General features: G+C 58.1%; 54 protein-coding genes, 1 tRNA gene and 3 pseudogenes. 28 read left to right on the forward strand and 30 right to left on the reverse strand.

Annotated features, from left to right (window positions below):
• The first annotated feature begins 84 nt into the window (after nt 1–84).
• Together ACVWZJ_RS06340 and ACVWZJ_RS06345 are read left to right on the forward strand one after the other, a co-directional pair.
• Nucleotides 85–264 carry a hypothetical protein gene (locus tag ACVWZJ_RS06340; RefSeq protein ID WP_011432732.1) on the forward strand — a complete coding sequence of 60 codons (180 nt, stop codon included), beginning with the start codon at nt 85–87 and terminating at the stop codon, nt 262–264.
• 3 nt (nt 265–267) lie between these two features.
• Nucleotides 268–1371, forward strand: coding sequence for a DNA polymerase III subunit delta' (locus ACVWZJ_RS06345; protein WP_457395376.1), 1104 nt, complete (start codon nt 268–270; stop codon nt 1369–1371).
• Here ACVWZJ_RS06345 and ACVWZJ_RS06350 read toward each other — a convergent pair.
• Nucleotides 1355–2671 carry an ATP phosphoribosyltransferase regulatory subunit gene (locus tag ACVWZJ_RS06350; RefSeq protein WP_457395379.1) on the reverse strand — a complete coding sequence of 439 codons (1317 nt, stop codon included), beginning with the start codon at nt 2669–2671 and terminating at the stop codon, nt 1355–1357. The genes ACVWZJ_RS06345 and ACVWZJ_RS06350 overlap by 17 nt on opposite strands.
• Before the next feature lie 49 nt (nt 2672–2720).
• Complete coding sequence (locus tag ACVWZJ_RS06355) at nt 2721–3791, reverse strand: cysteine hydrolase family protein (RefSeq protein WP_041436368.1); 1071 nt, start codon at nt 3789–3791, stop codon at nt 2721–2723.
• A 306-nt stretch (nt 3792–4097) separates the two neighbouring features.
• On the opposite strand from ACVWZJ_RS06355, the gene ACVWZJ_RS06360 reads away from it, so the two are divergent.
• The 3 genes from ACVWZJ_RS06360 (at nt 4098) to rpsD (ending at nt 7537) form a co-directional block, all read left to right on the forward strand.
• Nucleotides 4098–5480, forward strand: coding sequence for a nicotinate phosphoribosyltransferase (locus ACVWZJ_RS06360; RefSeq protein WP_011432726.1), 1383 nt, complete (start codon nt 4098–4100; stop codon nt 5478–5480).
• 132 nt (nt 5481–5612) lie between these two features.
• Complete coding sequence (gmd, locus tag ACVWZJ_RS06365; RefSeq protein ID WP_011432725.1) at nt 5613–6749, forward strand: GDP-mannose 4,6-dehydratase; 1137 nt, start codon at nt 5613–5615, stop codon at nt 6747–6749.
• 176 nt (nt 6750–6925) lie between these two features.
• Nucleotides 6926–7537 (forward strand): 30S ribosomal protein S4, encoded by a 612-nt coding sequence (gene rpsD, locus ACVWZJ_RS06370; protein WP_011432724.1) that lies wholly within the window; start codon nt 6926–6928, stop codon nt 7535–7537.
• Between the two features lie 211 nt (nt 7538–7748).
• Here rpsD and ACVWZJ_RS06375 read toward each other — a convergent pair.
• Nucleotides 7749–7868: pseudogene (locus ACVWZJ_RS06375) on the reverse strand (IS200/IS605 family transposase); the annotation flags it as partial.
• A gap of 13 nt (nt 7869–7881) precedes the next feature.
• Here ACVWZJ_RS06375 and ACVWZJ_RS06380 point away from each other — a divergent pair.
• The 3 genes and pseudogenes from ACVWZJ_RS06380 to ACVWZJ_RS06390 all read left to right on the forward strand — a co-directional run bounded on the left by ACVWZJ_RS06380 (nt 7882) and on the right by ACVWZJ_RS06390 (nt 9785).
• A pseudogene (locus ACVWZJ_RS06380) lies at nt 7882–9069 on the forward strand (RNA-guided endonuclease InsQ/TnpB family protein).
• Between the two features lie 36 nt (nt 9070–9105).
• Nucleotides 9106–9228: a hypothetical protein gene (locus ACVWZJ_RS06385; protein ID WP_457395383.1), complete on the forward strand. Its 123-nt coding sequence runs from the start codon at nt 9106–9108 to the stop codon at nt 9226–9228.
• Between the two features lie 50 nt (nt 9229–9278).
• Entirely contained in the window at nt 9279–9785 is a 507-nt protein-coding gene (locus ACVWZJ_RS06390) for a heavy metal-responsive transcriptional regulator (protein ID WP_457395386.1), read from the forward strand.
• Here the strand turns inward: ACVWZJ_RS06390 and glmS are convergent.
• The 8 genes from glmS to rplI form a co-directional block, all read right to left on the reverse strand.
• The gene (gene glmS, locus ACVWZJ_RS06395; protein WP_457395389.1) at nt 9746–11593 is read right to left on the reverse strand and encodes a glutamine--fructose-6-phosphate transaminase (isomerizing); all 1848 of its coding nucleotides are present in this window, start codon (nt 11591–11593) and stop codon (nt 9746–9748) included. The genes ACVWZJ_RS06390 and glmS overlap by 40 nt on opposite strands.
• 176 nt (nt 11594–11769) lie before the next feature.
• The gene (locus ACVWZJ_RS06400; RefSeq protein ID WP_011432718.1) at nt 11770–12993 is read right to left on the reverse strand and encodes an MlaD family protein; all 1224 of its coding nucleotides are present in this window, start codon (nt 12991–12993) and stop codon (nt 11770–11772) included.
• Entirely contained in the window at nt 12993–13799 is an 807-nt protein-coding gene (locus tag ACVWZJ_RS06405) for an ABC transporter ATP-binding protein (protein WP_011432717.1), read from the reverse strand. The genes ACVWZJ_RS06400 and ACVWZJ_RS06405 overlap by 1 nt, the downstream gene beginning before the upstream one ends.
• Nucleotides 13800–14003: 204 nt before the next feature.
• The gene (locus ACVWZJ_RS06410) at nt 14004–14891 is read right to left on the reverse strand and encodes a TerC family protein (protein ID WP_011432715.1); all 888 of its coding nucleotides are present in this window, start codon (nt 14889–14891) and stop codon (nt 14004–14006) included.
• Between the two features lie 260 nt (nt 14892–15151).
• Complete coding sequence (gene larB / locus ACVWZJ_RS06415; protein ID WP_011432714.1) at nt 15152–15985, reverse strand: nickel pincer cofactor biosynthesis protein LarB; 834 nt, start codon at nt 15983–15985, stop codon at nt 15152–15154.
• Between the two features lie 46 nt (nt 15986–16031).
• On the reverse strand, nt 16032–16928 hold the full coding sequence (locus ACVWZJ_RS06420) for a universal stress protein (protein WP_011432713.1): 897 nt from the start codon (nt 16926–16928) through the stop codon (nt 16032–16034).
• 131 nt (nt 16929–17059) lie between these two features.
• Nucleotides 17060–18835, reverse strand: coding sequence for a replicative DNA helicase (gene dnaB / locus ACVWZJ_RS06425; protein ID WP_011432712.1), 1776 nt, complete (start codon nt 18833–18835; stop codon nt 17060–17062).
• Nucleotides 18836–19013: 178 nt separating this feature from the next.
• Nucleotides 19014–19478, reverse strand: coding sequence for a 50S ribosomal protein L9 (rplI, locus tag ACVWZJ_RS06430; protein WP_041436365.1), 465 nt, complete (start codon nt 19476–19478; stop codon nt 19014–19016).
• Nucleotides 19479–20253: 775 nt separating this feature from the next.
• On the opposite strand from rplI, the gene pstS reads away from it, so the two are divergent.
• The 8 genes and pseudogenes from pstS to ACVWZJ_RS06470 all read left to right on the forward strand — a co-directional run.
• Nucleotides 20254–21330: a phosphate ABC transporter substrate-binding protein PstS gene (gene pstS / locus ACVWZJ_RS06435; RefSeq protein ID WP_011432708.1), complete on the forward strand. Its 1077-nt coding sequence runs from the start codon at nt 20254–20256 to the stop codon at nt 21328–21330.
• A 33-nt stretch (nt 21331–21363) separates the two neighbouring features.
• On the forward strand, nt 21364–22332 hold the full coding sequence (gene pstC, locus ACVWZJ_RS06440) for a phosphate ABC transporter permease subunit PstC (RefSeq protein WP_011432707.1): 969 nt from the start codon (nt 21364–21366) through the stop codon (nt 22330–22332).
• Between the two features lie 6 nt (nt 22333–22338).
• Nucleotides 22339–23229, forward strand: coding sequence for a phosphate ABC transporter permease PstA (pstA, locus tag ACVWZJ_RS06445; protein WP_011432706.1), 891 nt, complete (start codon nt 22339–22341; stop codon nt 23227–23229).
• A gap of 82 nt (nt 23230–23311) precedes the next feature.
• Nucleotides 23312–24139, forward strand: coding sequence for a phosphate ABC transporter ATP-binding protein PstB (gene pstB, locus ACVWZJ_RS06450; protein ID WP_011432705.1), 828 nt, complete (start codon nt 23312–23314; stop codon nt 24137–24139).
• A gap of 95 nt (nt 24140–24234) precedes the next feature.
• Nucleotides 24235–25062, forward strand: coding sequence for a TlyA family RNA methyltransferase (locus ACVWZJ_RS06455; protein WP_011432704.1), 828 nt, complete (start codon nt 24235–24237; stop codon nt 25060–25062).
• A 43-nt stretch (nt 25063–25105) separates the two neighbouring features.
• Nucleotides 25106–25531 (forward strand): hypothetical protein, encoded by a 426-nt coding sequence (locus ACVWZJ_RS06460; protein ID WP_011432703.1) that lies wholly within the window; start codon nt 25106–25108, stop codon nt 25529–25531.
• Nucleotides 25532–25885: 354 nt separating this feature from the next.
• Entirely contained in the window at nt 25886–26062 is a 177-nt protein-coding gene (locus ACVWZJ_RS06465; protein ID WP_187147266.1) for a hypothetical protein, read from the forward strand.
• Nucleotides 26063–26174: 112 nt separating this feature from the next.
• Nucleotides 26175–26276, forward strand: a pseudogene (locus ACVWZJ_RS06470) (copper amine oxidase); the annotation flags it as partial.
• Nucleotides 26277–26399: 123 nt separating this feature from the next.
• Here ACVWZJ_RS06470 and sat read toward each other — a convergent pair.
• From sat to ACVWZJ_RS06485, 3 genes are all read right to left on the reverse strand, one after another.
• On the reverse strand, nt 26400–27590 hold the full coding sequence (gene sat / locus ACVWZJ_RS06475) for a sulfate adenylyltransferase (RefSeq protein WP_011432701.1): 1191 nt from the start codon (nt 27588–27590) through the stop codon (nt 26400–26402).
• Nucleotides 27591–27756: 166 nt separating this feature from the next.
• On the reverse strand, nt 27757–28122 hold the full coding sequence (locus ACVWZJ_RS06480) for a hypothetical protein (protein ID WP_011432700.1): 366 nt from the start codon (nt 28120–28122) through the stop codon (nt 27757–27759).
• 140 nt (nt 28123–28262) lie between these two features.
• Nucleotides 28263–29045, reverse strand: a complete 783-nt coding sequence (locus ACVWZJ_RS06485; RefSeq protein WP_011432699.1) for a ParA family protein — start codon at nt 29043–29045, stop codon at nt 28263–28265.
• Nucleotides 29046–29176: 131 nt separating this feature from the next.
• Between ACVWZJ_RS06485 and ACVWZJ_RS06490 the strand changes: the two genes are divergently transcribed.
• The 5 genes from ACVWZJ_RS06490 to ACVWZJ_RS06510 all read left to right on the forward strand — a co-directional run bounded on the left by ACVWZJ_RS06490 (nt 29177) and on the right by ACVWZJ_RS06510 (nt 34728).
• Nucleotides 29177–30463 (forward strand): glucose-1-phosphate adenylyltransferase, encoded by a 1287-nt coding sequence (locus ACVWZJ_RS06490; protein WP_457395401.1) that lies wholly within the window; start codon nt 29177–29179, stop codon nt 30461–30463.
• A gap of 122 nt (nt 30464–30585) precedes the next feature.
• Nucleotides 30586–32358, forward strand: a complete 1773-nt coding sequence (locus ACVWZJ_RS06495) for an ABC1 kinase family protein (RefSeq protein ID WP_457395404.1) — start codon at nt 30586–30588, stop codon at nt 32356–32358.
• Nucleotides 32359–32406: 48 nt separating this feature from the next.
• Nucleotides 32407–32775: a hypothetical protein gene (locus ACVWZJ_RS06500; protein WP_457395407.1), complete on the forward strand. Its 369-nt coding sequence runs from the start codon at nt 32407–32409 to the stop codon at nt 32773–32775.
• A gap of 178 nt (nt 32776–32953) precedes the next feature.
• Nucleotides 32954–33283, forward strand: coding sequence for a YggT family protein (locus ACVWZJ_RS06505; RefSeq protein ID WP_414343744.1), 330 nt, complete (start codon nt 32954–32956; stop codon nt 33281–33283).
• A 74-nt stretch (nt 33284–33357) separates the two neighbouring features.
• Nucleotides 33358–34728 (forward strand): cytosine deaminase, encoded by a 1371-nt coding sequence (locus ACVWZJ_RS06510; RefSeq protein WP_457395435.1) that lies wholly within the window; start codon nt 33358–33360, stop codon nt 34726–34728.
• Between the two features lie 97 nt (nt 34729–34825).
• On the opposite strand, the gene ACVWZJ_RS06515 is transcribed toward ACVWZJ_RS06510, so the two are convergent.
• The 3 genes from ACVWZJ_RS06515 to zds all read right to left on the reverse strand — a co-directional run bounded on the left by ACVWZJ_RS06515 (nt 34826) and on the right by zds (nt 37805).
• The gene (locus tag ACVWZJ_RS06515; RefSeq protein WP_011432693.1) at nt 34826–35398 is read right to left on the reverse strand and encodes a Uma2 family endonuclease; all 573 of its coding nucleotides are present in this window, start codon (nt 35396–35398) and stop codon (nt 34826–34828) included.
• 39 nt (nt 35399–35437) lie between these two features.
• Nucleotides 35438–36010 (reverse strand): Uma2 family endonuclease, encoded by a 573-nt coding sequence (locus ACVWZJ_RS06520; RefSeq protein WP_414408086.1) that lies wholly within the window; start codon nt 36008–36010, stop codon nt 35438–35440.
• A 352-nt stretch (nt 36011–36362) separates the two neighbouring features.
• Nucleotides 36363–37805 carry a 9,9'-di-cis-zeta-carotene desaturase gene (gene zds / locus ACVWZJ_RS06525; RefSeq protein WP_011432691.1) on the reverse strand — a complete coding sequence of 481 codons (1443 nt, stop codon included), beginning with the start codon at nt 37803–37805 and terminating at the stop codon, nt 36363–36365.
• Between the two features lie 152 nt (nt 37806–37957).
• Between zds and ACVWZJ_RS06530 the strand changes: the two genes are divergently transcribed.
• A tRNA-Gly gene (locus ACVWZJ_RS06530) sits at nt 37958–38029 on the forward strand.
• A 106-nt stretch (nt 38030–38135) separates the two neighbouring features.
• Here the strand turns inward: ACVWZJ_RS06530 and ACVWZJ_RS06535 are convergent.
• The 4 genes from ACVWZJ_RS06535 to ACVWZJ_RS06550 form a co-directional block, all read right to left on the reverse strand.
• Nucleotides 38136–38963, reverse strand: coding sequence for a M15 family metallopeptidase (locus ACVWZJ_RS06535; RefSeq protein WP_011432690.1), 828 nt, complete (start codon nt 38961–38963; stop codon nt 38136–38138).
• 48 nt (nt 38964–39011) lie between these two features.
• Nucleotides 39012–39449, reverse strand: a complete 438-nt coding sequence (locus ACVWZJ_RS06540) for a peroxiredoxin (RefSeq protein WP_011432689.1) — start codon at nt 39447–39449, stop codon at nt 39012–39014.
• A gap of 70 nt (nt 39450–39519) precedes the next feature.
• Complete coding sequence (locus ACVWZJ_RS06545; protein WP_011432688.1) at nt 39520–40137, reverse strand: HD domain-containing protein; 618 nt, start codon at nt 40135–40137, stop codon at nt 39520–39522.
• Between the two features lie 355 nt (nt 40138–40492).
• Nucleotides 40493–41629: a LabA-like NYN domain-containing protein gene (locus tag ACVWZJ_RS06550; protein ID WP_049749564.1), complete on the reverse strand. Its 1137-nt coding sequence runs from the start codon at nt 41627–41629 to the stop codon at nt 40493–40495.
• A gap of 435 nt (nt 41630–42064) precedes the next feature.
• On the opposite strand from ACVWZJ_RS06550, the gene ACVWZJ_RS06555 reads away from it, so the two are divergent.
• Nucleotides 42065–43321 carry an RNA-guided endonuclease InsQ/TnpB family protein gene (locus ACVWZJ_RS06555; protein WP_011432686.1) on the forward strand — a complete coding sequence of 419 codons (1257 nt, stop codon included), beginning with the start codon at nt 42065–42067 and terminating at the stop codon, nt 43319–43321.
• Here the strand turns inward: ACVWZJ_RS06555 and ACVWZJ_RS06560 are convergent.
• Nucleotides 43318–44427, reverse strand: coding sequence for a dockerin type I domain-containing protein (locus tag ACVWZJ_RS06560; RefSeq protein WP_011432685.1), 1110 nt, complete (start codon nt 44425–44427; stop codon nt 43318–43320). The two genes, ACVWZJ_RS06555 and ACVWZJ_RS06560, sit on opposite strands and share 4 nt — an antisense overlap.
• Before the next feature lie 165 nt (nt 44428–44592).
• Between ACVWZJ_RS06560 and ACVWZJ_RS06565 the strand changes: the two genes are divergently transcribed.
• Together ACVWZJ_RS06565 and rpmB are read left to right on the forward strand one after the other, a co-directional pair.
• Nucleotides 44593–44955 (forward strand): hypothetical protein, encoded by a 363-nt coding sequence (locus tag ACVWZJ_RS06565; protein WP_011432684.1) that lies wholly within the window; start codon nt 44593–44595, stop codon nt 44953–44955.
• Nucleotides 44956–44979: 24 nt separating this feature from the next.
• Nucleotides 44980–45216 carry a 50S ribosomal protein L28 gene (gene rpmB / locus ACVWZJ_RS06570; RefSeq protein WP_011431026.1) on the forward strand — a complete coding sequence of 79 codons (237 nt, stop codon included), beginning with the start codon at nt 44980–44982 and terminating at the stop codon, nt 45214–45216.
• A 39-nt stretch (nt 45217–45255) separates the two neighbouring features.
• Here rpmB and ACVWZJ_RS06575 read toward each other — a convergent pair whose 3' ends face one another.
• Complete coding sequence (locus ACVWZJ_RS06575; protein WP_238376916.1) at nt 45256–45984, reverse strand: pentapeptide repeat-containing protein; 729 nt, start codon at nt 45982–45984, stop codon at nt 45256–45258.
• Between the two features lie 252 nt (nt 45985–46236).
• Between ACVWZJ_RS06575 and gshB the strand changes: the two genes are divergently transcribed.
• Nucleotides 46237–47184: a glutathione synthase gene (gshB, locus tag ACVWZJ_RS06580; RefSeq protein ID WP_011432682.1), complete on the forward strand. Its 948-nt coding sequence runs from the start codon at nt 46237–46239 to the stop codon at nt 47182–47184.
• A gap of 398 nt (nt 47185–47582) precedes the next feature.
• Here gshB and ACVWZJ_RS06585 read toward each other — a convergent pair whose 3' ends face one another.
• The 3 genes from ACVWZJ_RS06585 to ACVWZJ_RS06595 all read right to left on the reverse strand — a co-directional run bounded on the left by ACVWZJ_RS06585 (nt 47583) and on the right by ACVWZJ_RS06595 (nt 49735).
• A complete protein-coding gene (locus tag ACVWZJ_RS06585) occupies nt 47583–48203 on the reverse strand; it encodes a biotin transporter BioY (RefSeq protein WP_011432681.1) in 621 nt (206 codons plus the stop codon).
• Between the two features lie 464 nt (nt 48204–48667).
• On the reverse strand, nt 48668–49150 hold the full coding sequence (locus ACVWZJ_RS06590) for an ABA4-like family protein (protein WP_011432680.1): 483 nt from the start codon (nt 49148–49150) through the stop codon (nt 48668–48670).
• 138 nt (nt 49151–49288) lie between these two features.
• The gene (locus ACVWZJ_RS06595; protein ID WP_011432678.1) at nt 49289–49735 is read right to left on the reverse strand and encodes a hypothetical protein; all 447 of its coding nucleotides are present in this window, start codon (nt 49733–49735) and stop codon (nt 49289–49291) included.
• Between the two features lie 148 nt (nt 49736–49883).
• On the opposite strand from ACVWZJ_RS06595, the gene ACVWZJ_RS06600 reads away from it, so the two are divergent.
• Nucleotides 49884–50147: a sulfiredoxin gene (locus ACVWZJ_RS06600; RefSeq protein ID WP_011432677.1), complete on the forward strand. Its 264-nt coding sequence runs from the start codon at nt 49884–49886 to the stop codon at nt 50145–50147.
• Here ACVWZJ_RS06600 and ACVWZJ_RS06605 read toward each other — a convergent pair.
• The 4 genes from ACVWZJ_RS06605 to ACVWZJ_RS06620 form a co-directional block, all read right to left on the reverse strand.
• Complete coding sequence (locus tag ACVWZJ_RS06605; protein WP_011432676.1) at nt 50133–50822, reverse strand: response regulator transcription factor; 690 nt, start codon at nt 50820–50822, stop codon at nt 50133–50135. The genes ACVWZJ_RS06600 and ACVWZJ_RS06605 overlap by 15 nt on opposite strands.
• A gap of 190 nt (nt 50823–51012) precedes the next feature.
• Nucleotides 51013–51801 (reverse strand): ABC transporter permease, encoded by a 789-nt coding sequence (locus ACVWZJ_RS06610; protein ID WP_414389515.1) that lies wholly within the window; start codon nt 51799–51801, stop codon nt 51013–51015.
• Nucleotides 51798–52580 carry a uroporphyrinogen-III C-methyltransferase gene (gene cobA / locus ACVWZJ_RS06615; RefSeq protein ID WP_414351700.1) on the reverse strand — a complete coding sequence of 261 codons (783 nt, stop codon included), beginning with the start codon at nt 52578–52580 and terminating at the stop codon, nt 51798–51800. The genes ACVWZJ_RS06610 and cobA overlap by 4 nt, the downstream gene beginning before the upstream one ends.
• A 64-nt stretch (nt 52581–52644) precedes the next feature.
• The gene (locus tag ACVWZJ_RS06620) at nt 52645–53439 is read right to left on the reverse strand and encodes a sirohydrochlorin chelatase (RefSeq protein ID WP_011432672.1); all 795 of its coding nucleotides are present in this window, start codon (nt 53437–53439) and stop codon (nt 52645–52647) included.
• Between the two features lie 142 nt (nt 53440–53581).
• Between ACVWZJ_RS06620 and ACVWZJ_RS06625 the strand changes: the two genes are divergently transcribed.
• The gene (locus ACVWZJ_RS06625) at nt 53582–54535 is read left to right on the forward strand and encodes an asparaginase (RefSeq protein ID WP_011432671.1); all 954 of its coding nucleotides are present in this window, start codon (nt 53582–53584) and stop codon (nt 54533–54535) included.
• The last annotated feature ends 165 nt before the right edge of the window (nt 54536–54700 follow it).

Consider the following 54700-nt stretch of genomic DNA (forward strand, 5'->3'; position numbering starts at 1 on the left):
CTCCGTCCCGCTAACGCGAATGGAAACAAACAGAATGCTATCGCTGCATAGTTGAACAGTGATGTTCAGCAGTGTTCAGCGTAAATGTATCAGTTCCTCAAGGCTGCCGACTTGTTGGCTGCTGAAGTGCTGGAGTCCTTGCCGCCGATGGATGAATCTTCGCCCCACTGGGGGGATCCCTTGGTGGAGCGGGGGTTATTGCGACCGGAGACGCTGCAGTATTTTCGCAAACATTTCCTGCCAGCTTCTGCCAGCGGATGCTGAGATATGCCAGAACTCCGTCCGAGCGCCGAGACCGTCAAGCGGATGAAGGTCTTGCCTCCACAGCACATTGTCGGGCAGGAGATGGCGGCACGACTGCTTGTGGCGGCCCTGGAGAAGGAGCGGGTGACTTCCAGCTACTGCTTCTTGGGCCCCCAAGGGGTGGGGCGGAAGCTGATGGCCCGTTGGTTTGCCCAGGCCCTCTTGTGCGAATCCAGCTCCGGGATCCCTTGCGGCAAGTGCTCCCACTGCCGTTGGCTGCTGGCGGGCAACCATCCCAATCTCCACTGGGTCAGCCCCACCTACCTGCACCAAGGCCGCCTAATTGCGGCAGACTCCCCGGAGGCGCAAACCTTGCAACGGCGCTCGCCGCCCCAAATTCGCCTGGAGCAGGTGCAGGGGGTATCCCGCTTCTGTGCCCGCAAGCCGATTCGAGCCCAGCGAAAGGGCTCCGCCCCGCTAAAGGACTCCGTCCCGCTTACGCGAAAGGACTCCGTCCCGCTTACGCGATCGGGAGCGGTGGTGGTGCTGGAGGGAGCCGAAACCTTGGCGGAAAGCGCTGCCAATGCTTTGTTGAAAACCCTGGAGGAGCCAGGCCCAGCCCATATTATACTCATCGCCCCCCAGGCGGCCTCGCTGTTGCCGACGCTGTTGTCCCGCTGCCAGATGGTGCCTTTTCGCCGCCTCAGCCCAGAAGAGGTCGACCGGGTGCTGAGTGGGTTGGGTTGCCCAGATCTGGCAGGGATCCCTCGATCCGAGCTGATTGCCTTGGCCCAGGGCAGCCCCGGCTTGGCCTTGCTGGCCCACCAGCACCTGCAGCAGATCCCGCCGTCGCTCCTTGAGGAACTCAAACGTTGGCCCTGGCACTCTTCTCTCCAGCAGGCATTGGAATTGGGCAGAGCGGTGGCCAGTTTGGAGCTGCCGGCACAACTGTGGCTGATCGATTATTTGCAGCAGCATTTTTGGGCGCAGGGATCCCGTCAGCCGTTTGCGCCAGGGGTGCAGAGCGCCATCCGGCAGTTGGAACGCATTCGCCAACACCTGTTGCAACTGGTGCAGCCCCGTCTCTGTTGGGAGGTCAACCTTGCCAGCATTAGCCCGGGTGGGTGATGTGGTAGCTGCCGTCGGCTTGTACCCAGGCGATCTCCGGGATCCGACATTGGCGGGCATAGGCTTCGATCTCTTCAGGGGCCCGATCCAGCAATTCCAGCTCCACCGCCTCCGTTCGCGTCAGCGGTGCGGTGCACTCTTCTCGCCAGCGGGCGGCCAAGGCCAGCGCCGCCGGGATCCCTGCCGGCACCAGGGGCACCACCAACCGTTTGCAGCCCATCTCCTCGGTTTGGGGATCGGGGGGCAAGAGCCGCAGCAGCGTATCCGGCAGAAGGGTAAAGCCGATCCCCGGCTGTTCGACCTGCTGAGGGCTGTAGAGGGCGTACAGCCGGTCGTAGCGCCCCCCCAGAGCAATGACCTCCCCGCTCGCCACCGCCTGAAAAACGATACCGGTGTAGTAGGCCAGGGTTTGCAACAAGCTCAGATCCAGCACCACCCGCACCCCATGTTCCTCCAGCACCTGGCAGAGCTGCCGCAGATCCCGCAGCCGCTCAGGCGGCACAGGCAACTGAGCCAGGTCAGAAAGAACTGAGCCGGGCTGGCCCCGCAGCCCCAGAATCTGCAAGCCAATCTGGCGGGCGGCTTCCGGCAGAGGGGCCGATTCCAGGTAAACGTAGTCGAGCTGGGCAATGGCACGGCGCACTGCCGCTTGAGCCGTGGGGGCAACGGCGTTGAGCAAACTCTCGGTGAGGCTGACATCTCCCAGCAGCAGCGTCCAGGCGGCCTCCGTCCCGTTTACACAAGAAGAGATGCCGATCGAGCGAATGCAATCGGCCAGCAGCAGCAGAATCTCGGCATCTGCCAGCCATCCCCCTGCCCCGATCAGCTCCACTCCGGACTGAAAAAACTCCTGGCTACTGTAGGATCCCTCCTCCCGCCGGCTGTTGCGAAAAACGCTGCCGTGGTAGTAGAGCCGCAACGGCAAAGGCCCACCGGCTAGACGGGTGGCTGCCGCCCGCACAATGGAAGCAGTGAACTCGGGGCGCAGCCCCAGCATCGTCCCTTCGCCATCCCGCAGTTGCAGCACCGACTCAGCGCGGATGGATCCCCCCGCCAGCAGCGTTTCCAGCCGCTCTAGGGTGGGAGTGATGATGCGCTGGTAGCCATGGCGCCGGAAAACCCGGGTCAGCTGAGCCTCCAGCTTCTCCCGCCGTTGTACTTCCCGCGGCAGGAGATCCCGGGCACCGCTGGGGGGGCGCAGACTGCTGGAGACGGTGGAACTGGCCTCAGGGCGGGGATCCCAAAAGTGCTCCGCACCGCTACCGCGAGAGTGCTCCGCACCGCTACCGCGACCGTACACAGGGCTGCTCCAGCAGAGGATCCTGCTGCATCATACCGGATGTTGGAGGTCAGCTGGGATCCCGGGGAAACTCAGGCCACTCCCAGATGGGATCCGTGGAGCGCACTCGGTGCATTCCTGCTTCCGCAAAGCGGGCGAAAGCGGCCTCCGCCTGTTCGCTGAAATCCACAACGCCGGGGATCACCACCGCCGAGGTGCAGTCCTCCAGAAGGTAGACTTTCTTGGCCAAGCTGGGATCCGTGGCCTGGATCTCTTGCAGCAGGTCGCTCACCGTCCAGGCCACGCAGTGGCTTTTGGCTTGGCCAGCCACGATCAGGGCGTCAAACTGCAGCAGGTGGTGGATGAGGAGCTCATTTTTCTCGTCGATGGGATCCCCTTCCGGCCCAGTCAAAACCTCCGGGCTAAGCACGGAATAATTTTCCGTCAAGGGATTGGCTCCCTTGAGCTGCAGGCTGGGCTGGCTGCAGCGGGCCATGCCGTGAAAGAAAATCGCCTCCTCCACCGCTGGCACCAGGGCATGGCCAATCCCCCCCAGCATGGAGTGGTAGGGCCAGACGATGAGGGGATATTTTCCCCCCTGCTCCAACTGCTCGGCGTAGTGCAGAGCGTAGACCTGCAACCGCGTCAGATCCCCCTGGGTGAGGTTGGCAGCCATGGCGGGGTTAACCCGCCAGCGTCCGCAGCGGATATCGGCTGCCGAAATGGCCGTGGCCGGCTCAGGATGGGCTCCCTGCGCGTCCACCCAAAAGACGGGGTGGAAGATCTGCATGGCCGTGTGGGTGTCGAGAGTGGCAATGATCTGGGTGAGGCAAGCCAAATTGCGGTAGATGAACTGACAAAGCCGTCGATTGTCTTCCACCGCTCCCAATCCGCCGGAACCGGCCACAAACAACTCAAAGCCGGGAATGCAAAAGGTGTTCTGCACATCAATGAGCAGCAAGCCCACCCGCACCCGATCCGCCTCTGCCGGCGGGATCCCTTGCTCCTTGGCCCAGAGCTCGGCTTCTGCTGCCCGCTGTTGGTAGGGCACGCGCCAAATCTCTCCCACCCGCTCCGGATCAAAGTGGGGGGGAAGGCCCGCTGGAGCCTTAACAGTTAGCTCCTGTAGAGTGGTATTCATGGCGTTCTTCCGGTGGGGGCTGGATTGACCAGGCTTGCACCCGCTCGATAGAGTTGGACGGGTAACACTTATGGTTGGTTTCACTATAAGTTGGGGGCAAGATTTTGTCCAGATGGCCGCCTGTATTTCTGGCTGAGTTTGGGTTTGGTGTCTTGTCGAGGCCGATTTTTAGGGTTTTTTGGGGTTGTGATGCTTCTGGTGGATCCCTACAAGCAGCCTTACTTATGGTAAGTTTCACTATAACCTTCGCAACAGCCCTCTGCTCGATCCCGCCGTTCCCCACTGGCTTCTGCCCCGAGGTTTTTCATGTTGAGCCCTGATTTCTCGTCGTTGCGGCCCCAAGACTATGGCCTGCTAACCGACCTGTACCAGTTCACCATGGCCGCCTGCTACGTGGGGGAAGGGCTAGAGTCTCAGCCCGCTGCCTTTGAGCTGTTTGTGCGGCGGCTGCCCACCGACTATGGCTACCTAATCGCCATGGGGCTCACCCAGGCAGTGGACTATCTGCAGCAACTGAGCTTCGCCCCCGAGGCTTTGCGAGCGCTGCGGGAAACGGGCATTTTCGCCGATGCGCCGGAGCGCTTTTGGGAGCTGCTGGCCCGCTGCCGGTTTGAGGGGGATGTGTGGGCGGTGCCGGAAGGAACCGCCATTTTCGCCAACCAGCCCCTGTTGCGGGTGGAAGCCCCCCTCTGGCAAGCCCAACTGGTGGAAACTTACTTGCTGTCCACCTTTAACTACCAGACCCTGATCGCCACCAAGGCGGCCCGTATGCGAGATGCAGCAGGGGATGAGGCCATTTTGTTGGAGTTCGGCACCCGGCGAGCTTTTGGTCCCCAGGCGGGGCTGTGGGCAGCCCGGGCGGCTCTGGCGGCAGGGTTCAATGCCACCTCCAACGTCTTGGCAGCCCTGAAATTGGGGCGCAAGCCGGCAGGAACCATGGCCCATTCCCTAGTGATGGCCATTGCTGCTCTCTCGGGAGACGAAACCCGCGCCTTTCAATCCTTTCGGCGCTACTTTCCCCAAGCTGCGCTTCTAATCGATACCTACGATCCCATCCAAGGGGCGCGCACAGCAGCCCAGCTCTTTGCGGCCAGAAGCCCAGATCAACTGGGATCCCAGGGGGAAATCGGCGGGGTGCGCATCGACTCGGGAGATTTGGAAGATCTCTCTCGCCGGGTGAAACAAATTTTGCCTCAAGGCGCCCCGGTGTTCGTCAGTGGGGATTTGGACGAATACGAGATCGAGCGCCTGCATCGCTCCCAAGCCCCCATCAGCGGTTATGGGGTGGGCACCCGCCTGGTAACTGGAGAAGGCGTAAACGGGGTGTACAAATTGGTGGAAATCAATGGGATCCCAGTGGCCAAAGCTTCCTTTGCCAAAGCCACCCTTCCCGGTCGCAAGCAGATCTTTCGCGGCCCTGAAGGAGACTTGTTGGGCCATGCTGACGAGCCCCCGCCTCCTGGCTACGAACCGCTCTTGCGCAAAGTTATGGAAAAAGGGCTGCTGCTGGATCCCTTGCCGGATCTGGAAGCCATTGCCCGCACCAGCCGCGCCTCTGTGCTGTGCCTGCCCCAGGGAGTGCGACAACTGCGCCAGCCGGATCCCTGGCCCACAGCCCTGACTGCCGCTTTGCAACGGTTGAAAGACCACACCCTTGGCCAGGAATGTGCCTCGGCGGGCCCTGCCTGAGGAGAAGGAGTCCCGCTGCACTATAATGTTCTAGCTTCAAGGTCTCCGCTTTGAGGTTTGAGTTTTGCCATTGGACTTGAGCCTCAGGCCATTTTGATTTTTGGTGTTTTCCTAGTCTTTGCCCCCAGCTCTATGACCCAACGTGCCCTAATTACCGGCATCACCGGACAGGATGGCTCCTATCTGGCCGAGCTGTTGTTGAAGAAAAACTACGAAGTTCACGGCATCATCCGCCGCGCCAGCACCTTCAACACCGACCGCATCGACCACATCTACGTGGATGCCCATGACCCCCAGGCTAGGCTATTCCTTCACTACGGGGATCTCACGGATGGCACCACCCTGCGCAGGATCCTGGAACAGGTGCAGCCGACGGAAGTGTACAACCTGGGGGCCCAATCCCACGTGCGGGTGAGCTTTGATGCGCCGGAATACACTGTTGATGCAGTGGCCATGGGCACGCTGCGTCTTCTAGAGGCCATCCGCGACTACCAGCAGCGCACCGGGATCCGGGTGAAGTTTTACCAGGCAGGCTCCTCGGAGATGTTCGGCCTGGTGCAGGAGATCCCGCAAAAGGAGACCACCCCCTTCTACCCGCGCAGCCCCTATGCCTGTGCCAAGGTGTACGGCTACTGGCAGACGGTCAACTACCGCGAAGCCTACAACCTCTTCGCCTGCAACGGTATCTTGTTCAACCACGAAAGCCCACGGCGAGGGGAAACCTTTGTAACCCGCAAGATCACCCGCGCCGTCAGCCGCATTGTGGCCGGCAAACAGGACAAGCTCTACCTGGGCAACCTGGATGCCAAGAGGGACTGGGGCTACGCCAAAGACTACGTCGAGGGGATGTGGATGATGCTCCAACAACCCCAGCCGGATGACTATGTGCTGGCTACCGGGGAAACCCACACTGTGCGCGAGTTTGTGGAACGGGCCTTCGCGCTGGTGGGCCTGCCGATTACCTGGAAAGGCTCCGGCCAAGCCGAACAGGGGCTGTACAAAGACCAAGTGTTGATCGAGATCGATCCCCGCTACTACCGCCCAACCGAGGTGGATCTGCTGTTGGGGGATGCTTCAAAAGCCAAGCGAGTCCTAGGATGGGAGCCCAAGGTGAGCTTCCCGCAGTTGGTGGAGCTGATGGTGCTGGCCGACTTGGAAGCCATCGGCCTGGATCCGGATCCCATCTTGGGGGAACGGCGCACCCTCAACGGCTTGCTTAGCGAAGATCGCGCTTTCATCCGCACCCAGCTGGGGGTTCACTACGACTGATAGGGTGAATACAACGGTGGAGACGGGATCCCAAAAGACAGCCTTGACCCCTTGTCCAAAGCAGGAACTAAACGCTTAATATAGTAGATCGCCGATTCTTTTGGTGCCTCGTCCTCTTGCTCCCCAGCTGACCATCTCTTGCTGACTTTGTTTGCTGATTTCGGAGAAATGCCCGCATGTCCCGCTACACAGGCCCCCGCCTAAAAATTATTCGTCGCTTCGGGGGACTTGATCTGCCCGGTTTGACGCGCAAGCGCCCCAAAAATACCAACCCGCCCGGTATGCATGGCGCCGAGCGCAAGAAAAAATCCGAATATGCCATTCGCTTAGAAGAAAAGCAGAAGGTGCGCTTCAACTACGGGCTGAGCGAGCGGCAGATGATCCGCTACATGCGCAAGGCACGGCGCTCCAAGGGATCCACCGGTTTGGCCTTGCTGCAAATGCTGGAAATGCGGTTGGATTGCATCGTGTTTCGTCTGGGCATGGCTCCAACCATTCCGGCAGCTCGGCAGCTCGTGAGCCACGGCCACATAGAGGTTAACGGCCAAAAGGTAACCATTCCCAGCTATGGCTGCAAAGTGGGGGATGTGATTACAGTAAAAAACAAGGAATCTTCCCGCAAGCTGGTGGCCGCCTACGCGGAGTATCCGGGGTTGTTTTTGCCGGACTACCTGGAGTTTGACAAAGAAAAGCTGCGCGGACGCATCAAGGAATTGCCCCCCCGCGAGCAAATTTGCGCCCCGGTCAACGAGCTTTTGGTGGTTGAGTTCTATTCCCGCAAGCTCTAGGGATCCCCTTTTGTGGCCATTGCAAATTGCAGGGGAATTTTGGGCAGTTTGACGTTCTCCTCACCCTTGAGGCCGGGGGATTTTTCACGGTTTGTTTTTTGTAGCGTTTCCCCTGCTCATCGCTCCTGTTGGCGATGCGTAGCGTTAGCTAGACCGCCGGGAAGCCCTGCCCTCTGTTAGTGACTAGTGGCTAGTCACTATCCACTCACCACTATCCAGGGTGAAGGTCGGGATGAAAGGCGGGGACACTTTGGTTTTCAATGGACTGGCCTAAAACCGAGACGGTAACCCCACCGCATGAAGCAATAAGGTAGGATTCATTCCAGTAGATTACCCTTGCCTCAATGAGAACTGCTTACCAGTACCGTTTGCGACCTACGCCCAGCCAGATTGCTTTGATGAGCGAGTGGCTAGACTTGTTACGGAAGCAGTACAACTACCGCTTGGCAGAGCGCTTTGCGTGGTGGGAACACAATCGCTGTGACATCAATGCTTGTCCCTTAATCTGTCACTTGCCTGAGCTGAAAGACAAGCCCGATTTCTACTCCCAGAAACGGGACTTGGTGAACACGAAAGCCCTGTTTCCGCAGTACAGAGCAGTCCATTCGCAAGTCCTGCAAAACTGCATAGAGCGAGTGCACAAAGCATTCGACCGCTGGCTGAAGGGGGACGGTAACGGCAAGCGGGCAGGGAAACCCAGATTTAAGGGAGCTGGGCGGTATCGCTCCTTCAGTTTCCCCCAGATGAAACAAGACTGCATTTGCGGGCAGTTTATCCATCTGCCCAAAATCGGTGCTGTTCGCATAATTCAGCACCGTCCTTTGCCTGACGGTTTTGTCATCAAGACTGCTACCATCACCCGCAAGGCAGACGGGTGGTATGTGACCTTGAGCCTGCAAGATTCGTCCGTCCCTGAGTTTACTCCTGAGCCTGCAACACTGGAGAACACTACAGGGATCGACGTGGGACTGGACTCCTTTTTGGTGACCGACGCGGGGGAGTCTGTTCCAGTTCCCCAGTACTATCGCAAGGCAGAGCTCAGGCTCAAGAGGTTGCAGCGAGCCTTGTCTCGCGAGAAGAAGGGGTCAAACCGCCTATGGATAGTGACCAGTGGATAGTGAATAGTGACTATCCACTAACCACTATCTCAGCGCAAAGATTTTCATGACAAAACAGCGAACTGGCTGGTAAGCAAGGGCAAGCATATTGGGTACGAAGCCCTGAATATCAAAGGTATTGCGAGGACGAAGCTAGCAAAATCCACCTATGATGCTGGGTGGGGACAATTTCTGCGAATTCTGGCAGTCAAGGCTGAAAGAGCTGGGCTGAGGGCGATTGCAGTGAATCCCAACGGCAGCAGTCAAAACTGCTCTCGGTGTGGTCAAAGAGTACCGAAAGCGATTCAAGACAGGTGGCATTCTTGTTCCCATTGTGGGCTAGAACTAGGACGCGACCACCATGCGGCCATCAACATCAAGCACAGGGCGGTGGGGCATCCCGTTCTTTTCGCGTCAGCGGGACGTAGTCCTTAAAGCGCAGGAAATGTCCTTTTCGTTAAAGCGCAGGAAATGTCCTTTTCGCGCCAGCGGCGCGGAGCGCTAACCGGAGTCACTGTTCGCGTCAGCGGGACGGAGTCCTTGAAGCCCGCACTCTCTCGCTTTGGCGGCGCGGAGCGCTTTGCGTCAGCATGAGTGTGGGAGTATGTCACGCTGAAGAAATCTACAGGGATCCAGTTGGGGACATGTCGAATCCTGCTGCTGTCCAGGACTTGTCTGCTAGCCTGAAGATCGGCCAGGTGGCTCTAGCAGCCGGCTTGCCTGTACGCACGGTGCGCTACTACGAATCGATAGGCCTGCTGAAGCCAACGGTGGAACGGGCGGAGTCCAGCTATCGGCTGTTCGACCCTTCGGTTTTGGTTCGTCTGGCCTTTATCCGCTGCTGCCAGAGCCTGGGCCTGAGCTTAGAAGAAATCCGCCAAATCCTGGATGTCCACGACCGAGGGGAGCAGCCTTGTCCAGAAATTCGCCAGCATCTGCAAGGCAAGCTGCAGGAGATTGAACAGCGAATTGCCGATCTGCAAGCGCTGAAAAGCCAAATTCAAGGTCTCCTCTCCGATTGGCAGATCCCCCCTGCGGCTGCTGATGAAAAAGAGGTGATCTGCCCGATTTTGCAAAAACCAGGGGCCGGCGGTGGCAAGAGCTACAGCCGTTACTCCACTGTTACCGACTTAGCCAAGTTGCGCGGCTGATCCACATCGGCTCCGCGGCGCAAAGCCATGGCGTAGGCGAACAACTGCAGGGGGATCACGTTCAGAACCGCCGACAACAGGGGTGTCGTGCTGGGCACCTCGATGATGTGGTCGGCTTTCTCCCGCACCTGGGTGTCTTCGGGGTTGATGAGGGCGATCACCCGTCCCCCCCGCGCCCGCACCTGTTCGATGTTGGAGAGCATTTTTTCGTAGACGGGATCCCGGGTGGCAATGCACACCACCGGCACCCGCTCGTCGATGAGGGCAATAGGGCCATGCTTCATCTCCCCTGCCGGGTAGCCTTCGGCGTGGATATAGCTCACCTCTTTCATCTTCAAGGCTCCTTCCAGGGCAATCGGGGCGTTAACCCAGCGGCCCAGGTAGAGCATGTTGGCAACATGATGGTACTGCTCCGCCAGTTGGTCGTAGAGGGCGGCGTCCTTCAGCAGCAGGCTGATCTTGCCCGGCAGCTCAATCAAGGCTTGCAGGTGGGCTTGGATCTGGGCCGGGCTGAGGATCCCTTTGGCTTGGGCCAGTTGCAGGGCCAGCAAATACCCCGCCACCAACATGCCAGTAAACACTTTGGTGGAAGCCACGGCAATCTCCGGACCGGCATGGATGTAGAGAACCCCGGCATCCGCCAGACGGCTGGCCTGGGATCCGATGGTGTTGACAATCGCCAGGGTCGGGATCCCTTGGGTGCGGGCCTCGCTCATGGCTGCCAGCGTATCGACGGTTTCTCCCGACTGGGTTAAGGCCAGCAACAGGTGGTTGGGGCGCAACACCGGCTGGCGGTAGCGAAACTCAGAGGCGTAATCCACCTCTACAGGGGTACGGGCCAAGCTCTCGATGAAGTACTTGAGCACCCAGCAGGCGTGCCAGGCAGTACCACAGGCTACGGCGTGGATGTGCTCAATGTGGGCCAGTTGCGCTTCAGAAAGCGTTAGCCCCTCCAGTGTCACCCGGCCCTGTTCCAGATCCACCCGCCCCCGTAGCGTATCGGTGGTGGTGCGGGGCTGCTCAAAGATCTCCTTTTGCATGAAGTGCTTGTAGCCTCCCTTGGCGGCTGAGACGGGATCCCAGGCCACGGTGATGCTGGATTTGCGCAGCTCCTCGCCGGTAATGCGCAGGTAGCGCACTTGAGACTCCGTGAGAACCGCCATTTCCCCATCTTCTAAGAACACCACCTTGCGGGTATGGCGGACAATGGCAGGCAGATCGGAGGCCACGAAGTTTTCTCCTTCTCCCTCTCCCACCACCACGGCTCCGGCATTGCCCAAACGGGCTGCGATCAGCCGATCCGGCGCCTCCCGATCCAGAGCCACCACGGCGTTTCCCCCCCGCAGTTGCCCCATGACCTGGCCAAAGGCCGCCTCAAAGGAGCCCAGCTCTTCTGTATAGAGGCCGAGCAGTTGGGCGATCACTTCCGTATCGGTTTGGGAGCGAAATGGGATCCCCCGCTCCAGGAGACGCTCCTTTAGCTCCAGGTAGTTTTCCACAATGCCGTTTTGGATCACCACAATGCGCCCGCGCTCGTCGCAGTGGGGGTGAGCATTTTCTTCGGTCACGCCGCCGTGGGTGGCCCAGCGGGTATGTCCGATCCCTACCTTGGCCGTGGGCATGTTGGCCGTCAGCTTCACCAGCAGGTTGTGCAGCTTGCCGGTGGCGCGAACAATCCTCAATCCCTCTTCGGGATCCACCGTGGCGATGCCGGCAGAATCATAGCCCCGATACTCCAAGGTGCGCAGGCCCTCCAACAGGATGGGGGCAGCCCACTGAAAACCCACGTAGCCGACAATGCCACACATTCCTCACACCTCAACCTCAGTCGCGCCAGCGTTGCGTAGCAATACAGGCAACACCTTATCCGCAAAGCCTACCCCAGGTTGGGGATCCCTTCAACGGCTTTGGCCGCCGTTGTTACCTCAGCGGGTCATCTCAGGGATCCCAGACTCCCGCTAGAGAGAGGGGAAAGGCAGCCAACTTATGGGGAAGTCTGCGGCTGCCATCCTTGGGATCCAGAGACAATCCCCTGGGCAAAAGAGACGGGCGCAAAACGAAAGTGATACCCTTCGGCCACCGCGGGCTGGATCCCATCTTCCCCAGGGACGCTGGAGACCAAGTTGCTCAGCCCTAATACCAACTCTCGAATGCCGCGGCGAAACTGGGGATCCCCGGTCAGCTCGTCGATGTCGGCGGTAATTTTTTGCATATTCTGAAAGGTGATGCGGGCGGAATCGAGGGTTTGGCGCAGAGTAGCTAAAGTGCCCGGATCGTTGAGGCTGGCGGCAATCTGCTGCAGATCTTCGGTAGCTTGGGCCACGTTCTCCGCAGCCGCTCGCACCTCGGCCAGGATCTGGCGCACATCGGCCTGGAGTTGTGGATCGGTAACCAGCGGGCGCACCGCGCTCGACATGGCCTGTAGATCGGCGCTCACCTGCTGAATGTTCTCCAGGGCGGCGTTAAGGGAAGTGCGGTTTTGATCCACCAGGGCGGTGAATTGATCGGCAGCCGCTTGCAAACTGCGGGCAGTTCCCCTCACAGCTCCAGCCGCGTCTTGGATGGCTGTGGCAGCGGTCGTGAATTGCAACAAGTCCAGATCTTCGGTGCGCAGGGCAGCTACTCGCTCTTCCACGGTTTCTGAGAGATCGGCCACGCTATTGGCAACGCGGGTGAGCCCTTCTAGGGTGGCGTTAAGGGTATCGAAGAGCTCATCGTCGTTGATCCGTGTGAGCAACTGATCCAGCCGGATCAATAACTGGCCAAAATCCACTCCAGGTTTGCCCTCCACCACATCCCCATCGCAGATGATTTGACTGCTGTCGCAATCCGCTGCCAGAGGGGATCCCGTTGCCGCCTGACCCCTCCCCTGGGGCAGGATGTCCATCACCGTTTCCCCCACCAACCCCGTCTGTTTGGTAAGAAACAGGGAATCGCGGGGGATGACTAGGGGCTGATCAATGGTCACCTGTACTTCTACTTGGCTGGGTTGAGGCACAATCCGCTCCACTCGACCTATGGTTACCCCCCGCAGCCGCACGCTGGATCCCTCTGTCAGGCCGACCACGTTGGTATAGGTGACGGTAAATTGAAAGCCGCGACTGCCAAAGCGCAGGTTGTAGATCCACAAAAACAGGCCGGCAAAGCCCAGCGCCCCCGCCAGGATCAATAGGCCCACTGCCCCTTCTCGCACTGCTCGCGAACGCATCACACCTGCCCCGCCACTTGAATTGGCCCTTCTACGCTACCGCTGAAAAACTGCCGCACAAAGGGGTTATCGCACGTTTCAATCTGCTGCACGGATCCCTCCCACTGCACCCGCCCCTGAGCCAACAGGACAATGCGGTCGGTGGCGCGGTAAATGGTGCTGTGCTGGTGGGTCACCACAATGTAGCTCTCACAGGCTTTTTTCACCTGCTGCAGCTCCCGGATGAGATCTTCAATTACCGTGGAGGCAATGGGATCCAAGCCCGCTGTGGGCTCGTCGTACAGCAGCAATTGGGGCTCATCCTGGGGCAGAGAAGGATCCTCCATAATGGCGCGGGCGAAGCTGGCCCGTTTGCGCATCCCCCCCGAGAGTTCTTCTGGCAGGTTGTGCTCTTTGCCCGCCAGTCCCACCGCCTCCAGCTTGGCGGCCACCAATTCCCGAATGCGGGAGTGGGGCAACTGCGAGTGCTCGTAGAGCAAAAACCCCACGTTTTCTTCCACCGTCAGGGAGTCGAAGAGGGCGGCCTGCTGAAACACCATCCCTACCCGCAAAGGGGGAGTTGCATGATGGGCTTGAATCTCCGGGAGTGGGATCCCGCACCAGAGCACTTCTCCAGCGTCTGGCTCCGTTAGGCCGGCGATGATGCGCAGCAGCGTCGATTTCCCGGTGCCCGAAGGCCCCACCAGGCCCAGGGCCTCACCCCGGTACACCTTCAGATCCACGTGGTCAAGCACCACCGTCGAGCCGAAGCGCTTGGAAACTTGGCGCAGCTCCACCAAGGGGGCAGTGCTCTGCACTGCTGGCATGCTCAGAACCTCCGCCCTCGCCAAAGGCTGGAGCCTATTTTCCGCGGCCTGCTGCTCCTTTGGGCTGTCTATGCTGCTTCTGAAGCACTTGACCAATGATTTCAAGCAAAACTGGGGGCTCAGGATGCTTCCCTCCTTGAGTCGGCTTCACTGCTAGTTTAGGAGTCGGCAGGGGCCAAGGCAATGAAGCAGCCCACAGCCCTATCAAGGCAGATCAGGGATCCCTGGCGATAGGCCCAAGCCGTACCTCTCCTCTCCATTCTCTCTGCTCTGGGGCTCAGGGGCGAGGTCTTCCTCAAGGGCAGTCACCCAACCGGAGGGGACGATCTCCATCTCGTCTGTAACCCCTGCTCTTTTCTCTTCCCTCTTCTCTCCGTCAGCCAGCTCCGGCTGTTCATCCTGCTCCGAATTGAGTTTCACGCGCCGCGAGAAACCCCAGACAAATAGGGGGATCACAGCCACCACCATCCCCCACTCCGGGAGCTCGATTTGGGGGAAAAACACCTCCAACAACATGGTGCTCCCCACCAAGGCGATGATGGCAAAAGCGGCGTCTTCCAGGTGAGAGAACTCGTCCAACCAACGCAAAAACAGAGAAGCCATGTAGCGCATCAGGGTAATGCCGAGAATGCCGCCGAGGATGATTACCCAAGCCTTGCGGGAGACGCCCACCGAAGCGGCGATGCTGTCGAAAGAAAAAACCAGATCCGTCAGTTCCACCATCACCAGGGTCTGCCAAAAATTGGCGTGGCGGGTGATGTCCTGTTCTTGGCCTTCTTCCTCGCCCCGAAAGTGCTGCCAGGCTAGCCAGAGCAGATAACAGGCCCCCAAGAATTGGGCGGGCGGATACTCCACCAACCAAACTGCCGCGAAGACAATGGCAATGCGAAAGCTGTAAGCGCCGATGATGCCCCAGCGCAAGGCCCGATTTTGTTGCTGAGGGGTGGGCAGATGCTTCACCAGAGCTGCTAGGGCAACGGCGTTGTCCGCAGAGAGGGCGGCCTCCAAAAACACCAAAGCCACTACCAAGAAAATATCTGTCCAGGTGAAGGACTGAGTCATCCCTTGCGCCAGGATCAAGGTCGCTCCCATCGCATCTGTTGCATTTTTGACAAGTGTTGCATCAATTAGCATATTCGCGCGTTTTGTCCGCCCCAGTCAGTCCAACACAGCAGTTAACCAGCGTAGGAACCCTCCCCATCTTCGGATAAAGGTACCCCAGAAAAAGGCATGAACCCAGTTAGGTGACCAGAGGCAACACCCTCAAACTCCCGAAGGATGGGAAAGAGAAAGCCCAAGCCTAAACTATGGCCTGAGTATAGCCTGTTTGGCTCAGGATCTATTTACAATTCTTAACCTTCCGAAATCTGTCGATTCCCTGTTGGATCTCCAGTGGGGCCGCATGAACTCAATCGAGCTGCCAGCCGTTGTCCGCAACGCAGGATCTGGCCTGCCAGAATCGCCGCCCCAAAACCGTTATCAATGTTCAGCACTCCCACCCCCGCTGCGCAAGAGTTGAGCATCGTGAGCAGGGCAGCCAAGCCCTGGAAGCTGGCCCCGTAGCCAATGCTGGTGGGCACAGCGATCACCGGACAATCCGCCAGACCCGCCACCACACTGGCCAAGGCCCCCTCCATGCCCGCCACCACGATCAGCACGTCCGCTTGCAGGGCCGCCCAGTTGTGCAGCAGCCGATGGATCCCGGCCACCCCCACATCCCAGAGGCGCTTCACCTGAAATCCGGAAAGCTCCAGCGTGAGGGCGGCTTCTTCTGCCACCGGTAAGTCGGCAGTGCCAGCGGAGATCACGCTGACCTGTCCAGGATGGCTGACCACCTGCCGGGGCGGGATCCAACACAAGCGGGCCAACTCGGAATACTGGGCCTGGGGCAAGCGGCTGCGGATCTCGGCATACACCTGGGCTTCGATGCGGGTGGCCAAGGCCAGGGATCCCCGCTGGTGGAGTTGCTCCAGGATCTGGGCAATCTGATCTGGGGTCTTGCCCGGCCCCCACACGGCTTCGGGAAAGCCCGTGCGCAAGGGACGGTGGTGATCCACATGGGCGAAATCTCCCACCGGCTCGAAGGGCAGAAAGCGATAGGCCTGCAGAGCTTGCTCTGGGGTGAGCTTCCCTTGGGCCACCGCCCGAAACAGATCCTGCAGCGCTGTCGTAGAGGGGGGGGTCATGGAGGATGAGTTAATCTGCAACACTCGGCTTGGATCTTGCCTGGATCTACTGGGCCAAAGACCCGCGCGGGAAAAACAACACCGGATGCCAACTTTGCCGCAAAATCTCGCCGGTTAGGCTGCGAACCGACCACTCCCAAAAGCTGCCCACATGGGGGGAGGCAGTGGCGATGGCCGTCATGTCTTCATCGGCAGCAGTAGCCAGGATCTCTTTGAGAGGGGATCCCACCCGCACCAGGGTGCGCAGCTGTACGGGCTTCACCTGCTCGCTCAGGGGTTCAAGCACCTGGGCCAGGTCAGCCTCGGCTTTGCGTTGGAGCACCTCCACCGGAGTTCCTTGGTTGCGGCGGGCGCTGGGATCCACCACGTAGAGCAGGGTAAGCGTCTGGCACTGGGAAGTACCGGGCAGCAGGTGGCCGAGATGGTTCAGCAACTGCTGACGCGGCTGCTCAAAGTCAAAGGGCACCAAGAGGCAGCGAAACAGGTGGCGACTGCGCAGGCGCAGTTCCTCCAGGGTAAAGGTAGCCAGCAGCTGGGGGCGCATCACCAGTAGGGGGATTTTCAGCTTCGGCAACAGCGTCATGGTGGTGCTGCCGAACAATTTTTCGGCGAGCAGGTTGTGGGTACCCATGCCTGTAATCAGCAGATCGGAGCCATAGGTTTGGATGCCTTTTAGGATTAGATCGGCTGGCCTGCCCACCTGCACCAGAGCCTCGACTTCCAACCCTGCTGGGATCGGGTTCAGCAGCTTCTGCAACTGGGTCTGCTCTGCCTGGACTTCGGGGGTAATGTCGTCGGGAATGCCGATGTCGTCCTCTTGCCAATCTACGCTGCGGACGAAGGTGACGCGCTCGATGCCATTGCTGTGCAGATCTTCTAGACACTTGCCAAAACGCTGCAGGCCATCTCGGCGGTCGGTGGCAATTAACACGTTTTTAAACATATCGTTTTGAGCATTAGGAGAGAGGGTAGCCGGCTCAAGAGCAACGCTTTGGCCCGCAGCGATCCTAAGCTAACACCTTGCGGGGTTGTTCCCAAGGCAGCAGCTCCGGATCTCTCTTCGGCATCGGTTGCTCAGCGGTTGGGATCTGCCAGGTTGCGAAACTGGGTGTACTGGCTTTCGAACAGCAGGCGCACAGTGCCGGTGGGGCCGTTGCGATGTTTGGCGATAATGACTTCGGCAATGCCGCGATCGCTGGTGTTGGGATCGTAGTACTCCGGGCGATAGATCATCATCACCAGATCGGCATCCTGCTCGATGCTGTTGTGAACTAGCAGCCCGTTGGCCACAAAGTTGTGGTGGCGGGGCATCTCGATGTCGTAAACCGGCTGAGGCTCCCCCGGCTCGCTGATGAGCACCACCGGATCCCAGATCAGCCCCTCCTGCACTACCACCGCCACCTCTTCCTCCAATTGCAGCTCGTCGAGGGTTTTCCAGCCGTCTGGGGTCAAGAAGGGATGGTTGCCGGTGGCGCGAATGGAAAAGTTGAGGCGGGTCTTCAGAACACAGGTGGGCTGCCGACCACTGCAAAACACTTTCACAGGCTGTTGGGGCACCAAGCGCCCGCGCCCGTTCAAGCTGAGCAGGCGGGGCAGTTCCGCCGCAGCCGGCAGGGCCGCCAGTTGATCCAGCCGCCAGATCTTGCCGCGATCCGCATCCATCACCTGCGTATCCCCGGCCAGACAGCCCGATTCCCGCAGGTCTGCCAGTTGCGGGCGCTTATCGGAGCGAGACTCAACAGCTCGACTGAGCTGAGAAAGCACCAGCACCGGCACCATCAGCTCTTTGGCCATGGCCTTGAGGCCACGGGTAATGCGCGACAGCTCCTGCACCCGGTTGTCAGCAGCGGATCCCTGCATCAGTTGTAGGTAGTCGATCAACACCATCCCCAACGTTCCCCCCTGTTCCGCCTGCAAACGCCGCGCTTTGGAGCGAATTTCTGTAACGGTACAGTCGGGGGTATCGTCGATGAACAGGGGCAATTGCGATAAAAAACCAATGGCTTGTCCCAGGCGCTGCCACTCGTGTTCGCTGATGCGCCCAGAACGCAGACGGCTGCTGTCGATGCGGGCTTCGCTGGCCAAAAGCCGCTGCACCAGTTGCTCTCGTGACATTTCCAAGCTAAAGATGGCGACCGGCTGCTTGGCATAGGCAGCCACATTTTGGGCAATGTTGAGGGCAAGACTGGTTTTCCCCATCGAGGGACGACCGGCCAGAATCAGCAAATCGGATCGCTGCAAGCCCTGGGTCAGGTTATCCAGGTCGATGAATTTGGTCGGGATCCCCGGAAGCTGTGCCCCGCTTTGGAACTTCTCTTCCAAGTCCGAGAAGATATTGACCAAAACCTCAGAAGCCGGGATGAGGCTACGCTGCACTCGCTCTTGGGTGAGGCCAAACACCTGCTGCTCGGCTTGATCCATCACCTGAGACAGGGGCTGACTGGTGTCGTAGGCCAAACGAGCCAAGGTATTGCTCACCTGGATCAACTGGCGGCGCATGTATTTATCCATCACCAGGCGAGCATACTGGTCGATGTTGACGCTGCTGACGGTTTGCTCCAGCAGACGACGGATCGCCCCTGTTCCTCCCACCCGCTCCAGAAGATGATGATCCGCCAACCAGGCAGACACAGTCATCAGGTCAGTGGGTTGGCCTTGGCTGTGCAGTTGGAGAGCAGCCCGGTAAATCTCTTGGTGGGCAGAGATATAGAACATCTCTGGACGCAGAAACTCCGCGACCCGCACCAACGCATCCGGATCGAGGAGAATGCCCCCCAGGATTTCCTCCTCGGCTTCAATGTTTTGAGGAGGAAGCCGATCCCCACCCGTTAAGTCGTAATCGCTGATCACCACAAGCCAGGATAGGAAAATCAACCCAGCCCTAGGGCAACCGGCCTCTCAGCCAGTCAGCTCCAATCGTCAGGCGGGTCAAGCTCTAGGCTGAGCATACCCGCTTGTTGCCTAAGGCAAAAACCCTACTCACCCCGGGATCCCTCACGGGAACTCAGGGATCCTCGAAGGTGAGTCCTCATTCGGGAGTAACCTGAATGCGCAGCGTAGCGGTAACTTCGGGGTGTAACTTTACCTGCACGGGATAAACCCCGGTTTTTTTGATTTCCTCGTTGAGGAGAATGTTGCGGCGGTCGATATCTAGACCGCTGGTAGCCAGCACCACCTCGGCAATATCGCTGGTGGTCACCTGCCCAAATAGGAGGTCGTGTTCTCCCACTTTCTTACGGATGACAAAGCGACCGATGGTCTCCAGAGCAGTCTTGTAGTTTTCCGCCTGTTGTCTTTCTGCCAGTTTACGAGCTGCCTCCTGCTCCAGACGCACCTGCTGCTCTTTCAATATGCCAGGGGTAACCCGCACCGCCATCTGCCGTGGGAAGAGGTAGTTGCGAGCATATCCGGGCTTGACGTTGACAATCTCTCCGGGCTTGCCCAGCCCTGGGATCGCCTGGCGCAGCACAACCTGCATGTTACGTTTCGACATTGGGAAGACACTTCTTTTCTCGACAGCCCTCCATTCTAGAGGCTCAGTAGAGCCATTGTCAGCTTATGGTCATTTCGATTCAAACCAGGACACTGCACCCCCACCTAGAACGTTGGTCGCGCCGTCGCGTCAGCGTTACGGAGCAATAATGTACGGGGGAAGAAGGCTTTTCTCAATAGCCCAGGCGTCTCACCCTAGCCTGAAACGACTATAAACTCCAAAGCAAGCTGCCCCCTACGCCTCAGCCCTTTGGCATGAGGGATCCCTTCTCGGAGCTCATTGCCGATGAAGCTCTCTTGCCGCTCGCAACCCCGGTAGGAAGACAAGAAGCCACCTTGTTTCTAAACCAAAAATGCGGAAGGTTATTTGTTTCAGGAAATACTTAGCAGAGGGTATAGAGTGGCTGACACCAAAGGGGATCCCTTGAGGGGTTTGCAACATTTGGCGGATATCCCCAAGGATAACCTGGGCTTAACCTCGATTTAACCAAAAACAACTGACCTTTACGTTATAGTAGCTGGACGAATTGGTGAAGTCTTCGATGGAGCGTTCCGTGGGAAACCTTGCGTGCTCGGAGGGAGCCTTGGGGCGCTGCGATCGGTTGAAGGCTTGTTGAGGATCGCAGGGTTAGCTTGAGGGTTGCCTCCAAGCTTCCAGGCGGTAGTGGCATACCCAGCCCGACGAGTTTTGATTGGGTTGGGTAAGGTTCTCGAGTGAAGTAGCCTTTTTTAGATCTGGGCTAGGATTTTATCTTCATCTGGGAGAGGAGATCTGTATGGTGACGTTGCACCCCTTGGAGCGTCGTTCTTTCCTGAAGTTTCTATCTGCCACTGTTGCCGGCTTTGCGGCCAGTCAGACGAATTGGCAGCGGGTGTTTGCTCGGCAGACCATCACCATCAATGGCGCTGGGGCGACCTTCCCGGCCCCCATCTATCAAACTTGGGCCCAAGAGTTTGGCAAGAAAAACCCTAACATCCAGGTCAACTATCAGTCTGTAGGAAGCGGTGCGGGTCGTCGGCAGTTTGTAGCCCGCACGGTCGATTTCGGTGCCAGTGACAGCGTGCCCCGTCCTGAAGAGATCAACCAAATTGAGAATGAGGCTAACCCTCCCAAAGGGATGGTTTCTGTACCCATGGTGGGCGGAGCGTTAGTTGCAGCGTACAACATTCCTGGGGTGGGCCCCGAAATCCGCCTTTCCCGCCTGGCACTGGCGAATATCTTCCTGGGCAAGATCAAGAACTGGAACGATCCCCTGCTGGCTGGCCTTAACCCACAGGTGACTTTCCCGAATTTGCCGATTACCGTCGTGCATCGCTCTGATGGAAGTGGTACCACCGATATCTTCACCACTCACCTCAACGCTATTAGCCCAGAGTGGAAGCAAAAGGTGGGTCGCGGCTCTTCGGTAAACTGGCCAACCGGCGTAGGGGCGCGTGGGAACGAAGGGGTTTCCGAGCAGATCAAGCAAATTCCTGGCTCGATTGGCTACGTGGAATTCGGCTTTGCCAAGCTCAACAACCTGAACATTGCCCGTCTGGAAAACCGGGCAGGCAAGTTTGTAACTCCCAACGTCGAGACGGAGAAAGCGGCGCTGGCCAGAATTCAGCTCGACGAGCGTTTGCTGGGGGTCGATCCGGATCCTAGTGGGGAAGACTCTTACCCTATTGCAGGCTACACCTGGATCCTTGCCTACAAGGTTTACCCCAAAGCCGAGACTTCCAAGGCCGTTAGAGAGTTTCTCCGCTACGGCCTCACTGAGGGGCAGGCTTTCGCTGAGCAGTTGGGATATGTCCCTCTGCCGGAAGAAACGCGGCAAAAAGCTCTGGCTGCGCTGGAAGGCATTACCCCGTAAAAACTCTTACCAACCACTTCTGGCTTCAGGCGGATGAATACCTTTTTTTCTGACAGCAGTTCTATGTTTCGGCCTCGGCCGGTTTTCCAGCGCCGGCGCGACCAGGTTTTTATCTGGGCTACGCGGATTGCCGTGTTTTTCTCGGCCTTCCTGCTGCTCTGGATTGCTCTGGAGATCGGCATTCAGTCTTTACCTGCTATAGACAGGTTTGGACTAAGCTTTTTCTGGAACACCACCTGGGATCCGGTCGAGGATATCTATGGGGCCTGGCCACAGATCTACGGCACGCTAGTGACTTCTCTCATCGCTCTGATTGTGGGGGTTCCTTTTAGCTTTGGCATCTCTATTTTTCTGAGCGAGGATTTTCTTCCGAAGTCCTTGCGTCTGGCTCTGATCATTGTGGTTGAGCTGTTGGCGGCTATTCCCAGTGTGGTGTTCGGCATTTGGGGATTGTTTGTCTTCATCCCCTTCTTCCGCCCCGTTCAGATGTTCCTGTACGAGAACTTCAATTGGCTTCCCATTTTCGGCACACCACCGATTGGGCCGGGGATGCTGACGGCAGGGGTTGTCTTGGGGATCATGATCATCCCCATCATCACGGCCATCGCCAGAGAGGTTTTGGTGGCTGTTCCTCCTGAGCTGCGCGCGGCTGCCTATGCGATGGGGGCTACGCGATGGGAAGCCATTTTTGGAGTGGTACTACCGGCTGCGATTGGGGGTATGTTGGGGGCTGTGGTGCTGGGTTTGGGACGCGCCCTGGGCGAGACCATGGCGGTGGCAATGCTGATTGGCAATGCGCGGGGGATTAGAGTCTCGCTTTTGGCCCCTGCCAGCAACATCCCTGCATTGCTGGCCAGCGAGTTTGCAGAAGCAGCCGACGAGCAGATCTCGGCTCTGATGTATGCGGCTTTGATCTTGCTGGTCATTACGCTGGTGGTCAACATCATCGCTGAGCTATTGGTTCGGCGCGTCAAGTTTGCTTTGACAGCTTCTCGGGAGTAGAGGAACATGGCGACACAAGTGGCAGCACAGGCCAATTTGTTCAAACGCAAAGTCAGATCCAAGCGCGTCGTGCTGGACTGGGTGATGACAGGCCTGATCTTTGCTTCCAGCATTTTTGCGATTGTTGTGCTCGCTTCCATCCTTTACTATGTTTTCGTCAATGGCATTGAGCGCTTCAATTGGCAGACCTTAACCCAGCTTCCTCCTCCTCCTGGCGATCAGGTAGGCGGCTTTGGCAACGCTGTGCTGGGAACGATCATTGTGGTATCGATTGCCATTACAATCACTTTCCCTATTGGTCTATTTGCTGCGATCTATCTCTCGGAGTTCGGCCAGAACAGTTCTACAGCATCATCTCTGCGTTTCATTATCAAAGTGCTGACGGGGGTTCCTTCCATCATCGCTGGCGTGTTCGCCTATGGGGTGCTGGTGCTTTCCACCAAGACCTTTTCTGCCCTTTCTGGCGGAGTAGCTCTATCGGTATTGACTTTGCCGATCATCATCCTCTCCTGCGAGGAGGCTCTGCGCTTGGTGCCGGCGGACACTCGGGCTGCCGCCTACGCCTTGGGAGCTTCGCGGGTGCAGACTGTGTTTCGGGTCGTTTTGCCAGCTGCTTTGCCGGTCGTTCTGACGGGAGTGACCTTGGCCATTGCCCGAGCAGCTGGGGAGACTGCACCTCTAATTTTTACTGCTCTGTTCAGCTTTCTATGGCCTGATGGTCTGCTGAAGCCAGTAGCCTCGTTGGCGGTGCTGATCTACAACTTTGCCATTGTTCCCTTCGAGAACCAGCAGAAAATTGCTTGGGGAGGAGCCTTGGCTTTGGTGATTCTGGTTTTGATCACCACGATCAGTTTCCGGCTGCTGCTGAGTCGTCGTCAGGAAACCATTACTATCTGATCTGGTTCTTCTGAGATTTTTGCCTCACTATTCTTCGATTTTGAGTTTGGGTTCTGAAGCAACGTCTACCTCTGGTATTCCTATGCGCCCTCCATTTCCCGGCACTCCTGATTCCTCTAAGAAGTCTGCCAACTTAACTGTTAAGCTGGAAACGCAAGCAGTCAGTGTTTACTACGGCTCTCATTTGGCGGTGAAGCAGGTTTCTCTGAAGATTCCCAAGAATCACATCACTGCTTTTATTGGCCCTTCCGGCTGCGGCAAGAGTACTTTGCTGCGCTGCTTTAACCGCATGAACGATCTGATCCCGGGGGCGAGAGTAGAGGGATCCGTAATTTTTCACGGGAAAAACATCTACGATCCCGATGTAGATCCTGCTGAAGTGCGGCGGCGAGTTGGCCTGGTGTTCCAAAAGCCCAACCCCTTCCCGAAGTCCATCTACGACAACATTGCCTTTGGGCCACGGGTCAACGGCTACCAAGGAGACTTGGATGAGCTGGTAGAGCGCGCATTGCGTCAGGCCGTCCTCTGGGACGAGGTGAAAGACAAGTTGAAGACGAGCGGCCTCTCCCTTTCGGGGGGACAGCAGCAGCGCCTCTGCATTGCCCGCACCTTGGCCATCCAACCAGAGGTGATCCTGATGGACGAGCCCTGTGCCTCGTTGGATCCAATCTCCACGTTGCGCATTGAGGAGTTGCTCAAGGAACTGGGCCGTCGCTACACGATCATTATCGTTACCCACAACATGCAGCAGGCAGCGCGGGTCTCCGACTTTACCGCCTTCTTCAACACTGAAGTCGACGAAGAGGGGTTTCGCTACGGACGGCTAGTGGAGTTTAACCGCACTGAGAAAATCTTTAACTCTCCCGCCCATCGGGAAACGGAAGAGTACGTGAGCGGACGGTTCGGCTAATCTGCTGTTGGCGATCCCTCAATTCTGGTCAGTTGGGATCCCGCTCGCCTATTCTAATGGGCGGGAAGATCTATGCAAGGTGAGGCACCGGCGAGATGGCCAAGCGGGTGCGTCTGGATAGCTGGTTGGTGGAGCGCGGATATTTTTCCTCACGCCAGCAAGCGCAACGCTCCATTTTGGCAGGAGAAGTCTTTCTAAATGGGGTGCGGGCGGAAAAGCCTGGAACCTGGGTGAGCGGGGATCCAGCGGTGCAAGTCCAGTCTGGGCCTGCTTTTGTCTCACGGGGGGGAGAAAAGCTACAGGGGGCGCTGCAAACTTTTCCTGTTCAGGTGCAGGGTCGTATTTGTTTGGATGCGGGCATTTCCACAGGAGGTTTTACAGACTGCTTGTTGAAACGGGGAGCCCAGCGGGTCTACGGAGTGGATGTGGGCTATGGGCAACTGGCCTGGTCTTTGCGAACGGATGCGCGGGTGATCCTAAAGGAGCGGGCCAACTTGCGCCATCTGCAGCCGGAGGATCTGTACGGAAGCGAGGCACCTCCCCAGAGCTGGCCGGATTTGGCGGTGGTAGACCTGTCTTTTATTTCCCTGACTAAGGTGCTAGCTCCGCTGTGGAACCTATTGCGTTTCCCACGGGAGGCGCTGTTGCTGGTGAAGCCCCAGTTTGAGGCGGGCCGAGACCAGGTGGGTAAAAAGGGGGTGGTACGGGATCCGGTTGTCCATGCCCGCGTGCTGGAGACGGTGATGCGCTCGGCCGTGGCCCAGGGTTGGCAGGTGCAAGGCTACACGTGGTCGCCCATCACTGGCCCTGCCGGCAATATCGAGTACTGGCTCTGGCTGGCCGAAGGAGAAGGGATCCCTCTCCCCAGCGGCAGTGCGCTACAACAGATGAGCGAGCAGGCGAGAGCGACTTTACATGCATAGATCGTCGATTTTGTCAATAAGCTAATGTGCTGGGTTGGGGGAGATGAGCCAAAAAATTGAAGAATTGTTTCAGGAAGGGATTCGGCGCTATGAATCCGGGGAAGCAGCCAAGACGTTAATTCCCTCTTTTGAGTCGATCTGTAAGGGATCCCCAAAGGCGGCGGCGGCTTGGACGTGCTTGTCCTGGCTCTACCTTCTGGAGGGGCAGGCGGAAAAAGCTCTGAAGGCCGCCCAGACTGCTGTGAAGTTGGATCCGGTGGATGCCCAGCCCCGTGTGAATCTGACCCTAGCCATGCTGGAGCTGAAAAAAACCGGGGTACGCCAGCAGGTGGAGGCCATTAAGCAAATCTTGGCACGGGATCCCGAGCAGATTGAGGGTGTCAAATCCAACCTGCAAGAGGGAGGGAACCGCCGTCCTGCTTGGCCCCACTTGAGCAAGATTTACAACTGGCTCTTTGAAGAAGATTAAGTGACCCTATTCCTGGTTTTGCAACAAGACTTTAGGAAAATCTAGAGCTTTTTATTTTAATCTACAACTCTTAGCGATGTTCTCATGGAGTTGGTGCTAAACTTCTTGTACCCAATAGCAACATGGGATCCATTTATCGATAGAGGTTAGCTCTCGTCGCTTCTCTTCCCCGGCCTCAGTTGATTGATGAGATTGAACTCCGGGCTGGCGCGAGATGCTTAGCTCGGCGGTGGCTGCACTTCATTATATTGCAGTGGTGTTGCACTGCCGCCGCTTCCACAGCCACTGAATCGAGTCCCGTTTTCCAACCTCACTTTTTTGACCCCTTTGACTGCAGATGGGAGGAACTTTAAGATGAACTGTCAGACCGTTTGGGTTAAGAGCGATACCCGAAACCACCAAGGCTATTTCATTCCCCAGTGTGAGTATACTTTGGTCGAGGCCGACCAAAACGGCTGGGCGCTGATCTGTGCGGACAATGCCCGCTGCTATTATGTGGATCCCGAACAACTCTGGTTTGAGGCGGGATGAGAACTGTTGCTGCCTATTCAGGGCTGCTTGACTTCGAGGGAGTTCTGTAGAAACGCGGGCTCCCCATCATACATCCTCCCCATGCCGTTGGGCAGGGGTTTTTTCATGGGATGAGGATTGGCCCGTCATGCCTGTACACAGAACGGGCTTTAGGCTGGTACCTTGGGGCTTCTTCGACCGCAACCCGACAATCAATCTAGCGGAGCCGGCCTAATACTCGACTGGAATCTGGTTCAAGTTCAACTTTCAATACAACTTTTTTCAATACAACTTTCAATACAGAGGGTCTGGTCTGTCCCAGGCCCTTTTTGACTGCCACTTAGGGAGATTCCCAGGGTTAACCCCGCTCTCGCATGGCTTCGGCCAGCAGCCGGGCCACTTCTGGTCGAGAAAACTCCGGCGGGGGCACTTCACCGCGGCGCAGCATTTCCCGCACCTTGGTACCTGAGAGGTGAATGCGCTGGTGAGGCTGGCTGGGGCTGGTCTTGGCCGTGGCCATGGTGCCGGTGACGGTGCAATAGAAAGCATGTTCAAACTTCAAGGGAATGATGCCCAGCTCCCCCGGCTGGAACTCATCGAAAATGTGTTGGGCATCGTAGGTACCGTAGTAGTTCCCCACCCCGGCGTGATCCCGCCCCACAATGAAATGGGTACAGCCATAGTTTTTGCGAATGAGAGCATGGAAAATAGCCTCGCGGGGGCCGGCGTAGCGCATCGACGCAGGATTGATGGCCAAGATCACCCGCTCCTTGGGGTAGTACTTTTCGATCAACACCTCGTAGCAGCGCATACGCACATCGGCGGGAATGTCGTCGCTTTTGGTAGCCCCCACCAGCGGGTGCAAAAATAGCCCGTCCACAATCTCCAAGGCACATTTTTGGATGTATTCATGGGCGCGGTGGATGGGGTTGCGGGTTTGGAAGCCTACAATGGTTCTCCAGCCTCTTTCCCGAAACAGTTGCCGCGATTGGGCCGGGTCAATCTGGTAGGCCGGAAAAAGAGGGTGGGGATCCCGCTGCAGGAGGGTGACGGGGCCGGCCAAATAGACGGATCCCTGCTCGTAGAGCACCTTTACCCCTGGATGTTGCTCATCGGTGGTGCGATAAACTTGCCGGGCTTCGTATGTTTTATCGTAGGTGAACTTCTCGGTCAGCTCCAGTAAGCCCAGGATCTTGCCCTCGGCACTGGCCAAGGCGATCATTTGCCCCTCTTTCAGACCCGCTGCCACTTCTGAGGAGACCGGCAGGGTGACCGGCAGCGACCAAGCCAAGCCATTGGCCAGGTGCATTGTTTCCAGAACGGCCTGGTAATCTTCCCGCCCCATAAACCCCGTTAGCGGGCTGAAGCCCCCAATGGCGATCATCTCCAGATCCGATTGGGCCCGCTCGTCGAGATAGAGGATGGGGCAATGTTCGGCTTTGGAACGCAGCTCCTGCGCCTGCTCAGGCGGGGCAATGCAGTTGATCAGGGTGCCCCCGTGGGGCGGAATGGTATCACCAGCAGGGAGAGTCGATTGAGATTGGCTCATGAGAAGGGCAGCGAGAACGACGGTTGTCCAAATCCAATATCCAGCTATCGAATCCCGGATCTCCAGGAAGCAGGGAAAAAAGCACAGGTCGGGCTGAAAACAGGAGGGAGCAGAACAGGTGGAGACCCCATCCAAATCACGCCCTCAGGGATCCCTTCCATCCCGGTCAATCCAACAAATAGGGGGGCATGCTTTCATCGGTGGCCGATACGTTGTCGAAGATGGGCCGATTCATAATCTTCTTTTGCGCGTGCAGAGGTGAGGATTGGGGTTTGGGCTGAATGGGGGCTTGTCCTCTGGGGTTCTGTAACTCCTGGATGGTTTTGGCCCGCTCGTCCGCAACCGCTTGCAACTGCGCCAGCGCCTTTTGCAATTCGTCCCGATGGGCAGTAACCTGCTGCAATTGAGCTTGCAGGGCAGAGACTTTGTTTTGGTAGTCTTGCAAGAGTTGTTGAGCTTCGGCCAGTTGGCTTTTGAGGGCTTCCATTTCCGGCGATTCTGGGGTTGGTTCTGGGGGAGACTGAGAAGACATCGTTGTCGGCTCCTCGCCTGTGGGAGTAGACTCTGCGGAGGTGGGCTCTGAACTGGTTTTAGCACCGGCCTTGCGCCGAATTCCGCCGGAGCGGCGGGAAATTTCCCCCGACGAAGGAAAGAGGCTGCGGTCAGATCCAGTCACAAGAGCACCTCGCGTTCAACAAACTGCAGCAGCCGCTGACACACCGCCGACCCAGGCCGATAGTCCATCACCGTCAAGCCGTAGTCAAAGGCGATGCGCAAATCGCTGCTATCTGGAATGGTAACGGGTGAAAGCACATCCGCAAAAATCTGTTGCGCTTGCACGTACAATTGCCCGGTGTGGGATCCCGACCAAATGCCCCCCGGCAGATAGCGGTCGTCCAGCATCGTCAAAACGGCGCGGGCGTGGCTGAGCTGGCCTTTCAGGGCCTCAATGTAGCGCAAGGTCACTTCCGTGCAGGAGAAATCGGCGCGGTTGAGCCGCGTCGGGATCAGTACCCGCTGGGCCACCCGCAGGGCATTGGCGGTGAGGGCATTCAGTTCTCCCGGCGTATCGAGAAAGATGAAGTCGTAGTCCGGCAGCAAGGGATCCAGTTGGCGCTGCAATAGATTCTGCCCCATCTCTCCAGCAGCAGCCAGTTGGGCCGCCACTTCCGCCATGGTGCTGTGGGAGGGCGCCACATCCACTCCCTTGTCCGTGCAGTAGATCACCTCTTCCAGAGGACGTTGGTGTTGCGGGTGTAAGCTGGCCCAAACCGTTTCCGGTGCCGGCAAGGATCCGGCCCCTTCCAGGTAAAGGTTGCTGGCGGTGGCCTGGGACGTGAGATCGATGAGCAAAACTCGGTATCCCCGTTGGGCCGTCAACTGAGCCGCGTGGACGCAGAGGGTGGACTTGCCAGTGCCCCCTTTGTTGTTGGTAAAGGCCAGGATACGCGCCATCAGCTCTCCCTGCATTCTGTCTTGCCAACTTGTTCCCCTTCCCGAGCAGCTTGGCCAGATTGAACAGGACAGTCGTTGAGGTGGCCCCGCAGCAGTCTATGCTATTGGGTGTAGCCTGGTGGAGGACAACCATGCGCGATGTACTGGCGATCATCTTGGGAGGTGGGCGTGGCACCCGACTTTATCCCCTGACCAAGCGCCGCGCCAAACCCGCTGTGCCCCTGGCCGGCAAATACCGCCTCATCGACATCCCGGTCAGCAACTGCATCAACTCCGACATCGAAAAAATCTACGTCCTCACCCAGTTCAACTCTGCCTCTCTGAACCGCCACATCGTCAACACCTACCGCTTGTCCCCCTTCACAGGCGGCTTTGTGGACGTTTTGGCGGCCCAACAAACCCCTGACAATCCCGATTGGTTCCAAGGCACCGCCGATGCTGTCCGCCAATACCTCTGGCTGATGGACTCCTGGAAGCCGCGGGACTTCCTCATCCTATCTGGGGATCACCTCTACCGCATGGACTACCGCCCCTTCATCCACCATCACCGGCAGGTGGGAGCCGATGTGACGCTGGCGGTGCTCCCCTGTGAAGAAAAAGTGGCCTCGGGTTTTGGCTTGCTCAAGCTTGGCGAGAACGGTCGCATTGTGGATTTCAAGGAAAAGCCAACAGGAGATCTGCTGAAAGCCTGCCAGGTGGACACCCAAGCCCTCGGCCTCAGCCCGGAAGAAGCCAAAGCCAAGCCCTACATCGCCTCCATGGGCATCTATGTATTCAAGCGAGAAGCTCTGATCGAGATGCTCAAAGTCAAGGAGCACACCGACTTTGGCAAAGAGGTGCTGCCGGCAGCCATCGGCAAGTACCATCTGCAAGCCTACCTCTTCAAGGGTTACTGGGAAGACATCGGCACCATCGAGGCTTTTTACCGGGCCAACCTGGCACTGGTGCAGCAGCCCAACCCGCCCTTCAGCTTCTTCGACAGCGAAATGCCCATCTACACCCGCCCGCGCTTTTTGCCCCCCAACAAGATCCTCGACTCCCACATCGTCAACTCCATAATCGCCGACGGCTGCATCATCAAAAATGCCCAAATCCGCAATTCCATCATCGGCATTCGCAGTCGCTTGGAGGCCAACACCATCGTGGAAAACACCCTGGTGATGGGGGCGGATTACTACGAGTCGGCAGAAGAGCGGCAGGCCAGGCTAGAGGAAGGGATCCCACCGGTGGGCATCGGGGCCAACTCCCACATTGTCAACGCCATCGTGGATAAGAATGCCCGCATTGGGCGCAATGTCCGCATCCTCAACAAGGATCACGTCACCGAAGCGCAGCGGGAAGAGGAAGGGATCTGGATCAGCAACGGCATCGTCACCATCATCAAAGACTCGGTGATCCCGGACAACACCATCATTTGAGGGGGGAGACAGGCTGGCTCTGGCCGAGAATGGGGCCGGGTGAGGCACAGAAACAGTGAGGCTTTTTCTGTTAAGATGGATACCAAGAGCTTCAAAACAAAAGACTGTGAGATCGCTGGAGTGTGTTTAGTAGAACTTCGCCCATTGCTGCTTTGGAAGTTTACGATCCGCAATTGATCTGCCGCTATTACCGCTGGCGCCTGCCCCAAGTGATCGGTCGGGCGCTGGCCATTCTCTGGCCTTTCTTGTGGTTTGTCCTCTGTTTGCGCTGGGATCAACTGTGGGGACACACTGATCGCAATGTGGGACGGCGCTCAGTGCAGTTGCGAAAGCTGCTCACCGACCTGGGGCCAACGTTCATCAAGGTGGGTCAGGCCCTCTCCACCCGCCCCGATCTGGTGCGCAAAGACTACCTAGAAGAACTCACCCAACTGCAAGATCAACTGCCGCCATTTCCTTCCGAGCAAGCATTTGCCCGCATCGAATCCGAGTTGGGCCGTCCGATTGCCGAGATCTTTGCCCAGATCTCTCCAGAGCCGGTGGCTGCTGCCAGTTTGGGCCAGGTTTACAAAGCGCAGTTGCACAGCGGCGAATGGGTGGCGGTGAAGGTGCAGCGACCCCATCTGCGAGAGCAGTTGAGCCTGGATCTGTACCTGATTCGCTGGGCCTCGACATGGCTGGGCCCCTGGCTGCCCTTGAACCTGGGCAGTACTTTGACGGCGGTGGTGGATGAGTTTGGCCGCAAGCTTTTTGAAGAGATCGACTACCTGCACGAAGGGCGAAACTGCGAGCGCTTCGCCGAATACTTCCGCGACGATCCGGATGTGTACGTGCCGCGCATCTTCTGGGCTTACAGCACCCGCCGGGTTCTGACCCTGGAGTGGATCGACGGCATCAAGCTGACGGATGTGGAGCGCATTCGAGCAGCCAACCTGGAAGTGAAACAATTGGTGCGCATCGGGGTGGTTGCTGCCCTCAAGCAATTGCTGGAATACGGCTTTTTCCACGCGGATCCCCACCCAGGTAACTTGTTCGCCCTCACCGATGGCCGTATGGCCTACATCGATTTCGGCATGATGGATCAGCTCACCGAGGAAATGAAGGAGTACTTGGTGGATGCTCTGGTTCACCTGGTGGATCGCGACTACAACGCCCTGATCGATGACTTTATTCATCTGGGCTTTTTGCAGTCGGATGTCGGCCGCCAAGAGCTGATCCCCGCCTTGGAAAAGGTGCTGGCAGACGTGCTGACCCAAGAGGTGGTCAACTTTAACTTCAAAACGGCCACAGATCAGTTCTCCGACTTGATGTACCGCTACCCCTTTCAGGTGCCCTCCCACTTTGCTCTGGTGATCCGCTCTTTGGTGACCCAAGAGGGAGTAGCCCTCAGCCTCTATCCCCAGTTCCGCATCGTCGGTGTGGCCTATCCCTATGTGGCCAAGCGCCTGCTGACGGATGAATCGCCGCGTATTCGCCAACGGCTGCTGCAAGTGTTGATCAAGGATGGTAAGTTCCGCTGGAACCGCCTGGAGAACCTGATTCAAATTGCCCGCAGCGATGGGGGATTGGATTGGTTACCCACCGCCCAAACGGGTTTGCGCTACCTGATGTCGGAAGAGGCCCGCGATCTGCGTCGCCAGTTGGTGCTTTCCCTCACAGAAGATGATCGCCTTCACTTTGAGGAGCTGCAGCGTTTGTGGCAGTTGCTCAGCCCTGAACTTTCCCCAGCTTACCTTTGGCAGGCGACGCTGAGATCCCTACCCTCGACCGGCGATCTGCAACACACGCTTGCCGAGTTCAGGGATCAGGTGCAAGCCCATCTGGAACATCTCAGCCGCTGGCGGCTACCTCAACCTTGGTCGGATTTGCTGGCAGGAGTGGGACAGGAAAGGTAGAACGGAAGAAGATGACTCAAGTTTATTGTTATTGAGCTGGACAAAAGCGTGGCAGATCAGAAAGGTGACTTCATTGCGGGTGTAGTGACTGGCGCCCTGTTGGGAGGGATCATCGGCGGGGTCATTGGGTTTGTGCTTGCCCCTCGACTCAGAAAGGGATCCGCCGAAGGCCAACGCCGGGATCCGGATCGTCTCAACGGCACCTCCGCAACCCCTGAACGACCGCGCCTCAGTGCTTCAGGTGAGCCCGCCATGTCCAGCGACTGGAAGAAGTGGGAAAATGAGGCAGAACGAATTGCCCAAGCCCGCCGCACTCTAGAGGCCAAGATTGCCGAGTTAAACGAGGCGATCCAGGCCACCCGGGCTCAGTTGCTTGTCAAGGAAGTGCCTGCCCCTGCTGCTGAGGAAAACTCTTGAGCTTGAGCGGGAAGAAGGAACCTCAGGGGTCTCCCGCCCATGTCAAACTAGAGGCGGCAATGGCTTTCTGCCTTGCATCTTTGGATGGGTTGCCATCGGATGTGAGGTTTGCCTCTGCTGACGGCGTTTGGTCTGTCTGACTGATCTGTGTTTTGTTCATTCCCTTCTCTGAACCGCTATGATGCTTAGCCACTTGTTGTCTCCTCTCGCTTGGGTGGACGGCCTCTCTCTGGGGTTGGTCTACGGCACTGCCGGGTCGTTGCTGTTCCGCTCCCTTTACCAGTTCATCGTCATTTACAATGCTCTGCTGATCGTGCGGATTTTGCTGAGCTGGTTCCCGCAACTGAACTGGTCTAACCCCATCCTGTCGGTGCTCAGCCAACTCACCGATCCCTATCTCAACCTGTTCCGCGGCATCATCCCCCCCATTGGCGGCTTGGACTTTTCCCCCTGGTTGGCCTTCATTTTGCTCAGCTTTGCCATGCAGGTGGTGGGCCAGTTTGCCTAGCCGCTGTAGCACTGGATTCCTCCTGAGGGGCTCGGATCCCCTTAAGATTGGGAGTCACTTTTTCGTTGCCCACCGTGCAGATCCCCGGCGTTGCCCACTACTGGCTGCTGAATGCTCAGGTTCCCCTGTCGGTACTGAAGGAGGCGGTGCGGGGGGCTGTCCCCAACCGCGATAACCTGGTGTTGCTGGATCTGGAAATCGAAGGGGGGCAGATCCGCCAAATCCAGGCGGCAACAGGGATCCCGCCCCAGGGGATCCCCAGCGTGGATCTAAGGCGGGGCCAAGTGTGGCCCTGCTTTGTGGACATCCATACCCACCTGGACAAGGGACATGTGTGGCCGCGCACCCCCAATCCCGATGGTACCTTTGCCGGGGCGAGGCAGGCCGGCCAGGAAGATTGGGTGAAGATGGAGCAAGCCTATGACGGGGATCCGGAGCGGTTTCGGGAGGATCTCTACCGTCGCTTCAGCTTTGGTTTGCGCTGCAGCTATGCCCATGGATCCCAGGCGGTGCGCACCCATCTGGCCTGTGAGAACCCTCAAGTTATGGGGGCCAACTGGGAGGTGTTTGTCCAGTTGCGCCGAGAGTGGGCGGGCAAGCTGGAACTCCAGGCGGTCACGCTTCTGAGCTTGGATACCTTTCTCACCCCTGCAGGGGAAAAGCTGGCGGACAAGGTGGCGGAAGTGGGCGGGATCCTGGGTGGGGTGGCGGCGATGGGGCCGGAACTGGATCGGCAATTGGATCGGGTGTTTGCCCTGGCCAAGGAGCGGGGCTTGGCTCTGGACTTTCATACGGATGAGACGGATGATCCGGGATCCCTCACATTGAGACACGTAGCAGCGGCGGCCTTGCGCCATGAGTTTTCGGGACAGGTGGTGTGTGGCCATTGCTGTAGCCTGGCCGTGCAACCGCCGGAGGTGGCCCACAAGACTATGGCCTTGGTCAGAGAGGCGGGAATTGCCGTGGTCAGCCTGCCCATGTGTAACCTATATTTGCAAGCCCGTAACCCCGGCCATACCCCCCGCTGGCGGGGAGTGACGCTGTTGCATGAGCTGAAGGCTTTGGGCGTGCCGGTGATGATAGCCAGCGATAATTGCCGGGATCCCTTTTATGGCTTTGGGGATCACGACGGCCTGGAGGTGTTCCGGGAGGCCACCCGCATTTTGCACCTGGATACCCCCTATGGGGATTGGCCACAGGCGATTACCACCACCCCTGCCCGCATCATGGGCTTGACCGAGCGAGGGCAAATTGGGGTGGGCTTGCCGGCAGATCTGGTGCTGTTCAAGGGACGTGGCTTTGATGAGCTGCTTTCCCGTCCCCAGCATGACCGGGTGGTGTTGCGTCAGGGGCAGGCCATCGACACGGCTTTGCCGGACTACAGCGAGCTGGACGACCTAATGGAGAGGGTGGGAGCAGCGGTTAGTTCTGGCTCCAAGCAGTAGAGCAGGGTTACTTGAATTGCAGCGAAGCAGCTTGGGGATCCCTGGCGTTTCTCCCCAGAGTGGGAAAAATGAAATTTGGAGTCATGGGGTGGGTCGGTTATCCCCAGATTAGGGTGAGATCCATAACAAAGCCAGGAAGAACGGGATCCCCAGACAAACTCACAGGCTGCTCCAAAACTTGTACCGGCTGACCGGGGCGATAGACGTGGACTTGGCGACTTTCCGGGTCAATTAACCAGCCCAGTTGGGATCCGTTGTCTAGGAACTCCTGCAACTTGGCCTCAAGGGTGGCCAGCTCATCGGTAGGGGACTTCAGTTCCAGCACAAAGTCAGGGCAGAGGGGAGCAAAACGACGGCGCTGCTCTGGGGTGAGCTGCTGCCAGCGCTCTTTGGCAACCCAGGCGGCATCGGGAGAGCGAATGGCCCCATTGGGCAGGGCAAAACCTGCAGAAGAGTCGAAGACAAGACCTAAGTTCTTGCGTCGATTCCACTGCCAAAGTTGGCCCAGTAGGTCGGCATTGCGGAATCCACTTTCGCTGCCTGCAGGGGCCATGGCGATCAGTTCTCCTTGGGCGGTGCGTTCCAGGCGCAGCTCAGGATTCTGCCGACAAAGCTGCTCGAAAACTTCATCGGTTAAATTCACAGCCGGCTGCAGGTTGAGGGCAATCATGAGCTCATCCTGGTGGGCAGTTTTAGAGCGTGGGGAGCACTATTCCCAGATTAAGGTGAGATCCACCACAAAGCCAGGGAGAACGGGATCCCCAGACAAGCTGGTAGGTCGCTCCAAAACTTGCACCGGCTGACCTGTGCGATAGACATAGACTTTCCCGCTTTCCGGGTCGATTAACCAGCCCAGTTGGGATCCGTTGTCCAGGTACTCCTGCAGCTTGGCCTGAAGGGTGGCCAGCTCGTCAGTAGGAGACTTCAGTTCCAGCACAAAGTCAGGGCACAGAGGAGCAAACCGACGGCGCTGCTCTGGGGTGAGCTGCTGCCAGCGCTCTTTGGGCATCCAAGCGGCATCGGGAGAGCGAATGGCCCCATTGGGCAAGGCAAAACCGGCGGAAGAGTCAAAGGCCACACCAAGCTGAGTTTGCCGGTTCCACTGCCAGAGCTGGGCGCTAAGGCTCAAGTTTTGACGACTGCTTTCGCTGCCTGCAGGAGCCATGGCGATCAGTTCTCCTTGGGCGGTGCGTTCCAGGCGCAGCTCAGGATTCCGCCGGCAGAGCTGCTCGAAAACTTCATCGGTTAAATTCACAGCCGGCTGCAGGTTGAGGGCGATCATCATCCTTCCTGGGCAAAACTCTCAGGGTATGGGGCCTGTGGCTCGTATTGATCCCCTAGGATGGAGCGTATTTTTTGGCGAGGGGCGCGAAGGGCTGGACTTCTACCCAACTCTCGGCTTTGGGCCAAGACTTCTGGTACCCACTGTGACATACTCCCGCACTCATGCCGACACAAAGCGCTCCGCGCCGCTAAAGCGAGAGAGTGCAGGCTTCAAGGGCTCCGTCCCGCTGGCGCGAATGGGAGGGCAACCCGACAGAGGAAGTGCCGTAGCAGAACCAGGAACCGGAATCCTCGCCCTTTATGACGGGGAGTATGTCAAAGGGGTCAAGTGCCATCAGGTGAAAGTCCTCCTATTGGGGATCCCTGTGGGCAGCCAGAATGGCCTGAGCAGCCAGGTGGCCGGAGAGGGTGGCCCCTTCCATGCTGTCGATGTAGTCTTGGGCGGTGTAGCTGCCGGCAAAAAAGAAGTTGGGCACGGGAGTCTTTTGCTGCGGGCGATAGGGATCCATGCCCGGCGCTTCTCGATAGAGGGAGTGGGCCAGTTTCACCACGCTGTACCAGGTCATGTTCAGCTGCCGGGATGAGGGAAACAGCTCGTGGACTTGGTGCAACACGTGCTGGGCAATTTGCTCGTTGGGCATGGAAATGAAGGGATCCCCCGGCGTGAGCACGCATTGTAGCAGGGATCCCTGGCCCGGCTTGTAGTAGTCGGCGGGGCTGGTGAGGGCCAGATCGGCAAAGCAGGAAAAATCGGCATCGGCGGTGTAGAGGAGATTGTCGATACCCAGAGCCTCTGGGTGTTGGCTGGCTCGTTTGGCCTGGCCTTGGGGGTTCAGCTCCGTCACCCAGCCATCGAAGCGCAACTGCACCGTGGCCACAGGTACGGATTCCAGCTTGTAGAGGTTGTCGAACTGAGGCCACTGCCGCCATACTTCCGGGATCAGCCGTTTGGCCCCTTCCACTGCCGTTGCACACACATACACATCTGCCTCCACCCGCTCTCCATTGGCCAAGAGCAAGCCGGTCACCGCGTAGGGAGGAGAGTCGTTCACTTCAATGCGGCTGACCCCTCTGCGGGTGTGGATCTGGCCCCCACGGGCTTGGATGTAGCGGACGATAGGCTGAGTGAGATAGGTGTCCGGGGATCCCTTGAGGAAATTGAGCTTGGAGGCCTCTGTTTTGCTGGCAAACATCTGAAAGATCGTCAGCATGCAGCGGGCAGAAATCTGCTCCGTGTCAATAAAGCCCAAGGCATAGGCAATCGGGTTCCACATCCGCTTCAGGCTACCTTCGGATCCCCCATGCCGCCGAAACCAATCGGCAAAGCTCATCCGATCCAAGGCGCGAATTTGCCGCATTGCCCCTTCATAGTCCAGCAAGCCGCGAATCAAAGGGCTGGTGCCCAGCGCCAAGGCGTTGCGCAGCTTGTCCGCCCAAGAGAGCTGCTCGGTGGTGAAAAAAGCTTTGAGGCCGTTGAAAGGCGCCCCCAGGGGAAAGCGAAAATCCAGACTGGCCGTTTGCCCACCTCGGTTGACAAAGGTGTGGGTGTGTTGCTTGGGCAGCAGGTTCTCGTAGGCCCCCACCTTTTTCATCAGGGCAAACAAATTGCTGTAGTTGCAGAAAAAAACGTGCAGCCCCATCTCGATGTGGTTGCCATCGGCATCCTGCCAGGATCCCACCTTGCCGCCGACAAAAGGCCGCGCCTCGTAGAGCTGCACCTCGTGTCCTGCCTCGACCAAATCGACTGCCGTCACCAACCCGGCCAATCCGGCCCCAATAATGGCTACCCGCATAGCAATACCCTCAAACAGGCGCTGCCCGGGATCCCGCCCAGACTTTGCGCAACTGCAAAGAAAGATGAACTTCTCTCATTCTGGAACAAAATGCGCCAGGGATCCCTGACTTGACAAACCACCGCAAAACTTGCCATCATAAATTTCCCGACGCGGATGTAGCTCAGTGGTAGAGCTTCTCGTTGCCAACGAGACGGTCGCGCGTTCGAATCGCGTCATCCGCTTGCTTAGGCTTGTGAACCCATTCAAGAGGGGAATGAGATCCCTGCAAGGGAGAGGGCCGTGACGGTAGTCCCAAGGAGCTCCCCCTTTCCTCTCTCCCCAAAGGAGTCAGCCCTCACTCCCAGCTCTTCTCCCTCTGGAAGACGGGAGAGTAGGGGTCTCGGTTTGATTGGGCTGATTTGGGAATGGTTTGATTTGGGGAGCGTAGAAGGTCTCCAGGCTGTCACGGTCGCCCACAAAGCGCCAGTGCCAGGGTTCGTAATTCACCCCCTGAGGGTTGTTTCTGGGGAAAGACAGCTCAAAGCCAAAGCGGGCCGCGTTGCTCTGCAGCCACTGGAAGGCCGGGGTGGTCTCAAAGGCTTCTTGAGTATCCCACTGCGGAAACCCGGCATCCCCAAGGTCGATGGCATAGCCAGTGTGGTGCTCGCTGTAGCCAGGGGGAGCACTGACAGCAGCTCGTTCCTCGGGTCGCAAGGCTCGGGATTGAGCCAATTGAAAAAACAAGAATTCCTGCTCCGCCATGGAGCGAAACCCGGAAATGGGGACAAGGCGGATCCCGGCAGCTCGAGCTGCTTCGCTCATGCGTAGGTAACTTTCAGCAGCCCCCTGGCGTAGGCGCACCTCGCGACCGCGGTAGTGGCCCACCACCCGCAAGCTGTCTGCAGGGGCTTCGGAATAGGCATAGTGCCCCAACAGAGAAGGTCGCCCATTCTGCACAGTTGGCTGCGGCAGAGAGGGCTGACCGGTTTCTTCCAGAACTTGGGGATCCGCCGCCTGCTGGGATCCCGGTAACTTCTCTATCCCCCAACCCGCCAGGAGCACTAGCCCAACCAGCACCAGGCCCAAGACTAGACGGGACCTCAGGGCAGGCACCGAACTTTGCGCTTTTTTCGCCGGAGTGGACTGGCGACGGGCGACCGGAATGTCGTCGTTCATGCGCAAAGGCCGGGATCTAGCGAGGAGTACTGAAAAGAGGCAGCGTTTCTACAAACCCAAATCCGCCAAAATATCGCGGGCATGGGTTTCGGTATTGATGTTCTGGTAGACTTTGGCAATTTTGCCCTCGCCATCAATGACGTAGGTCACCCGCTTGGCATAGCCGCCCCCATCCACATCGTAGGCGCGGGTAATCACCCCACTGCTATCCACCAGTAGGGGGAAAGGCAAGTTGTACTTTTCGGTGAACTTTTGGTGAGAAGCTTGGTCGTCCATGCTCACCCCCAGCACCACCACGTCCTTGCTTTGGTAGTCGGCGTAGGCGTCGCGGAATCCACAGGCTTCTTTGGTACAGCCGGGGGTGTCGTCTTTGGGGTAAAAATAGAGGACAACGGTTTTGCCGGCAAAATCAGCCAGCGAAACCTGGTTGCCTTGGGTGTCAGTGGTGTTGAACCCAGGAGCAGGGGTGCCAACAGCGAGAACCATAGGTGCGTGACCCAAAAAGTGTGATGAATAGGGCTGCCCTCAGCATTTTCTTCAGCCCTGCTTGTCTCTGTCAAGGCATTACCGCTCCAGCTTGGCATTGCAACTCAGCCACCAGCTCTTGAAGCTCCGCCGATAGATTGCCGGGCAGCCGTCGCCTCAGAATCTCTGCCAACGATCGATAATACCACAGGGATCCCTCTTTTCCGGCGGAAAACCGCTGCCAGAGTTCATCCCCCAGTTGGCGAAAATCCCGCAAGATGCAGCGGGCGTTGTGCAGCTTGTCAGAGGCGGCCACCAACAAAACCGAGGCATTTGCCGTTTCCAGGTGCTTCAGGTAGGCGGTTTTGCGCTCTTTCCAGTTTTCTTTGGGCTCGCCTCGGGAGCCATCGCTTTCGGTATCCGTACATCCCAGGATGATCTGCAGCACCCGTTCTCCAAAGTGCTCCCGGATCTGTTGCTCAATCTGGGCCCGGGGCTCGCCTGTGTTGTGGGGGCCGTCCTCTAGGCTGTCGTGGAGCAGAGCGGCAATCGCTTCATCTTCATCCGCCCCATGCTCCAGGGCGATGGCTGCTACGGCCAACAGATGGCTGAGGTAAGGGATCCCGGTTCCCTTGCGGGTCTGAGAAGCATGCCAGCGATGGGCATAGTGCATTGCCTGCACAAACCGCTGTGTGAGTTGCGTTGACATCTGGACTCTCCAATTGGGGTTAAGTTGACCAAGAAAACTGGGTTGCAAGCCCTGCCCTAAGGCCTACAGCCCGCTGACGCGGCAAGGGCGGCTTCGTGCTACGCTGTTGGTTGAACTCCGCCAACTTGAGTATGGCGCAGTGTTAGCAAGAGCAATGTCAGCAGGAAAAGTATCTGGGAGTTCATCCCAGTAGTCGGGGTTATGGCATCCCCCACCACTCGCAAGGGTGGTGTAGCCCAAGAAGTAGGAATTATCCTGTGGCCTGGGAAAGAATCCTTGCCTTTTAGGGCAGGGAGAATGCCAATTTTTGGACAAGGTTGATCCAAGCGAGGTTCAGGCGCTGAGATGGCAAGGTTCAGCCGGTGGCCGGAGTCTGTTTTGCAGGCAGCGGCACCAGCGTTCCTGTTCCCTGCCAAGCGCACAAATCCACGAACTGGTCGGCTATCCGAATTAACGCCGGGTTCGTGTTCGGCCTGTAGGCGGCTACCTCCAGCCGGCAGCCTTGGCGGCGGATATGCTTGAGGGCCGGCACAAAATCTCCATCCCCACTCAGCAGCAGCACCGTCTCGTAGTGGGAGTGCAGCGCCATCAAGTCCACGATCAGCTCCCCATCCAGATTGGCTTTGCGGCTGCCGTCGGCGTGGATCACCACCGGCTTGGTGACCACCCGATAGCCCTGTTTTCTCAACTCCCGCAGGAAACGACGCTGAGCTAGGTTGTGGCGATCTACCCCGCTGTAGACATGCACTTCCATCTCGGATCTGCCCTGGGCCAGCCAGCTGAGCAGACTGGGATAGTCGAGATGGGATCCCCACTGCTGGGCGCTGGCGTGGAGATTGGCCGCGTCGATGAACACCCCCAGGGCTTTGCGGGGAAAAGCAGGGTTCGGCTGGGATGCCACCAGCTGCTGCAGGTGTTGGAGTTGCGCCTGCACCAACTCCAGTTGCTCCAAAGTCACTTGGGGCTGGGATACCGGCAGAGCATTCAACCGCAGCTCCACGGCTTTTAACCGCTGCTGGATTTGCTGGATGGCCTGGGTGATGGGGGCCAGCTGTTGCCGCACGGACAGATGAGACGTGGGCCGAGCTTCGAGGGCGTCGATCCGCCCTTGTAATGTTTCCAGTTGGGCCGCCGTCTGCTGCTGCTGTACCCAGATGGGCTCCAAAACCTTTACTTTCTGCTCGAGCTCTTGAATGGCTTCAGCCGGGGAAGCCAAGGTCTGCTGCAGAAGGGACGGTTCAGCAGTGAGCCGAGCGTCCAGCACCTCGAAACGCGCTTGCAGGGTCTCCAGTTGGGTTGCTGTCTGTTGCTGCTGTGTCCAGGTCTGTTCCAGAACTTGGCCAAGCTGTTCTTCGCGGCGGCGGATGGCAGGGTAGGCTGCTGCCAAAGGTAAGAGCCCCCAGATCACTTGGCGGGTCACCAGGGCCGTCACCCCCAGGGCCAGGGATCCCGTCCACAGCCAGGTTAAGGGGAAGGCAGAAGCCCTATTCATACTCATACTCATAGTCAGCTCTCCTCAGTTTGGGTTATCGATCTGCTCGGTTGCCAGGATTTCACCTCACTCACATGGGCCACCTCAGGGATCCCTCTCGAAGATCGAGATGCCCAGAACTCCCAGAGGCATCGAAGAGGAGCCATTCAGCAACTGCAGTATGCCTTCTATTGGAAGGAGGATCTTCCAATTGTTGGACAAACCCATTCCCCTTGTTGATCAGATGGCTCGGTTATCGAAAGCGGGCCCAAACTGGTTCCTCTCAACCGACAGGCCCCGTCCCAGCATGGGCTACAGAGGGCGCGAACCTTGGACGGGGGAAGGTCAGTTGGGGATCTCGAGGGTTACCAAAAAGCGCCGTAAAGCCCTGCCTTTCAAGGCAGGGATGTAAGGCGCTATCTTCTTATCCAAAGGCTTCCGTGATAAACTAGAGCTATGCGTGTCCTGGAAGCCAAGCTCCTATACGGCACACCTGAGCAGTACCGAGCTTTGGATGAAGCCATTCGTACTGCCCAGTTTGTGCGCAACAAGTGCCTGCGCCACTGGATGGATAACCGGGGCATAGGCAAAAAGGAGCTGTACACCCTCTGCAAGCATCTGGCCCAGGAGTTCGAGTTTGCCCAAAAGCTCAACTCCCAAGCCAGGCAAGCCAGTGCAGAACGAGCCTGGGCAGCCATCTCCACCTTCTACCGTCGGTGCCGTGCCGGTGAGAAGAAGAGCTACCCGCAGTTTAAGAAGAACTGCCGCTCTGTGGAGTACAAGCAATCCGGCTGGAAGCTGTCGGCAGATGGCATGGCCATCACTTTCACCGACGGCAACCAAGCCGGCACTTTTGCCCTGTACTGCAACAGCGAGGCCAGACAGCTCATTCTCCACTCCAAAATCAACCGGGTGCGAGTAGTCCGCAGAGCGGATGGGTACTACGCCCAGTTCTGCCTGGACATGGAGCGCCAGGAGCAGGGCGAGTATGCGGGGAAGATGATTGGTATTGACCTGGGGCTGCAGCACTTCTACACCGACCAGGACGGCAACACGGTGGACTGCCCCAAGTATCTGCGCAAAGCAGAGAGGCGGTTGAGGCTGCACCAAAGAAGACTGAGTCGTAAGTTGAGGAGGGGATCCAAGGAACAGTCGAGGAACTACCTTAAACAGAAACAGAGACTTGGCAAGGTACACCTCAAAGTTCAACGCCAGCGTAGAGACTGGGCTATGAAGTTGGCCCGGTGCGTGGTGGCGTCTCACGACGTCGTGGCGTACGAGGACTTGTCGGTGAAGAACCTGATGAGGAACCACCACCTGGCCAAGTCGATTCAGGATGCGGCCTGGTCTTTGTTCACCCGGTGGCTGGACTACTACGGGAAGGTGTACGGCAAGGTAGTGATTGCTGTGCCGCCGGAGTACACCACCCAGGAGTGTTCGGGGTGTGGTCACCTGGTGAAGAAGACGCTCTCTACTCGTACCCATCAGTGCCCTAAGTGTGGGTTGGTGCTGTGTCGAGACCAGAATGCGGCACTCAACATCCTGCGGCGGGCATTGAAGATGTTGGGCATGGAATGGAACGGTACCCAAGGGCATTGGGGAACCGCCTCGAAAGAGGGAACGCCTGGGGAGACAAGCACCTCTGCCATGGAGGGGCAGCCTAACATGGTAAGTGCTGTCGTGGAACCAGGAACCAGAATCCTCGCTCTTTAGGGTGGGGAGTATGTCAAATTGGCCAACTGCACATCGTCATGATCCACCCAGGCTCCGCCGTGCCGGACGACCGTATCACCTCCCACCGGCACCGAGATGTGCAGGGATCCGCCAAAGAGGGGAATACCAACAAGCACTTGGGGGCCGCGGGTGACCATGCTGGGCTCAATCAGGGTTTTACCGGTGCGCAAGGTAACAGTGTTCAGGCCCAGGCGCAGAGGTTGCAGAGGCAGGGGAATCTGTAGGTTATCTCCCCCCAGGTGAATCTGTTCGATTTCCACCCCGTTCAAGATGACTTGCATGGGAGACATGTTGGCGCTGGGGATCCGGGATTGGCCGGCCCGATAGGCGGCGGCAGTATCCAACCCAATCAGGGATCCAATCCGCAAAACCGGTGGGCGCGAAGGCAGGCGTTGCAAAGTGAAAGAGCGGGTCATCTCCACCCCTTGGGCAGGGCCCAAAAATTGCCCGGCGGCAGCCGATTCCGGTGAGTACTGGTTATCCCCCAGGCGGATGACATTCGCCTCCAGTACCAAAGTCGTGTTGGGATCCCAGCGCTCCAACTGCAGTTGCCAAGGCCGATCCCCGCTGGCTTGACCGCTGCCTGTACTTTGGGAATAGGGCAAATAATTCTCCAGCCGCGCCACCAAAATTTCCTCTGCCGGCAGTGGCCCTGGCAGGCGAAACCGACCCTGGGCATCGGTGCGCACCGAAATACCCGCCCCTGGAATGGCCACCTCCGCCCCGGCCAAAGGCTGCCCTGTCAGCCGATCCACCACCTGTCCCGAATAGGCGGAATCCAACTGCACCTGTCCTGTGGGCACATCCGTTGCTGCCTGAATGCGCTGCTGCAACACTTGCCAGTCGGCTTCTGTGATCCGTCCATCCTGGTCGACATCGGCAGCTCGGATCTGGTCGTCGGTCAATCCCCGTTCTCCCCGCAAGTAGGCCCCCAACAGGTTGAGATCCTGCACCGTCAAACGGCCATCCCCGTCCAAATCGCCCGCTTGAAAGGGCTGCGCTTGGGCAAAAGACACGCCTATCCAACCCAGGCCAAGGGATCCCAGTAGCAAAAGAGAATGAGCCAAACAGGAGACCCTAAACATGGCAACTCTCCTGGGAGTTGTTCATGTTCTAACGTAATTCACCTCCTCGCAGCAGGGTTGACCGAGCCGGTGTAGAGTACTCTTGAGCGCAATTTTGCCGGTTCGCCTTTGGCTGCAGGAGCCGAAAACTTAATGGTAGGATAACCGTGGTGGCTTGCCTGTTCTATGGCTCGATACTCTTGCGTTACCCAGCTTGTGGGCTCAGCCGAGCAGCTCAGCGAGTCGATCCGCGCTGTTTTGGAGCGCTGCCAACTCAATATCCTCCACAACAGCCTTGATTATTGGGTGGCCGGCGAGCCTCCCGGAAAAAATCCCCACACCAAACTGGTGACGGTGGAAGTGTTTGTGGATCGCACCCGTCAGGCTGCCGACGGCTCTGTACAGGTGACCTGCATTGCCAAAAACGAAGAGCTGCCCCTCAGAAGCGTTAACCACTGCCAACAAACCTTTGACCGACTGAAGGCAGAGCTAGCCCAGTTGCAAAGTCAACTTCAGCTTGCTGCCCAACAAAAAGATGCCTTACGATAGCTAGGCTGAGTTTGCTTTGATCCCATGGCGCGTCGCTGCCAACTAACCAACAAGAAACGCAACAACGCTTTTGCCATCTCCCACTCCCACCGGCGCACCAAGCGCCTGCAGGAAGTCAATTTGCAGTGGAAGCGCATCTGGTGGGAAGAGGGTAAGCGGTTTGTTCGTCTGCGCCTTTCCACCAAAGCCTTGAAGACTCTCAAGGCCAAGGGTATAGGAGCCATGGCCCGGGAAGCCGGGATCGACCTCAACCAGTTTTGAGTTTTCTCTTTAGCCCGGTTGTCCTTGACGGCTCCAACCTCACAGCAAGCCAAAAAGCTTACGCGACTTGGGTTGCAATCCCGCCAGCAAGGTGTTGAGGGTATCCCGTTGGGTAAGCTCGTTGGTGCCGCTGGCCCGCTCGATTAAGAGCTTGCGCGTCTCATCGGAGAGCTTGGCATCGGTAAAATCGGCTCCACTGAAGAGCGTATCTTCAATCTGAGCGTCCCGTAGGTTGGCCCCCACCAAAATGGCTTGTTCTAGGTTGGCAAACTGAAGCTGGCAACTCACCAAGGCAGCCTGGGAGAGGTTGCAGCGAGATAGGTTGGCCTGGCGGAAGTCGGCGGCAAAAAAGTTCCCCTCCGCCAGATTAGCAGCCACCAAGCTGGCTTCGCGAAAGATGGAATGGCTGAAACGGCCCCCCTGAAAGCTGCTTTTGTCCAGTTTGGCGGCGGTAAAGTTGCTGTAGTCCCCCAGAGCCTGGCTAAAGCTGGATCCCCGTAGATCTGAGGCGGTAAAATTGGCCCGCTCTAGCTCAGCGCGGCGAAAGTTGCACAGACGTAGGTCGGCTTGCTGCAGGCTGATCGAGCGCAGGTTAGCCCGCGTCAAATTGGATTTGGGCATCTGAATGCGGTCGAACAAGCCCCGCGAGAGGTAGGCATTCTCCAGGTTGGCACCCACCAGGGAGCGCCCCTCACGCAAGGCTTCCAGCAAGTCCCGCGTGGTTTCAATGCGAACCGGCTCTGAGGGTTGAGAAGGGGGAGCACTCACGGATGGAGCATTCCTCACAGTTAGGCCAGAAACCCGGCCAACCCAGCCGTAAACTGGGGGCCAACAGGGATCCCACCTATCAAGCTAACGTTTGCGCCGCCTGCCGAGGTTAAGAGGATGTTAAAAAGACAACCCTGCATCGAGCTTTCCAGAGGGGGCCTTCTCTTGTGGAAACAGCCTACCGGGGGAGAGCCATCGGCTCCGATTTGTTGCATACTCGGGGCAGCCTTTCGTCAGTGAACCACACCTCCCATGCAGGTAGCTTTTATTGTCGATCCATTGCCTCAGTTGCAGGTGGGCCATGACACCAGCATTGCCCTGATGGAAGCTCTGCAGAAACGGGGACACCGCATTTTCTGCCTGGGCCTGGCGGATCTCTACTGGGATCAAGGGGAAACTTGGGGATCCCTTGAGGAAATCCGGTTGGATCTGCAAGCGGATCCCTGGTATGAGGTCAAAGACCGGCAACTGCTGCCCCTGAGCCAAATGCAGGCGGTGTGGATGCGCAAGGATCCGCCGGTAGATGCGGCCTATCTCTATGCCACTTACCTTTTGGATCGTCTCTCTCCCAGCCGCACACTGGTGCTCAATCATCCTGCCGGGATCCGCTCGGCCAACGAAAAGCTCTATGCCCTGCAATTTCAAGAGTGGATCCCGCGCACCCGCGTCAGCAGCAACAAGCGTCTGCTGCGTCAGTTCGTCGAACAGGAAGGACAGGCGGTGCTCAAGCCCTTGGGTGGCAAAGGTGGGGAAGGGATCCTGAGGGTCAATGCCGGGGATCCAAACCTCAACTCGTTGATTGAAATGAGCACCCAATTTGGTCGGCTGCCTGTGATGGTGCAGGAGTATTTGCCACAGGCGGCCGCAGGAGATAAACGCATTTTGTTGCTGGAAGGAGAACCTTTGGGCGCCGTCAATCGGATCCCTGGAGAGGGCGATTTTCGGGGCAATGTTGCTGCCGGCGGTCGAGTGGAAAAAACCAAGATTACCGAAAAAGAACGGGCTCTCTGCGGGGCTTTGGCACCGGTGCTCAGGCAGGAGAAGCTGTATTTTGTCGGGATTGATGTTATCGGGGAACGACTAACCGAAGTGAACGTGACCAGCCCAACAATGCTGCGAGAACTCTGTCAGTTGGAAGGAGTTGACCTGGCAGATCAAGTGGCTCAGTGGCTGGAAAAGAAGGTGCCCGTCAAGGGCTGAATGACTACCCACCAGGATGTTTCTGGGATCCGGCGCGTCTGTTGCCTGACGGGGTTCCCGTCTATTTAGGGAGTCTATAGAGATCAAATTATAGCTTGGAATGACCATAGTAGGTTGAGTTCAACTTTTTCCGGTCGGCAGATAGAAAATAAAAAGCCCCACAAGGGGGCTCTGCCGCGACCAGTCAGCGACTTATAAAACTCTAGAGCAATGTAAAGAAAAGCTCCATGAATAGGCCGTATTGAACATCGCATTGAGCACAGTTTTTAGAATCTCAGAAAAAAGGCCAAATCCTCGGAGCTGTTATCTTTTTTTTAGATTTTCCGACCCGAGGCTAATCCCAGGCCCCTTCTGCTTTGCCGGAGCGGTCTTTAGAGTTGCTGCTCTTGCCCAGTGGGTTACGAGTCAGCCGGTGGCCTTTCCCGTCCCACCCAGCGCCAGATGGTGGGCAGCAGCACTGCCGCCAGTCCGCACTTCACCAAGTCTCCTGGGATAAAAGGGAAGACCCCTTTGTTGAGGACGGCCAAGATCGAGGTGGGCTCAACATTCTGGTTCAGCCACACCCCCAGCCAAGTGGCTCCCAGCAAAAAAATCAGAGCTGAGCAGGATAACATCGCCAGCGCCATCTTCCAGGGGTTGCGATCCACGCCCCAGCGCTCCACCAACCAGCCCATCAGCCCCGCAGCTAGGGGAAAAGCCAATAGGTAGCCCCCCGTCGCCCCCGCCAAGTGGCCAAGCCCGGATCCGCCACCGCTGAAGAAGGGCAATCCCAGGATCCCTTCCAGCAGGTACACCAGCAACGTGAGAAAGCCCAGCCGTGCCCCAAAGCCTGCCCCCACCAGCATCACCCCAAAGGTTTGCCCGGTAATCGGTACCGGCGTGAAGGGCAGAGGGATCCGCACCTGAGCCAGGGCAGCTACGAACAAACTTCCCCCCAGAACCAGCAGGAGATCCCGAGTTCGGGAAGGGCGAGGCAGAACAGTTTGCGCCAAGGGTGTGTGAACAAAGGTAGCAGTCATGAGAGGTTTGCACTCCTGTTTACCCGAAGACTGAGCTTAAGGCCCCGTCCCATCGCTGCGCGGAAGCAAGCCAGTAGGGCGGGGAGTATGTCAGGGTTTCAGAATACAAGAATTCGGTTACCGAAAAACTGGGTTTGAAGCCCCGCCCTTTAAAGCGGCTTTGTGCTACGCTGCCTGCAGTGCCAGGGTAGTCAGCCGCTCTCGCCCACAGCAGCACAGGGCGCATTGTTCGCGTAAACGGGCTGTAGGCCCTAAACCCGACAGCCTGACGGTTGGATCCGACCTCAGTGGGTTTTGTGGTTGTTGTTTACAACGGCACCTAAAGGCACTCGGGAACCACCCTGTGTGCTGGCGAGTACGTAGCGCTGGGGAGCTGCGTGGCAGCAACGTTGAGGTCGAGGATGATCCCACGCTGCTCATTTTGCACCCTGTGCATCGGAAAGAGCTATAAAGCCAAGCAGGGGCTAGATGGATTCTTGCGGCACTTCTGAGCCTTTTTCAGGTTGAGCAACACTGGGCCGGTTCTGGCGAGTTGCTTGTACAATCGCCACCGTAAGCAAATGGGAGAGCAGACCCACAGGCCCAGCAAACAAGCACAAAATCAGGGAATGGGTTGTCCATACTCGCTTATCCCACCCTTCCAAGAAGATCCAGCGGCCCACAAACAAATCCATGACGATGTAGTGGACCCATCCCGTCGCCATAACAGAGGGTTGACTGAATAGGCCAGTTAAGCTGGTCAGAGACAGTTGAGGGTTGGAAAATTCCTTGAGAACATCGGCATTAAACCCGGTGACCAAAAGATACAAATAAACCGCCGCCAAAAGAGCGATGGGCAAAAGCGATTCCATCACTTTGCGGGTTACCTTCCAACCCGGCAGCAGAATCATCAAGGCCCAAAAGGGCAGAGCAAACCAGTTAGCCCCGTTAAAGATCATCTCCAGCATGCTTGGCAGCCCCCAACGCTACCTGTCTATTATCGGCCCAATGCCCCCTGGGGATCCCTGCAGTGGTGGGTAGGAATGGATAGGAGCTATTCCTGACTTGCCCTGAAGTTTTTTCTGGAGCCAGAGGGATCCCGGTCGCTATTCCGGTTGGCGGAGCCTAGCAGTCGCAATGGAGCTGACCGCACGGCCACTGTCGGTGGTGGCAGCAATGCAGGAAATCCGGGATCCAGTGTCGGTCATGGCCCAGAAGCTGCTGATGCTTTTGGCCGTAGAGGTGGGTTGAGCTGGGCCGATGGGGGATTCTACTGCCTGGGAGTCTGGGGATTTTTCCTGAGCAGGGATCCACACCACAGGTTCCTCACCCCGTTGGGCTACTGCAACTTTTGGGGCGGGATGTTCTGGGGTGGGCTCAGGGGCTTCTTCTCTGCGGGTAGCCTTCGCAGCAGCGGCCTTCTGAAGAGAGGGCTGCTGAACCGGCCTCTTGCCAAGGGGCGGTCGTGGGGCCTTGCGTGGCGCGGCAGCGGGGGGTGCAGGGGGGGCTTGGCCGGCGATCTTTCCCCATAAGGCTTTGAGGAGTTGCCACATGGCTGGGTTGGCTACTGAGGGAGAGAGCAGTGAGGAATGGTGTTATCCTGCCATGCTCTGGCCTGAGAATCCATACCCTCTGCCAGTCTTGATAGAGCAAAGTCATAACGAGTATGATTAAGTAGCTTGCTTAGGGAGAAAGTTCAACATGGCGCAGATTCGCGAGATTCCCCTTGCCCAAATTCGCCGCCCTTTGCCGCGGCAAACGGATCCGGATAAGGTGCAGGCGCTGATGGCTTCCATTGAAGCAGTCGGCCTACAGGAGCCCATTGAGGTTTTGGAAGTGGAAGGGGAGTATTATGGGTTCTCCGGCTGCCATCGCTACGAGGCATTTGTCCGCTTGGGCAAGGAGCGGATCCCCTGCCGGGTGCGAAAAGCGCCACGTGCTGTTTTGAGGCTACACCTGGCCTGAAAGGGATCCCTTCTGGCCCGGCTCCTCTTCGGCGGTGTAGCCCCGTTCGTAGGCAAAACGCACCAGTTGCGAGCGATTTTCCAAAGAAAGCTTGCTGAGGATGTTGGTCAGGTGAGTTTGCACGGTGCGCGGGCTGATGAACAGCTTCTCGCCGATTTGCTTGTTGGTGAAGCCGCGAATGACTTCCCGAAAGACCCGCTCTTCGGCAGGGGTCAGGGGCAATTCGGGTGGGGTGGGGCGGGGGTCCGCTTCGGGTTTTGGCTGGGACTGCTGTTGGATTAGCCGCAAAATTTCCGATTGGGTGCGGCGGGAGCGTTCAATCTGGGCCTCGATTTTGGCCACCAGTTCCAGGGGTTCAAAGGGCTTGATGATGTAGTCATCCGCCCCCCGCTCATAGCCCTGAACTCGGTCATCGATCTCTCCCCGCGAAGAGAGAAAAATGAAGGGGACGAGCTCGCCGCCGCGCTGTTGGCGCAGTTGTCGGCAAAACTCAAAGCCGTCCATTTCCGGCATCACCACATCTGAAACCACCACATCCGGCTGCTCTTGGGCAAACAGACGCAATCCTTCCACACCCGAAGCGCCTGTACAAACCCGATAGCCATGCTGAGTCAGGTGGCGGCTCAGCACCTTCAGGGAGAGGGGATCGTCATCTACGACCAGTACACGCTTCATGAGGACTCGAGGAGGCTGTTAGGGAAAAGGGTAAAGCGCTATTCACCTGTTATCTGTCGCTATTTTAGGGAGACGGACAGGATTCGTCATTTGGCTGGGGTGCCTTGACCCATAATAGTGGTTTCAAGGGTGGCCTGGTTGAAAGCTGAAGACTACGGTAGCTGTGAAATGAGGGACTGAACCTGGCCCTCTAAGCTCCCATTCCCGAGTACTGTTGCAAGCCTTTGCGCCACAACCAGCGGTTAGCCAGCCAGAGCAGGCCCGTCCAGGCCAGGCCCATGCCAAAGCCGCCCAGAATATCCACCGGGATCCCTGCCCAGAGGCTGGCGGGAAAATGCACCAGGTAGGGGAAGGGTGTCCAGGCCAAGACCTGGCGCACGGGTGGTGGGAACACCTCCAGAGGAGCGATCACCCCCGAGAAAAACAAGTACACCAAAAAATGGAATTGCTCCAAGGCCGTCACCCGTTCCACCCAAAAGGCCAGCAGCGCCAGGGTGTACTGCATGAGAAAGCGCAGGGCAAAAGCCAGGAGAATGGCCAGGGATCCCAGCCCCGCCTGGGCCCAAGAGGGGATCCAAAAGGCAGGGGGGTAGAGGACGAAGAAAAGGGCGATTAAAACCAGGGTAAAGGGGAGACGGGCCAAGCGCTCCATCAGGTGGCTGGCCACATGGTGCCAAGCGGGATCCAGAGGCTGCAACAGGCGAGGAGATAATTTGCCTTCGACCACCTCTCGCTCAAAGTCCCAGATGACCCAGACGATGGTGAACTGGCGCACCAGGAACACCGCCAGAAAGTAGCGGATGAACTCCAGAGCAGACAGCGAGAAGTCTCCTGAGCGGGCTGCCTCGCTCCACACCCCCATCATGATCAGGGGCAGGGATCCGGCCAACACCCACAGGATCAGCTCGGCCCGGTACTCCAGCATGTAGGCGTAGTAGGCGGAGAAGAGGGCACCCAACTTGCGAAAAAAGGCGTTCATGGAGATTCCGGTTGCGCAAGCGCTGCGGAGCAATACGAGACTGGCGGACGCAAAGTGGGCAACAAGCCGGCCAGGCTGACCACCGCTCCCACCACAACAATTGAAGGCGGTGCTACGGGCGAGGGCTGCCCAGCCAGAGTCTGCAGGCGGAGCAGATGAATCTCTTGCTCAGGGGTGGTGCCCCAGCGGATCAGGGCAACCGGGGTATCGGGAGCTTTCCCTCCGGCCAACAATTCAGCGGCAATATGGCTGAGGTTGTGCATGCCCATGTAGATCACCAGGGTTTCCACCGCCCCGGCCAAAGCCCGCCAATTGACCTGAGGGCGGTATTTCCCTGCCGCCTCATGTCCGGTAACAAAAGCAACTGAGGAGCTGAGGTCGCGATGGGTGAGAGGGATCCCGGCATAGGCGCTGGCGGCAATGCCCGCCGTAATTCCCGGCACCACCTCCACCGGGATCCCGGCCTGCACCAGAGCCAACATCTCCTCTCCCCCCCGCCCAAAGATGAAGGGATCCCCCCCTTTGAGCCGCACCACCACGGCTGCCGTCCGAGCTTTCTCCATCAGCAAGGCTGTGATCTGCTCCTGGGGCAAGGTGTGAGCGCCGCAGTGTTTGCCAGCATAGATCCGTTCTGCCGTCGGCGGGATCAGCTCCAGGATGGAGGATCCCACCAGAGCATCGTAGATGACCACATCCGCGTGGGCGAGTAGCGCCTTTCCCTTCACCGTCAGCAGCCCCGGATCCCCAGGCCCTGCCCCCACCAAATACACTTTGCCCATCTCAAGTCCCGGTCGCGTCATTGCTGTTGGAAATATCCATTTTGAGGGAACGGGAAAGATTCGGCTATTCCAGCGCCGGGCTAAAAGCCTGGAGTGTCTCCACAATGGCCTGCATCAGTTGAGGATCCCGCCAGAGGGGCGGCTCCACCTGGATTTGGAGCAGAGGCCATTCCCGCTGTAATCGCTGAGCCTGTTCTTGTAGGGCGCGCAGCAGACCGCCTGGAAAGAGAAAAAACGGCAGCACCCGTAGACGGCACTGGCTAAGGCGCAAGCAATGGATCACGACCGCTTCTAAGGTGGGGGACTGGGCAGCAAAAGCCACATGCAAGGGGATCTCGGGCAAGCGCCGTTGCACAGTTTGGATCCCTGCTTGGAGCTGGGCGGCAAACCCCGGCAGACGGCTGCCATGGCCAAGCACAATCCAGGCATCTGCCCGTTCGCCGGATTGCCTGAGCGTTGCAGAGCAAGAGGGCTGTGGAGCCAGAATGCGAGCCACCAACAGATCCAGGAGGGCCGGGTGCTGGCCAATGGGGGGTGTTAACCGGATGGGCAGGCGCGGCCAGCGAGCTTGAACCTGCTTCACCGCAGCCGGTAAATCCTCTTCCACATGGGATCCCTCGCCCATAAACAGCGACAGCAGCACCACTTGATCGGGAGATCGGCCTGCGCCCAGCCAAGCTGCCAGCCGTCCTTGAATCTGTTCGGCCAGGGTGAGAGGCTGACCTTCCAACTGGGCCAGCTCCACCGGCTGGGGAGCCAGCTGCTGCTGCACCCGGGCCAACAAATCTGCCAAAGCCTGCTGATAATCGGGATCCCGGCTGCCGTGACAGACCAAAAACACCAGGGGATTGGAGGACATGGCAGAGGTCAGGGATCCGAGCGGAAGGGTTCCATTTTGCTACTTTAGGGGATCCCGCCAACTTCTCGCGTAGGATCTGCGCGTATGATTTGAAGAGTACACACCCTCTTTCCCAGCTTCGTCAGCCCTTTCCCAGGTTTTCATGTCATTTGAGAATCGTTCCACCGCCCCCGAACTCTTAATCCATGTCTTGCGGGAGGGGTTGACCGAATCTATCCATCATTGCCAAGCTGTCGTGGCCGATAGCCGCGGGCGTTCTCTGGCCATGGCCGGCAACAGCACCACCCCCGTCTTTGCCCGTTCTGCCCTCAAACCTTTCCAAGCACTGGCCATGCTCTCCACCGGCATCCGCGAGCGCTACCGCCTCAGCGAGAAAGATATTGCCATCATGTGCGGATCCCATCAGGGCACCACGGCTCATGCGCGGCAGGTGTTCAGCATACTGTGGCGGGCCGATCTGTCTCCCGATTTGCTGGTCTGCCCCACCCCACCCGGCAAGCCCAGCCCCCTGTGCCACAACTGCTCCGGCAAACATGCTGGCATGCTCGTGGCCAGCCGCGCCCAAAACTGGACCTTGTCAGACTACGCCCAGCGGCAGCATCCGGTGCAAGCGCTGGTGCGGGCCAAGTTGGCGGATTTGCTGCAAATGCCCTCGGAGGAGTTTTTGTTTGCGCGGGATGACTGTGGGGTGCCCACCTACCAATTGCAACTGAACCACCTGGCTTCTCTATTCGCCCAACTGACCGCCGGCGAGCGGCCCGACTTGGAATCGGTAGCACGGGCCATGACCCATCACCCGGAGATGGTGGCTGGACAGGGGTGTTTCGACACGGAATTGATGCGGGCCACTCAAGGGGATCTGGTGAGCAAATCGGGTGCTGAAGGGATCCAGTGCATTGGCCGGGTGGGGGAAGGCATGGGCCTGGCCATCAAGGTCCAGGATGGAGCCGCCCGGGCCAAGTATGCCCTGGCTTTGCACCTGCTGCAGCGTATGGGCTGGATTCAGCCTGCTGCTGCTGAAATGCTAGGGGAGCGCTTCCTCTCCATTGGCCCTTACACCCGCCTTGAGGTGGAAGGGGAACTGCGTATGCCTTGAAGAGCCGGAGGTGGGAAGGCCTTGCACCCAAACTCTTGGTGATGCTAGATTTCTCGAAGAAAAGGCCCAAAAACTAATGATTGAAGCCCTCTTCAAGACTCTTGACGACGAGCTAGGCAAGCTATTTGCCCTGACTAAGAAAGCAAAGGAGACCGCAGGGAAAGC

The sequence above is a fragment of the Thermostichus sp. OS-CIW-29 genome (assembly GCF_054058195.1).

Excerpts from the sequence above, each read along its gene's own strand:
- ACVWZJ_RS06460 (WP_011432703.1), top strand. The coding sequence starts at position 25,106 with ATGAGCCAAAAAATTGAAGAATTGTTTCAGGAAGGGATTCGGCGCTAT.
- ACVWZJ_RS06505 (WP_414343744.1), top strand. The coding sequence starts at position 32,954 with ATGATGCTTAGCCACTTGTTGTCTCCTCTCGCTTGGGTGGACGGCCTC.
- pstS (WP_011432708.1), top strand. The coding sequence starts at position 20,254 with ATGGTGACGTTGCACCCCTTGGAGCGTCGTTCTTTCCTGAAGTTTCTA.
- larB (WP_011432714.1), bottom strand. The coding sequence starts at position 15,985 with ATGACCCCCCCCTCTACGACAGCGCTGCAGGATCTGTTTCGGGCGGTG.
- ACVWZJ_RS06565 (WP_011432684.1), top strand. The coding sequence starts at position 44,593 with ATGGCTCGATACTCTTGCGTTACCCAGCTTGTGGGCTCAGCCGAGCAG.
- ACVWZJ_RS06610 (WP_414389515.1), bottom strand. The coding sequence starts at position 51,801 with ATGAACGCCTTTTTTCGCAAGTTGGGTGCCCTCTTCTCCGCCTACTAC.
- ACVWZJ_RS06550 (WP_049749564.1), bottom strand. The coding sequence starts at position 41,629 with ATGAATAGGGCTTCTGCCTTCCCCTTAACCTGGCTGTGGACGGGATCC.
- rpsD (WP_011432724.1), top strand. The coding sequence starts at position 6,926 with ATGTCCCGCTACACAGGCCCCCGCCTAAAAATTATTCGTCGCTTCGGG.
- zds (WP_011432691.1), bottom strand. The coding sequence starts at position 37,805 with ATGCGGGTAGCCATTATTGGGGCCGGATTGGCCGGGTTGGTGACGGCA.
- ACVWZJ_RS06555 (WP_011432686.1), top strand. The coding sequence starts at position 42,065 with ATGCGTGTCCTGGAAGCCAAGCTCCTATACGGCACACCTGAGCAGTAC.
- pstA (WP_011432706.1), top strand. The coding sequence starts at position 22,339 with ATGGCGACACAAGTGGCAGCACAGGCCAATTTGTTCAAACGCAAAGTC.
- ACVWZJ_RS06385 (WP_457395383.1), top strand. The coding sequence starts at position 9,106 with ATGTCCTTTTCGCGCCAGCGGCGCGGAGCGCTAACCGGAGTCACTGTT.
- ACVWZJ_RS06410 (WP_011432715.1), bottom strand. The coding sequence starts at position 14,891 with ATGGGAGCGACCTTGATCCTGGCGCAAGGGATGACTCAGTCCTTCACC.
- sat (WP_011432701.1), bottom strand. The coding sequence starts at position 27,590 with ATGAGCCAATCTCAATCGACTCTCCCTGCTGGTGATACCATTCCGCCC.
- ACVWZJ_RS06455 (WP_011432704.1), top strand. The coding sequence starts at position 24,235 with ATGGCCAAGCGGGTGCGTCTGGATAGCTGGTTGGTGGAGCGCGGATAT.
- ACVWZJ_RS06545 (WP_011432688.1), bottom strand. The coding sequence starts at position 40,137 with ATGTCAACGCAACTCACACAGCGGTTTGTGCAGGCAATGCACTATGCC.
- ACVWZJ_RS06590 (WP_011432680.1), bottom strand. The coding sequence starts at position 49,150 with ATGCTGGAGATGATCTTTAACGGGGCTAACTGGTTTGCTCTGCCCTTT.
- ACVWZJ_RS06390 (WP_457395386.1), top strand. The coding sequence starts at position 9,279 with ATGTCGAATCCTGCTGCTGTCCAGGACTTGTCTGCTAGCCTGAAGATC.
- cobA (WP_414351700.1), bottom strand. The coding sequence starts at position 52,580 with ATGGGCAAAGTGTATTTGGTGGGGGCAGGGCCTGGGGATCCGGGGCTG.
- ACVWZJ_RS06340 (WP_011432732.1), top strand. The coding sequence starts at position 85 with ATGTATCAGTTCCTCAAGGCTGCCGACTTGTTGGCTGCTGAAGTGCTG.
- ACVWZJ_RS06520 (WP_414408086.1), bottom strand. The coding sequence starts at position 36,010 with ATGATCGCCCTCAACCTGCAGCCGGCTGTGAATTTAACCGATGAAGTT.
- ACVWZJ_RS06605 (WP_011432676.1), bottom strand. The coding sequence starts at position 50,822 with ATGAAGCGTGTACTGGTCGTAGATGACGATCCCCTCTCCCTGAAGGTG.
- ACVWZJ_RS06480 (WP_011432700.1), bottom strand. The coding sequence starts at position 28,122 with ATGTCTTCTCAGTCTCCCCCAGAACCAACCCCAGAATCGCCGGAAATG.
- ACVWZJ_RS06465 (WP_187147266.1), top strand. The coding sequence starts at position 25,886 with ATGAACTGTCAGACCGTTTGGGTTAAGAGCGATACCCGAAACCACCAA.
- ACVWZJ_RS06355 (WP_041436368.1), bottom strand. The coding sequence starts at position 3,791 with ATGAATACCACTCTACAGGAGCTAACTGTTAAGGCTCCAGCGGGCCTT.
- ACVWZJ_RS06620 (WP_011432672.1), bottom strand. The coding sequence starts at position 53,439 with ATGTCCTCCAATCCCCTGGTGTTTTTGGTCTGTCACGGCAGCCGGGAT.
- ACVWZJ_RS06405 (WP_011432717.1), bottom strand. The coding sequence starts at position 13,799 with ATGCCAGCAGTGCAGAGCACTGCCCCCTTGGTGGAGCTGCGCCAAGTT.
- ACVWZJ_RS06540 (WP_011432689.1), bottom strand. The coding sequence starts at position 39,449 with ATGGTTCTCGCTGTTGGCACCCCTGCTCCTGGGTTCAACACCACTGAC.
- ACVWZJ_RS06420 (WP_011432713.1), bottom strand. The coding sequence starts at position 16,928 with ATGTTTAAAAACGTGTTAATTGCCACCGACCGCCGAGATGGCCTGCAG.
- gmd (WP_011432725.1), top strand. The coding sequence starts at position 5,613 with ATGACCCAACGTGCCCTAATTACCGGCATCACCGGACAGGATGGCTCC.
- rplI (WP_041436365.1), bottom strand. The coding sequence starts at position 19,478 with ATGTCGAAACGTAACATGCAGGTTGTGCTGCGCCAGGCGATCCCAGGG.
- ACVWZJ_RS06585 (WP_011432681.1), bottom strand. The coding sequence starts at position 48,203 with ATGACTGCTACCTTTGTTCACACACCCTTGGCGCAAACTGTTCTGCCT.
- ACVWZJ_RS06595 (WP_011432678.1), bottom strand. The coding sequence starts at position 49,735 with ATGTGGCAACTCCTCAAAGCCTTATGGGGAAAGATCGCCGGCCAAGCC.
- ACVWZJ_RS06515 (WP_011432693.1), bottom strand. The coding sequence starts at position 35,398 with ATGATTGCCCTCAACCTGCAGCCGGCTGTGAATTTAACCGATGAAGTT.
- pstB (WP_011432705.1), top strand. The coding sequence starts at position 23,312 with ATGCGCCCTCCATTTCCCGGCACTCCTGATTCCTCTAAGAAGTCTGCC.
- ACVWZJ_RS06485 (WP_011432699.1), bottom strand. The coding sequence starts at position 29,045 with ATGGCGCGTATCCTGGCCTTTACCAACAACAAAGGGGGCACTGGCAAG.
- gshB (WP_011432682.1), top strand. The coding sequence starts at position 46,237 with ATGCAGGTAGCTTTTATTGTCGATCCATTGCCTCAGTTGCAGGTGGGC.
- ACVWZJ_RS06345 (WP_457395376.1), top strand. The coding sequence starts at position 268 with ATGCCAGAACTCCGTCCGAGCGCCGAGACCGTCAAGCGGATGAAGGTC.
- ACVWZJ_RS06600 (WP_011432677.1), top strand. The coding sequence starts at position 49,884 with ATGGCGCAGATTCGCGAGATTCCCCTTGCCCAAATTCGCCGCCCTTTG.
- ACVWZJ_RS06535 (WP_011432690.1), bottom strand. The coding sequence starts at position 38,963 with ATGAACGACGACATTCCGGTCGCCCGTCGCCAGTCCACTCCGGCGAAA.
- glmS (WP_457395389.1), bottom strand. The coding sequence starts at position 11,593 with ATGTGTGGCATTGTCGGCTACGTGGGTTTTCAGTGGGCTGCCCCCATC.
- rpmB (WP_011431026.1), top strand. The coding sequence starts at position 44,980 with ATGGCGCGTCGCTGCCAACTAACCAACAAGAAACGCAACAACGCTTTT.
- ACVWZJ_RS06400 (WP_011432718.1), bottom strand. The coding sequence starts at position 12,993 with ATGCGTTCGCGAGCAGTGCGAGAAGGGGCAGTGGGCCTATTGATCCTG.
- ACVWZJ_RS06360 (WP_011432726.1), top strand. The coding sequence starts at position 4,098 with ATGTTGAGCCCTGATTTCTCGTCGTTGCGGCCCCAAGACTATGGCCTG.
- ACVWZJ_RS06560 (WP_011432685.1), bottom strand. The coding sequence starts at position 44,427 with ATGTTTAGGGTCTCCTGTTTGGCTCATTCTCTTTTGCTACTGGGATCC.
- ACVWZJ_RS06490 (WP_457395401.1), top strand. The coding sequence starts at position 29,177 with ATGCGCGATGTACTGGCGATCATCTTGGGAGGTGGGCGTGGCACCCGA.
- ACVWZJ_RS06625 (WP_011432671.1), top strand. The coding sequence starts at position 53,582 with ATGTCATTTGAGAATCGTTCCACCGCCCCCGAACTCTTAATCCATGTC.
- pstC (WP_011432707.1), top strand. The coding sequence starts at position 21,364 with ATGAATACCTTTTTTTCTGACAGCAGTTCTATGTTTCGGCCTCGGCCG.